Origin of the sequence: Paenibacillus chondroitinus NBRC 15376, assembly GCF_004000765.1 — a bacterium.
GTDB classification, from domain to species: Bacteria; Bacillota; Bacilli; order Paenibacillales; family NBRC-103111; genus Paenibacillus_E; species Paenibacillus_E chondroitinus.
The window spans coordinates 1-57,492 of record NZ_BILW01000003.1 but is presented as its reverse complement, the minus strand read 5'-3'; the positions used below and the strand labels follow the sequence as shown (position 1 = coordinate 57,492).

60 protein-coding genes, 2 pseudogenes and 1 other annotated feature (1 of these 63 only partly in view) are annotated in these 57,492 nt (G+C 44.7%); of the genes and pseudogenes, 54 read left to right on the top strand and 8 right to left on the bottom strand.

Features of this window, described 5'->3' with window-relative positions:
* The 6 genes in view from PCH02S_RS04920 to PCH02S_RS04895 are tightly spaced (at most 27 nt apart) and all read left to right on the top strand, a layout consistent with a single transcriptional unit that may run on beyond the window.
* Positions 1-1,448 carry the 3' portion of an ABC transporter substrate-binding protein gene (locus tag PCH02S_RS04920; protein ID WP_246068951.1) on the top strand. The gene continues 112 nt to the left of window position 1, outside the view, so only the last 1,448 of its 1,560 coding nucleotides appear in the window; the start codon falls outside the window, past its left edge; the stop codon is at positions 1,446-1,448.
* 27 nt (positions 1,449-1,475) lie between these two features.
* A complete protein-coding gene (locus PCH02S_RS04915; protein ID WP_127450659.1) occupies positions 1,476-2,423 on the top strand; it encodes an ABC transporter permease in 948 nt (315 codons plus the stop codon).
* Between the two features lie 4 nt (positions 2,424-2,427).
* Entirely contained in the window at positions 2,428-3,258 is an 831-nt protein-coding gene (locus tag PCH02S_RS04910) for an ABC transporter permease (RefSeq protein WP_127450658.1), read from the top strand.
* A 12-nt stretch (positions 3,259-3,270) separates the two neighbouring features.
* A complete protein-coding gene (locus PCH02S_RS04905; RefSeq protein ID WP_127450656.1) occupies positions 3,271-4,293 on the top strand; it encodes an ABC transporter ATP-binding protein in 1,023 nt (340 codons plus the stop codon).
* Entirely contained in the window at positions 4,241-5,272 is a 1,032-nt protein-coding gene (locus PCH02S_RS04900) for an ABC transporter ATP-binding protein (protein WP_127450654.1), read from the top strand. The genes PCH02S_RS04905 and PCH02S_RS04900 overlap by 53 nt, the downstream gene beginning before the upstream one ends.
* Positions 5,262-6,869 (top strand): gamma-glutamyltransferase family protein, encoded by a 1,608-nt coding sequence (locus PCH02S_RS04895; protein WP_127450652.1) that lies wholly within the window; start codon positions 5,262-5,264, stop codon positions 6,867-6,869. Before PCH02S_RS04900 ends, PCH02S_RS04895 begins: the two co-directional genes overlap by 11 nt.
* A gap of 618 nt (positions 6,870-7,487) precedes the next feature.
* Here PCH02S_RS04895 and PCH02S_RS04890 read toward each other — a convergent pair.
* Entirely contained in the window at positions 7,488-8,291 is an 804-nt protein-coding gene (locus PCH02S_RS04890; protein ID WP_246068950.1) for a phosphodiester glycosidase family protein, read from the bottom strand.
* Positions 8,292-8,398: 107 nt separating this feature from the next.
* Here PCH02S_RS04890 and PCH02S_RS04885 point away from each other — a divergent pair, with 107 nt between their 5' ends.
* The gene (locus tag PCH02S_RS04885) at positions 8,399-9,235 is read left to right on the top strand and encodes a phosphotransferase (protein WP_127450650.1); all 837 of its coding nucleotides are present in this window, start codon (positions 8,399-8,401) and stop codon (positions 9,233-9,235) included.
* A gap of 53 nt (positions 9,236-9,288) precedes the next feature.
* Here the strand turns inward: PCH02S_RS04885 and PCH02S_RS04880 are convergent, their stop codons facing one another.
* Entirely contained in the window at positions 9,289-10,197 is a 909-nt protein-coding gene (locus tag PCH02S_RS04880) for a LysR family transcriptional regulator (protein ID WP_127450648.1), read from the bottom strand.
* Positions 10,198-10,348: 151 nt separating this feature from the next.
* On the opposite strand from PCH02S_RS04880, the gene PCH02S_RS35580 reads away from it, so the two are divergent.
* From PCH02S_RS35580 to PCH02S_RS04870, 3 genes and pseudogenes are all read left to right on the top strand, one after another.
* Positions 10,349-10,510 carry a hypothetical protein gene (locus tag PCH02S_RS35580; protein ID WP_164819444.1) on the top strand — a complete coding sequence of 54 codons (162 nt, stop codon included), beginning with the start codon at positions 10,349-10,351 and terminating at the stop codon, positions 10,508-10,510.
* Positions 10,507-10,608 (top strand): annotated as a pseudogene (locus PCH02S_RS04875) (ACT domain-containing protein); the annotation flags it as partial. The gene PCH02S_RS35580 and the pseudogene PCH02S_RS04875, both read left to right, overlap by 4 nt.
* A 90-nt stretch (positions 10,609-10,698) precedes the next feature.
* Positions 10,699-10,902, top strand: coding sequence for a hypothetical protein (locus tag PCH02S_RS04870; RefSeq protein ID WP_127450646.1), 204 nt, complete (start codon positions 10,699-10,701; stop codon positions 10,900-10,902).
* 51 nt (positions 10,903-10,953) lie between these two features.
* On the opposite strand, the gene PCH02S_RS04865 is transcribed toward PCH02S_RS04870, so the two are convergent.
* Positions 10,954-11,865 (bottom strand): LysR family transcriptional regulator, encoded by a 912-nt coding sequence (locus tag PCH02S_RS04865; RefSeq protein WP_127450645.1) that lies wholly within the window; start codon positions 11,863-11,865, stop codon positions 10,954-10,956.
* 278 nt (positions 11,866-12,143) lie between these two features.
* Here PCH02S_RS04865 and PCH02S_RS04860 point away from each other — a divergent pair, with 278 nt between their 5' ends.
* The 9 genes from PCH02S_RS04860 (at position 12,144) to PCH02S_RS04820 (ending at position 21,320) form a co-directional block, all read left to right on the top strand.
* Positions 12,144-13,127 (top strand): SLAC1 anion channel family protein, encoded by a 984-nt coding sequence (locus tag PCH02S_RS04860; RefSeq protein WP_127450643.1) that lies wholly within the window; start codon positions 12,144-12,146, stop codon positions 13,125-13,127.
* Positions 13,128-13,174: 47 nt separating this feature from the next.
* Complete coding sequence (locus PCH02S_RS04855) at positions 13,175-14,083, top strand: hypothetical protein (RefSeq protein WP_127450642.1); 909 nt, start codon at positions 13,175-13,177, stop codon at positions 14,081-14,083.
* Between the two features lie 25 nt (positions 14,084-14,108).
* Complete coding sequence (locus PCH02S_RS04850) at positions 14,109-14,441, top strand: ArsR/SmtB family transcription factor (protein WP_127450640.1); 333 nt, start codon at positions 14,109-14,111, stop codon at positions 14,439-14,441.
* Between the two features lie 95 nt (positions 14,442-14,536).
* Positions 14,537-14,790, top strand: a binding site (T-box leader).
* Between the two features lie 79 nt (positions 14,791-14,869).
* Positions 14,870-16,546, top strand: a complete 1,677-nt coding sequence (locus tag PCH02S_RS04845; RefSeq protein ID WP_174806737.1) for a glutamine--tRNA ligase/YqeY domain fusion protein — start codon at positions 14,870-14,872, stop codon at positions 16,544-16,546.
* A 51-nt stretch (positions 16,547-16,597) separates the two neighbouring features.
* Entirely contained in the window at positions 16,598-17,437 is an 840-nt protein-coding gene (locus PCH02S_RS04840) for a helix-turn-helix transcriptional regulator (RefSeq protein ID WP_127450636.1), read from the top strand.
* A 105-nt stretch (positions 17,438-17,542) separates the two neighbouring features.
* Positions 17,543-18,538, top strand: a complete 996-nt coding sequence (locus PCH02S_RS04835) for a quinone oxidoreductase family protein (protein WP_127450635.1) — start codon at positions 17,543-17,545, stop codon at positions 18,536-18,538.
* A 157-nt stretch (positions 18,539-18,695) separates the two neighbouring features.
* Positions 18,696-19,643 (top strand): methylenetetrahydrofolate reductase, encoded by a 948-nt coding sequence (locus PCH02S_RS04830; protein ID WP_127450633.1) that lies wholly within the window; start codon positions 18,696-18,698, stop codon positions 19,641-19,643.
* Between the two features lie 162 nt (positions 19,644-19,805).
* Entirely contained in the window at positions 19,806-20,717 is a 912-nt protein-coding gene (locus tag PCH02S_RS04825; RefSeq protein WP_127450632.1) for an SDR family NAD(P)-dependent oxidoreductase, read from the top strand.
* Between the two features lie 15 nt (positions 20,718-20,732).
* Positions 20,733-21,320, top strand: coding sequence for a TetR/AcrR family transcriptional regulator (locus PCH02S_RS04820; RefSeq protein ID WP_127450630.1), 588 nt, complete (start codon positions 20,733-20,735; stop codon positions 21,318-21,320).
* A gap of 56 nt (positions 21,321-21,376) precedes the next feature.
* Here PCH02S_RS04820 and PCH02S_RS04815 read toward each other — a convergent pair whose 3' ends face one another.
* A complete protein-coding gene (locus tag PCH02S_RS04815) occupies positions 21,377-21,988 on the bottom strand; it encodes a TetR/AcrR family transcriptional regulator (protein ID WP_127450629.1) in 612 nt (203 codons plus the stop codon).
* Positions 21,989-22,109: 121 nt separating this feature from the next.
* Here PCH02S_RS04815 and PCH02S_RS04810 point away from each other — a divergent pair, with 121 nt between their 5' ends.
* From PCH02S_RS04810 to murA, 7 genes are all read left to right on the top strand, one after another.
* Positions 22,110-22,676, top strand: coding sequence for a cysteine hydrolase family protein (locus tag PCH02S_RS04810; RefSeq protein ID WP_127450627.1), 567 nt, complete (start codon positions 22,110-22,112; stop codon positions 22,674-22,676).
* 49 nt (positions 22,677-22,725) lie between these two features.
* On the top strand, positions 22,726-23,937 hold the full coding sequence (locus tag PCH02S_RS04805) for a multidrug efflux MFS transporter (RefSeq protein WP_127450626.1): 1,212 nt from the start codon (positions 22,726-22,728) through the stop codon (positions 23,935-23,937).
* Between the two features lie 19 nt (positions 23,938-23,956).
* Entirely contained in the window at positions 23,957-24,610 is a 654-nt protein-coding gene (locus tag PCH02S_RS04800; protein ID WP_127450624.1) for an MBL fold metallo-hydrolase, read from the top strand.
* 225 nt (positions 24,611-24,835) lie between these two features.
* Complete coding sequence (locus tag PCH02S_RS04795) at positions 24,836-26,287, top strand: MDR family MFS transporter (RefSeq protein WP_127450623.1); 1,452 nt, start codon at positions 24,836-24,838, stop codon at positions 26,285-26,287.
* 187 nt (positions 26,288-26,474) lie between these two features.
* On the top strand, positions 26,475-26,864 hold the full coding sequence (locus tag PCH02S_RS36820) for a zinc ribbon domain-containing protein (RefSeq protein ID WP_276562863.1): 390 nt from the start codon (positions 26,475-26,477) through the stop codon (positions 26,862-26,864).
* A 73-nt stretch (positions 26,865-26,937) separates the two neighbouring features.
* Positions 26,938-27,696, top strand: a complete 759-nt coding sequence (locus tag PCH02S_RS04785; RefSeq protein ID WP_246068949.1) for an FHA domain-containing protein — start codon at positions 26,938-26,940, stop codon at positions 27,694-27,696.
* A gap of 18 nt (positions 27,697-27,714) precedes the next feature.
* Positions 27,715-29,007, top strand: a complete 1,293-nt coding sequence (murA, locus tag PCH02S_RS04780) for a UDP-N-acetylglucosamine 1-carboxyvinyltransferase (RefSeq protein ID WP_127450621.1) — start codon at positions 27,715-27,717, stop codon at positions 29,005-29,007.
* Between the two features lie 286 nt (positions 29,008-29,293).
* Here murA and PCH02S_RS04770 read toward each other — a convergent pair whose 3' ends face one another.
* On the bottom strand, positions 29,294-29,830 hold the full coding sequence (locus PCH02S_RS04770; protein WP_127450619.1) for an NAD(P)H-dependent oxidoreductase: 537 nt from the start codon (positions 29,828-29,830) through the stop codon (positions 29,294-29,296).
* Positions 29,831-30,083: 253 nt separating this feature from the next.
* On the opposite strand from PCH02S_RS04770, the gene PCH02S_RS04765 reads away from it, so the two are divergent.
* Complete coding sequence (locus PCH02S_RS04765; protein ID WP_127450618.1) at positions 30,084-30,452, top strand: winged helix-turn-helix transcriptional regulator; 369 nt, start codon at positions 30,084-30,086, stop codon at positions 30,450-30,452.
* A gap of 66 nt (positions 30,453-30,518) precedes the next feature.
* On the opposite strand, the gene PCH02S_RS04760 is transcribed toward PCH02S_RS04765, so the two are convergent.
* Complete coding sequence (locus PCH02S_RS04760; protein ID WP_127450616.1) at positions 30,519-30,947, bottom strand: MarR family winged helix-turn-helix transcriptional regulator; 429 nt, start codon at positions 30,945-30,947, stop codon at positions 30,519-30,521.
* 119 nt (positions 30,948-31,066) lie between these two features.
* On the opposite strand from PCH02S_RS04760, the gene PCH02S_RS04755 reads away from it, so the two are divergent.
* The 5 genes from PCH02S_RS04755 to PCH02S_RS04735 all read left to right on the top strand — a co-directional run bounded on the left by PCH02S_RS04755 (position 31,067) and on the right by PCH02S_RS04735 (position 36,168).
* On the top strand, positions 31,067-31,654 hold the full coding sequence (locus tag PCH02S_RS04755; RefSeq protein WP_127450614.1) for an NAD(P)H-dependent oxidoreductase: 588 nt from the start codon (positions 31,067-31,069) through the stop codon (positions 31,652-31,654).
* A gap of 274 nt (positions 31,655-31,928) precedes the next feature.
* Positions 31,929-33,242, top strand: coding sequence for a spore germination protein (locus PCH02S_RS04750; RefSeq protein WP_127450613.1), 1,314 nt, complete (start codon positions 31,929-31,931; stop codon positions 33,240-33,242).
* A complete protein-coding gene (locus PCH02S_RS04745; RefSeq protein ID WP_164819445.1) occupies positions 33,239-34,318 on the top strand; it encodes a GerAB/ArcD/ProY family transporter in 1,080 nt (359 codons plus the stop codon). Before PCH02S_RS04750 ends, PCH02S_RS04745 begins: the two co-directional genes overlap by 4 nt.
* On the top strand, positions 34,305-35,357 hold the full coding sequence (locus tag PCH02S_RS04740; protein ID WP_127450609.1) for a Ger(x)C family spore germination protein: 1,053 nt from the start codon (positions 34,305-34,307) through the stop codon (positions 35,355-35,357). The genes PCH02S_RS04745 and PCH02S_RS04740 overlap by 14 nt, the downstream gene beginning before the upstream one ends.
* A gap of 130 nt (positions 35,358-35,487) precedes the next feature.
* Positions 35,488-36,168, top strand: coding sequence for a YjgB family protein (locus PCH02S_RS04735; protein WP_127450607.1), 681 nt, complete (start codon positions 35,488-35,490; stop codon positions 36,166-36,168).
* A 78-nt stretch (positions 36,169-36,246) separates the two neighbouring features.
* On the opposite strand, the gene PCH02S_RS04730 is transcribed toward PCH02S_RS04735, so the two are convergent.
* Positions 36,247-36,525 (bottom strand): hypothetical protein, encoded by a 279-nt coding sequence (locus PCH02S_RS04730; protein WP_127450605.1) that lies wholly within the window; start codon positions 36,523-36,525, stop codon positions 36,247-36,249.
* Positions 36,526-36,822: 297 nt separating this feature from the next.
* Between PCH02S_RS04730 and PCH02S_RS04725 the strand changes: the two genes are divergently transcribed.
* From PCH02S_RS04725 to PCH02S_RS04670, 12 genes are all read left to right on the top strand, one after another.
* Positions 36,823-37,722, top strand: coding sequence for an AEC family transporter (locus tag PCH02S_RS04725; protein WP_127450604.1), 900 nt, complete (start codon positions 36,823-36,825; stop codon positions 37,720-37,722).
* A gap of 97 nt (positions 37,723-37,819) precedes the next feature.
* The gene (locus PCH02S_RS04720) at positions 37,820-38,392 is read left to right on the top strand and encodes a TetR/AcrR family transcriptional regulator (protein WP_127450602.1); all 573 of its coding nucleotides are present in this window, start codon (positions 37,820-37,822) and stop codon (positions 38,390-38,392) included.
* Positions 38,393-38,409: 17 nt separating this feature from the next.
* Entirely contained in the window at positions 38,410-41,097 is a 2,688-nt protein-coding gene (locus PCH02S_RS04715; protein WP_127450600.1) for a phosphoenolpyruvate synthase, read from the top strand.
* A gap of 13 nt (positions 41,098-41,110) precedes the next feature.
* The gene (locus PCH02S_RS04710) at positions 41,111-41,536 is read left to right on the top strand and encodes an NUDIX hydrolase (RefSeq protein ID WP_127450598.1); all 426 of its coding nucleotides are present in this window, start codon (positions 41,111-41,113) and stop codon (positions 41,534-41,536) included.
* A 625-nt stretch (positions 41,537-42,161) separates the two neighbouring features.
* Positions 42,162-42,491: a PadR family transcriptional regulator gene (locus tag PCH02S_RS04705; RefSeq protein ID WP_127450596.1), complete on the top strand. Its 330-nt coding sequence runs from the start codon at positions 42,162-42,164 to the stop codon at positions 42,489-42,491.
* Between the two features lie 16 nt (positions 42,492-42,507).
* Entirely contained in the window at positions 42,508-43,374 is an 867-nt protein-coding gene (locus PCH02S_RS04700; protein ID WP_127451120.1) for a pentapeptide repeat-containing protein, read from the top strand.
* Positions 43,375-43,386: 12 nt separating this feature from the next.
* The gene (locus PCH02S_RS04695; RefSeq protein ID WP_127450595.1) at positions 43,387-44,631 is read left to right on the top strand and encodes a serine hydrolase domain-containing protein; all 1,245 of its coding nucleotides are present in this window, start codon (positions 43,387-43,389) and stop codon (positions 44,629-44,631) included.
* Positions 44,632-44,685: 54 nt separating this feature from the next.
* Complete coding sequence (locus tag PCH02S_RS04690) at positions 44,686-45,441, top strand: cyclase family protein (RefSeq protein ID WP_127450593.1); 756 nt, start codon at positions 44,686-44,688, stop codon at positions 45,439-45,441.
* Between the two features lie 865 nt (positions 45,442-46,306).
* On the top strand, positions 46,307-48,496 hold the full coding sequence (gene katG / locus PCH02S_RS04685) for a catalase/peroxidase HPI (RefSeq protein ID WP_127450591.1): 2,190 nt from the start codon (positions 46,307-46,309) through the stop codon (positions 48,494-48,496).
* A 165-nt stretch (positions 48,497-48,661) separates the two neighbouring features.
* Positions 48,662-49,177 (top strand): DinB family protein, encoded by a 516-nt coding sequence (locus tag PCH02S_RS04680; protein WP_127450589.1) that lies wholly within the window; start codon positions 48,662-48,664, stop codon positions 49,175-49,177.
* Positions 49,178-49,289: 112 nt separating this feature from the next.
* Positions 49,290-49,640, top strand: a complete 351-nt coding sequence (locus PCH02S_RS04675) for a YciI family protein (protein ID WP_127450587.1) — start codon at positions 49,290-49,292, stop codon at positions 49,638-49,640.
* Positions 49,637-50,869, top strand: coding sequence for an RNA polymerase sigma factor (locus tag PCH02S_RS04670; RefSeq protein ID WP_127450585.1), 1,233 nt, complete (start codon positions 49,637-49,639; stop codon positions 50,867-50,869). Before PCH02S_RS04675 ends, PCH02S_RS04670 begins: the two co-directional genes overlap by 4 nt.
* Before the next feature lie 68 nt (positions 50,870-50,937).
* Here PCH02S_RS04670 and PCH02S_RS04665 read toward each other — a convergent pair whose 3' ends face one another.
* Complete coding sequence (locus PCH02S_RS04665; RefSeq protein ID WP_127450583.1) at positions 50,938-51,822, bottom strand: AraC family transcriptional regulator; 885 nt, start codon at positions 51,820-51,822, stop codon at positions 50,938-50,940.
* A gap of 195 nt (positions 51,823-52,017) precedes the next feature.
* Between PCH02S_RS04665 and PCH02S_RS04660 the strand changes: the two genes are divergently transcribed.
* The 10 genes and pseudogenes from PCH02S_RS04660 (at position 52,018) to bshB2 (ending at position 57,450) form a co-directional block, all read left to right on the top strand.
* Positions 52,018-52,356, top strand: a complete 339-nt coding sequence (locus PCH02S_RS04660; RefSeq protein ID WP_127450581.1) for a hypothetical protein — start codon at positions 52,018-52,020, stop codon at positions 52,354-52,356.
* A 41-nt stretch (positions 52,357-52,397) separates the two neighbouring features.
* Positions 52,398-53,567, top strand: coding sequence for an MFS transporter (locus PCH02S_RS04655; RefSeq protein WP_127450579.1), 1,170 nt, complete (start codon positions 52,398-52,400; stop codon positions 53,565-53,567).
* A gap of 98 nt (positions 53,568-53,665) precedes the next feature.
* The gene (locus tag PCH02S_RS04650; protein ID WP_127450578.1) at positions 53,666-53,977 is read left to right on the top strand and encodes a DUF1806 family protein; all 312 of its coding nucleotides are present in this window, start codon (positions 53,666-53,668) and stop codon (positions 53,975-53,977) included.
* Positions 53,974-54,699 (top strand): PIG-L family deacetylase, encoded by a 726-nt coding sequence (locus PCH02S_RS04645; protein WP_127450576.1) that lies wholly within the window; start codon positions 53,974-53,976, stop codon positions 54,697-54,699. Before PCH02S_RS04650 ends, PCH02S_RS04645 begins: the two co-directional genes overlap by 4 nt.
* Before the next feature lie 7 nt (positions 54,700-54,706).
* A pseudogene (locus PCH02S_RS04640) lies at positions 54,707-54,887 on the top strand (SDR family oxidoreductase); the annotation flags it as partial.
* A 215-nt stretch (positions 54,888-55,102) separates the two neighbouring features.
* Positions 55,103-55,468, top strand: a complete 366-nt coding sequence (locus tag PCH02S_RS04635) for a DUF2089 domain-containing protein (RefSeq protein ID WP_127450574.1) — start codon at positions 55,103-55,105, stop codon at positions 55,466-55,468.
* Between the two features lie 12 nt (positions 55,469-55,480).
* Positions 55,481-55,912, top strand: coding sequence for a hypothetical protein (locus PCH02S_RS04630; protein ID WP_127450572.1), 432 nt, complete (start codon positions 55,481-55,483; stop codon positions 55,910-55,912).
* A gap of 6 nt (positions 55,913-55,918) precedes the next feature.
* Positions 55,919-56,263 carry a hypothetical protein gene (locus tag PCH02S_RS04625; RefSeq protein ID WP_127450570.1) on the top strand — a complete coding sequence of 115 codons (345 nt, stop codon included), beginning with the start codon at positions 55,919-55,921 and terminating at the stop codon, positions 56,261-56,263.
* Positions 56,264-56,428: 165 nt separating this feature from the next.
* Positions 56,429-56,773, top strand: coding sequence for a YojF family protein (locus PCH02S_RS04620; protein WP_127450569.1), 345 nt, complete (start codon positions 56,429-56,431; stop codon positions 56,771-56,773).
* Positions 56,774-56,796: 23 nt separating this feature from the next.
* Positions 56,797-57,450 carry a bacillithiol biosynthesis deacetylase BshB2 gene (gene bshB2, locus PCH02S_RS04615; RefSeq protein ID WP_127450567.1) on the top strand — a complete coding sequence of 218 codons (654 nt, stop codon included), beginning with the start codon at positions 56,797-56,799 and terminating at the stop codon, positions 57,448-57,450.
* The last annotated feature ends 42 nt before the right edge of the window (positions 57,451-57,492 follow it).

Below are 57,492 nucleotides of genomic sequence, written 5' to 3'. Positions count from 1 at the left end.
GCAATTCAGCTCCATCCGGAAATAAAATACTCAAAATCGGTTTAAAAGCAGACCCTCCTAACCTGGATCCTTACGGCTCATCGGCTCTCGTTGATCGAATGGTTCAAAATAGCATTTTTGATAAATTATTCGACCTTGACAAGGACGGTAAGATTATTCCTATGCTAGCAGAATCTTATGAAGTGGATAGCGCCGGTAAAAACTATACGATTAAATTGAAAAGTGGCGTGAAGTTCCAGGATGGAACAGACTTTAATGCAGAGGTTGTAAAGTTTAACTTTGAGCGCAATAAAGAGGACAAGTCCAAACGCAAAAACGAGTTAAAGTTCGTCGATAAGATAACAGTGGTAGACCCATCCATCGTTAAGATCGAGTTATCGCAGCCATTCTCACCTTTTATTTCGGTACTTACCGACAGAGCTGGAATGATGGTTTCACCGGAAGCTGTTAAAAAATACGGCGATGATTTCCTTAATCATCCGGTCGGTACTGGCCCTTTCATCTTCGTTGAGCACGTCAATGGCGATCATGTCACTTTGAAAAGAAATGATAATTATTGGAATGGAAAGCCAAAGCTCGACGGTGTCGAATTCAAAGTATTTACGAACGGACCTGCAGCGATTCAAAACTTGAAATCGGGGCAATTGGATTTGCTTGATGATCTTACAGTCGCCACCAAACTTATTCCGAGCATTAAGGAAGATGCCAATTTAACCGTTATTTCGAATCCGGGTATGGGATATCAAGGCATTCATTTAAATACTACCAAAGAACCGTTTACGAATAAATATCTACGTGCAGCTGTCGATCGTGCTATTGATCGCGATACGGTTATTAAAGTGCTGATGGATGGATATGCCAGCCCTGCCAATTCACCATTCGCTCCAGGGAACTTAGCATATGGGGATTCGGACAAAGTTGAAAAGCCAGATCCTGCAATAATTAAAGATTTGCTCGCCAAAGGCGGAAAACCGGACGGTTTCTCCTTTAAGTTCCAGATTGGGACTTCTCCGTCCCAGGAACAGTTTGGAGCTGTCGTTCAAAACATGCTAAAGCCTTATAACATAACAGTGGAGCTTGAAAAAATAGAATTCGGGCAGTTATTAGAAAATGGCGACAAAGGTAACTTCCAAGCTTTACAAATAGGCTGGTCTGGGCGTCCGGATCCGGATCAAAGTTTCTATGATTTCGTTGTAACAAAAGGACCGCAAAACTATTCGCATTCATCGATTCCGGAGATTGACAAATTGGCAACCGAAGGAAGACAAGAATTAGATGATGCAAAACGTAAAGCTATTTACGATAAGGCAATGACAATTCTGCATGATGAAGCTAATTATGTGTACCTTTACCATGTTAATAATGTATTCGGTCTTTCCAAAAAAATAAGTGGATTTAACTATGTGCCCGATGGTGTATTCCGCACTGCTACGATTGATAAAAAATAATCACATGATATCAAGAGGAGGACTTGCATGAGTTTCTTAATTCGCAGAATTGCACTCACGATTCCAATACTCTTCTTGGTGTCGATCATGACATTTTCCCTGATCCATCTGATTCCGGGCGATCCCGCCCGGGTTATCTTGGGCCAGGAAGCGACACCGGAAAGTTACCAAACTTTAAGACACGAATTGGGATTGGATCAACCGATTGTTATTCAGTATGTGAACTGGTTAGGGAAAGTGCTCCGTGGTGATCTAGGAATGTCCATTACCGATCATGTTCCTGTGATTCAATTAATCTCCCAACGATTACCTGCAACGATAGAATTGACGATCGGAACATTTATCGTGGCTGTTCTCATTGCAATCCCTACTGGAATTCTTGCGGCGGCGCGTAGAAAAACTTGGCTTGATTATACAAGCACATTTACAGCGCTTGGCGGAATGAGTGTGCCGAACTTCTGGCTTGGAATGATGCTTATTATTTTTTTTTCGGTAAAACACAATTGGCTGCCCTCATCGGGATATACACCGATTACACAAAATTTGGCTCAAAATATAACGGCGATGATTCTCCCTTGCCTTGCAACTGGGCTTCGGGAGTCTGCTGTATTAATGAGAATGCTTCGTTCGAGTTTGCTTGATGTTGTAAATATGGATTTTGTAAGGACAGCAAAAGCAAAAGGATTAAATGAGTTTCGTACGATCATAGGGCATGTGCTGCGTAATGCGTTGATACCTGTTGTCACGACATCCGGCATTATGATTGCAGGTCTGCTTGGCGGACTTGTGATCACGGAATCTATCTTTTCAATTCCAGGCTTTGGTCGCTTGATCGTTGAATCTGTTTTCAAACGGGACTATGTTACCGTTCAAGGCGCCATACTTATTTCCGCTGCTCTGGTTGTTCTTGTCAATTTATGCGTAGACCTGCTCTACGCCGCTATCGATCCTCGCATCAGGGCTGGAGAGGGGTGAGGTAATGAAAGAGTTCAAAAAGTTTTTTCGTACAGGACTAGGATTGATTGGTGCTCTTATTATCGTTTCTTTACTTCTTGCAGCGATTTTTGCTCAACAAATAGCTCCGATTGATCCGAATGCTCAAGATTATAACCATATTTTAGAGAAGCCAAGTAGAGATCATTTTTTTGGTACTGACGATCTTGGCCGTGATATTTTCTCACGTGTTATTCGTGGGGCGCAAATATCTATTAAAGCTGCGGTAATTTCCGTTGGCATTGCTATGTTGATTGGCATTCCTATTGGTCTGTTATCTGGGTATTATCGCGGTTTTTGGGATGAGTGGATTGTTATGAGGTCTGTTGACGCCATGCAAGCATTCCCATTTCTCATTTTGGCCTTAGCTATAGCAGCGGTTCTAGGGACAGGATTCGGTAATGCGATGTTGGCTATTGGAATCGGGTTTGCCCCTTCCTTTGTGCGTATTACTCGCGGTCAGGTTTTGGCGCTGAGAAGTCTTGAATATATTCAAGCTGCGAAGGCGATCGGAGTCAAAGATCGAAACATTATCTTTGGTCATATTCTTCCCAATGCATTAAGTCCAATTATTATTCAATCCACTTTAGCCATGGCATCCGGTATTCTGGCTGAAGCTTCCTTGTCTTATCTGGGTCTTGGTGTACAGCCGCCGGCACCATCTTGGGGAAGCATGTTGAATCAAGCTCAAGGCTTACTTTCAGCAGCTCCGTATGCGGCCTATTTCCCGGGGGCTGCGATCTTTCTTGTTGTTCTTGGCTTTAATCTACTTGGAGATGGCCTGCAGCAATATCTGGATCCAAAGGTAAAGGAATAGGAGGTGGATATCGTGAGCTTACTATTAGAGATTACAAATCTAAAAACAAGTTTCAGGACAGTTCACGGAAAGATTACTGTAGTGGACGGAGTGCATTTCAGCATGTTACCTGGACAAACATTAGGAATAGTAGGTGAATCCGGAAGCGGCAAGAGCGTGACAAGCCTGTCGATTATGGGACTTCTTCCTCAGACAGGATATGCTGAAGGTGAAATCCGATTCAATGGTCAAGATTTACTATCTTACTCAGAAAAGCAGATGCAGAATATTCGCGGTAACGAAATCTCAATGATTTTTCAGGACCCTTTAACATCTTTGAACCCTTTACATACCATAGGTCGTCAAATTCAAGAGTCAATCCGCATTCATCAGAAGCTTAAAAAAGTCGAAGCAAAACAGAAAGTGATAGCGTTGTTAAAGGCTGTGGGCATGCCGCGACCCGAAGAAATTTATCATGAATATCCGTATCAACTATCTGGCGGTATGAGACAACGGGTGATGATTGCGATGGCTATGGCCTGCGAGCCGAAGCTGATTATTGCGGACGAACCGACAACGGCTCTGGATGTGACTATTCAAGCACAAATTCTTGATCTTATGCGGGAGTTAAAGGAGCATTCTGACACTTCTATTTTATTAATCACCCATGACCTTGGTATCGTAGCAGAAATGTGTGATCAAGTAATTGTCATGTATGCCGGGCAGGTCGTCGAGGAGACAGATGTAAATACATTATTCGATAACCCCAAGCATCCGTATACGATAGGACTTATGAACTCGTTGCCCGATATAAATAAAGATAGGGAATACTTAGCTGCCATTCCGGGTTCTGTCCCGTTTGCTCATCAAATGCCCCGAGGCTGCAGATATTCTACACGTTGCAGCCAGGTGATGGAACAATGTTTGTCAGAGGCGCCGCCATTAATTGCAAAAGCAAACCATAAATGTAGATGTTGGTTGTTCGCGGAAGGAGGGCTTGGGTATGAGCAAACCGCTCCTGGAAGTGAGGGGATTAACCAAATTCTTTCCTATTAAACAAGGTTTCTTCAATCGAACGTATGGTTATGTAAGAGCTGTGGATGGTGTCCATTTTCAGGTCTCCACAGGCGAAACCTTGGGAATTGTAGGTGAATCTGGCTGCGGTAAATCAACGACAGGGCGGAGTATAATCAGATTAATCGAGCCGACCGCAGGTGAAGTACTATTCGAAGGTAAGGATTTAGTGAAGCTTCCCAATGAAGTCATGCGCAGAATGAGAAAAGATATTCAAATCATTTTTCAAGACCCTTATGCATCGTTAAATCCAAGAAAAACAATCCGCCAAATCCTATTGGAACCGCTTCATGTTCATCAAGTGGGAACTAAAGCCGAGAGGATTCAAAACATTGAAGAGATGATAGAAATCGTTGGCTTGAAAAAAGAACATCTGGATCGTTATCCGCATGATTTCTCAGGCGGTCAAAGACAACGTATCGGGATAGCCCGCGCCCTTATCGTGAAACCGAAGCTCATTATCGCGGATGAAGCGGTTTCGGCGCTGGATGTTTCCATACAAGCACAAATTCTAAATTTGTTGAAAGATCTTAAAAAGAAATTAAATCTTACTGTGATTTTTATCTCACATGATTTATCCGTTATCAAACATACTTGCGATCGTGTAGCAGTTATGTATTTAGGGAAAATTGTTGAGATTGCTGATAAGCAGGAGCTATTCCGGAATCCATGCCATCCATATACCAAAGCACTGCTTTCAGCATTACCAGTCGCAGATCCACTAGTAAAAAGAGCACGCATTATTCTTAAAGGAGATCTGCCATCTCCTACAAATCCACCTTCCGGTTGCTCGTTTCACACTAGGTGCGAGTATGCGAAGGATATCTGCAAATCCATTGCTCCCACGCTTACCGAAATCTATGCAGGTCAACTGGTTTCATGCCACTTTGTTCAAGAAGGAAATGATCATATAGCACTTCACGAGGATACGTGGAGAAAAGAGGTTAAACATGAATTATGACGCGACTCAGTATCCTTATTCTTCGAGAAGACATACTGTTTTTTCGAAAAATGGCATGGTGGCTACTTCTCAGCCGCTCGCAGCCCAAGCAGGACTAGACATATTGAAAAAAGGTGGCAACGCGATTGATGCAGCCATTGCTACAGCTGCCTGTTTAACAGTTGTCGAACCTACATCCAACGGCATAGGCGGAGATGCGTTTGCGCTAGTTTGGGTAAAAGATCAGTTGTATGGATTAAATGCCAGCGGGCCTGCGCCCAAGTCCATATCCATTGAAGCTGTAAAGAATGCGGGTTACGAGAAAATGCCGCAATATGGGTTTATTCCTGTAACGGTGCCAGGGACTCCGGGCGCTTGGGCAGCTTTGTCCAATAGATTCGGTAAGCTTCCTCTAACCGAAGTCTTGAAGCCAGCCATTGCATATGCTGAACACGGGTATCCGATTTCTCCAACTCTTGGAAAGTACTGGGAAGCTGGATATAAGAAGTTCAAAGCGGAGGCTGTTGGTGAACAATTTCAAAGCTGGTTCAAAACTTTTGCACCAGAAGGAAGAGCGCCTCGCATTGGGGAGGTGTGGAAGTCACCGGATCATGCTAAAACACTAAGATTGATAGCGGAGACTGGGGCGGAAGAATTTTATCGCGGCGATTTAGCTGCTCAGATCGACAGATTTTCAAAACAGTATGGCGGTTTTATATCCAAAGAGGACCTTGCTGATTTTCATCCTGAATGGGTGAACCCCATTCATGTTAATTACAAAGGCTACGATGTCTGGGAACTCCCACCAAATGGACAGGGAATGGTCGCTCTAATGGCTCTAAACATCTTAAAAGGATTTCATTTTGCTGCCAAGGATAGTGTTGAAGTCTACCATAAACAAATTGAAGCGATCAAGTTGGCCTTTGCGGATGGGTTACACTATATTACGCAGTTTGATAAAATGACGGTTTCGGTTGAAGATTTACTCTCCGATAACTACGCAGACCGCAGGAGAGCGTTGGTTAACGATTTAGCTGCACAACCTGCAGCAGGAGATCCCCCAAAAGGAGGAACCGTTTATCTTTGTGCGGCAGATGATGAGGGAAATATGATTTCCTATATTCAAAGTAATTACATGGGTTTTGGGTCTGGTCTTGTCGTTCCGGGGACGGGAATTGCTTTGCAAAACCGGGGGCATAATTTCTCTCTTGATCCTGAGCACAATAATCGTTTAGAACCAGGGAAGAAAACATTTCATACGATTATTCCGGGATTTTTATCTAAGAATGGGAAAGCAATCGGTCCATTCGGTGTTATGGGCGGATTTATGCAGCCACAGGGTCATGTGCAGGTTGTTATGAATATGATCGACTTTCACCTTAATCCGCAAGCGGCACTAGATGCACCTAGATGGCAGTGGGTAAAAGATAAAACTGTCCTCCTGGAGCGCTCCGTTCCGGAACATATCGCACAGGAATTGGTCAAAAGAGGACATAACATTGAATGGGCTTTGGATTCAGGCTCTTTTGGTCGGGGGCAAGTGATAATACGTGATGAATTTGATGTTTATGCTGGTGGAACTGAGCCAAGAACGGATGGATCAATTGCTGCTTGGTGATTTAAAGATATGACCGGTGATTTGAACAAATATTCTTTATGAGGTCGCGTAAATCGCGGCCTTTTTAGCATTGTATTGGGCTTATCTAGAAATAAGGGACTTCAGTTCCCTTTAGTGAAAATTTAAGCTGATTTGAAAATGGGGGTAGAAGGTCTTATTTATGTACTCATTCTGTTCCATTATGTGGTAATATGTTGAGTAATTAGCTCCTATTTTGTAAGGGAGGACAAAGATGAAGTACGCGGCACATTTAGGAATACTCTCGTCGTTAGTATCAATAGCGCTTTGGCTGATTTTTGTCTTTTATAACCCGTACAATTCTGAGCAAGTAAGTAATAACGTTTTACTGAGATCAGGTTTGTTTCTATTAGCCCCTGCATGTTTAGCGTTGATAGGTTCAATAATTAAAAATCGAATCATTATGTTCATAGCATTCATCTGGTCACTTCCTATAAGCCTATATTTAGCTATGACACCCAGCTTCTTTAATTTGTTCATCGTTACTTCAATTTGCTACCTATTTAGTGCAATATGGATGAGAAATCGTCAGAAAAAACAGATGCAAGACTAACGTAGTACTTTGATAGAAGAAGGTTCTCACTTGGTTTGGTAGATATCTCATTGAAGCAGCGTAAGCATCTGATAAACTTGACGTTGATCACCTTTCAACCGGACATAGCGGCACTGCATTTGAGAAGAGCCGTCACCATCCAAATAGATGCCGTCTACTAATCTTCGGTCGCCTAATTTTTCGAGAATGGCTGCCCGGAACTCTGCAATTGTACAATTGGTAGGAGTAACAATCATGTACACGTTTTCTTGGCTGTCATAAACAATTGCCGAACGCATACGACTTTCGTCATAAGCTGGCATCTCCTCTAGGATCATATCGTTCTCCCAACTTATAGGATCGTTAAGTCTCATACTGACGCCACCTTGGGCCCAATAATGGCGCTTATCTGTGACGGACAACTCGCCGGCATGTGTGACTACTTGAATCGAGAAGTGTTTCGCGATGTCATCCCAAACGAGTGTTCCACGTTTTAAATTCGTGTCAATGCCCGTGTTATACCAGCCAGAGCCGTAATCGCCAGGTAATCCTTTCAGAGGCTGATCGTTAATAACCGCAATGCTCAACAAAGCTCCTTCCCAGAAGAAACCCCCGTTGATGCCGTAGAACGGAGTCTTCGTTACATTCGTATCGATGGCTTGAAGTCGAATATTCTCCGGAGTAGTTCGCATTGTATGTAAGACGACACCGTTAGAAGCTTTTTGCTTTTCATAATGATAATGATGGGGGAGGTTGAAATCCTTTTGATAGTAACTAATGAATGAAACAAGCAAAATTGCAAAGGCCATAAGCAAAATGTGAAAACGATTGAATTTTGTTAATAACAATTGAGAGATTCTCGAAAGGTTCACTAGTTACTCCTTATTGAATTCTTCTATGTTTGTCCCAATAATATGTCCCAACAATATCATGAACTAGCAATAGTTGTATATAAAAAGGATGAGGGAGGTGCTTGATATTGCTTGGTAAAAGGATCGGGTTGGGTTCGAGTTGTGAAGTCTACGAATGGATGGACAGCAATAAAGTGGTCAAGCTTTTTCATGCGGACACACCAGCGGGAGCCGTTCAACGCGAATATCGAAACTGCTCCATTGCCTGGGAGCATGGTCTTTCAACAGCCCGTACCTTTGAACAAGTTAGTTGGGAAGGAAGGCACGGCATCATTTTTGAAAAGATCGAAGGAGAAACGCTTTTGCATCGTATTTTTGAGCAACTATATGCTCTTCGAACGTTTGATTTTAACGAACCCAATAATGATCTGCGAAAATTAGCGGCAGTTCTGAATGATATTCATCAGATCAAAGCCACCGGCATAGCTACCGAGCAAATTAAGCATTTAAAATCAATAATGGGTCATCCTGCCGTATTTACTGATGACGAATTATGTGCAATCCATACCTACATGGACCAGTTGCCTGTCAAACAGCAATTCTGTCATGGCGATACGAACCCAGGGAATGTCATCATAAAAAACAATAAAATGTATATGGTCGACTGGATGCATGCTTCCATCGGCAATCCCGCCGCGGATGTTGCGGAAGTGTGTATAATGATTGAATTTGCCGTATTGCCGCCAGAAACCCCAGCTGCTGTCAAAGACTTCTTTGAGACTTCACGACAAGTCGCTCTTAACATTTTTATAGATGAGTACTGTAAGTTATCGGGAGTATCCGAAGATGAAATACGAGCTTGGTACATACCGGCTGCTGCTCGTTCCATCTCATCGGGAGCATTGGCCGAAGAACAAGTTGCAAAGCTTGTATCTATGATACGAAATGTTCTATATACCTCTTAAAGAAGGCTGTCGGCACAGGACCGGCAGCCTTTTCTTCATGCAGTCAAAGATGATCAAGCTTCAGAAATGATCTCATTAGGATAACTATCCAGTACGAATGATTTGAACATTTGGGCTGGGAAATTTAATTCCCTATCTTTATTTACAATAATGCCATGCGTGGAAAAAATCCCGGTGGGCAAGGGCAACGATTGGAAGTCCCCTTGCTCTAACTCTTTTTCGGCTGCTATTTTTGGAATTAAGGCAAAACCAATCCCACACTTCACAGCTTTTTTAATCATTTCGATACTAGGATATTGAATAGCCCCACTAGTCTCTACCCCAGTTTCCTCTAAGATCATGTTGGCATGCGTATGATACAAGCAACTGTTACCAAAGCTGATCACGGCTTCATGGTTTAGCACGTTTAAACCGTCAGTTTCCACTTTTTCCGTCAATTCATGCGAAGCAATAAAAATTAATTCTTCCTGCAGCATAGGATAAAAAATAACGTCATCCCGCCCAGGATCACGAGGTACAATCCCAAAATCAACAACATACTGAGAAACATCGTCAATCACATCTTGATGGTAGCCTGTTTCCAGCTTAAATCTAACCATTGGATAATCAAGGCGAAATTTCTCGATGAGCGAAGCCATTCTGGTCACAAAAAAAGATTCATGCATACTTAGGTGTATGGTTCCTTTGGGTTGATTCGATTCATTCATGGCTTCTTCCAAAGTCAGCCCTAAATGTACAAATTGATGAGCAAACTTAGCCAGTTTTAGGCCTGCTTCCGTTGGCTTTACTCCTCTGGATAATCGGTAAAAAAGTTTCTGGCCACATGCCCGCTCAAGTAATTGAATATGGTTGGTAACTGTAGATTGCACATATCCTAATTTCTCTGAGGCACGATTAAAGCTTTTTTCCTCCATCACGGCAATAAATGTCTTGAAAAATCTCCCCTCTAGCAAGTCAATCATAGGTGGACCTCTCCTTAGTTATCAGGTTTCGAAATAACAGATATTGAATCTTTCCATAACTGAAATAGATGAGCCTATGATAACATAACGTCTAAGCAACGCAAACGGATTACAAGTTTTATTATTGGAGGCAAAATGGGAGGGAGATAGGATGATTACCTCAGGTGGGCTTGGGACAATGGGGTTTGGCTTACCGTCCGCGATTCAAGGCCCTGTACTCATTGATTTTGTTGTGAATCAAGAAGAGAATGTTTATCCGATGGTTGTCCCAGGCGGTACGATAGACGAAATGATCATGGGGGACGAAAAATGAAACGACATACGCTTTCAGTACTTGTAAACAATCATCCAGGCGTACTACAGAGAGTTGCGGGATTATTCGGGCGTCGCGGCTATAACATTGAGAGTCTCGCGAAATAAACTCATCGACGTTATTCAAATTATTGAATTACCTGATACAGGATCAGCCCGTTCATCAGAGATAATGGAGGTAGATCAGCCATGAAAACACTTCAACATGATACGGAGTTTGAGAATGCTAGGTTATTTTATCACTATGTCATGGTTATGAAGGAGGGGAAAATGATCGGAGGAGGCTTTATTGAAGCCTATAATGACTTTGAAATACAAATAGGGAACAAATCATATGAGCGTGACAACGCGAGCTTTATTGAAGCGCCGGCTCCTCAAGCCTCCATTTCGTGATTTACCTAAGAAAACTTGAATAAGGAACCACCTTTGACGGTCCCTTTTTGCTTAATTTGATACTATCATTTCTTCCGCGAGCTTTAATTCAACAATATGATTGGATAATAGGTCCATGAATAACCGGGCAGCTTGACTTAGGTATTTATCCTTATGGTGGATGATGGCAATTTCCCTGCTCAGCGTTGGATTTTCGATTTTTATGGCTTTTAACTGCGTGTCGTTATACAAATTCAAGTACGTTCTGGACAAAGCAGTGACTCCTGCATCAGCTTTAACAAGACCGATAATGGTTTCAATGGCGGTCGTCTCGATGATGGGTTCAATATGAAAGCCAGAAGTGCTGCTGGTTAGATCAATAATTTGCCGGCATTTGTGCGTTTGAGGAAACATGATGAACGGATGCTTGCTGATTTCGTCAAAGTTAATGCTTTCTCGCTCAGCCAGAGCATGATCCTTAGAAACCGTCAAATAAATATCTTCCTTGTATAAAGGATATTTGACAACCCGATCATCTTCGACAGGAAGAATGGTGATGGCCAGATCGATCTGATTTTGTATGACTCTTTCCACAACATCATCAAAATTAATGATTTTGATCTGTACTTCAGGATAGATCTGGTGAAAATCGATCAACAAAGATGAAACGAGCTGCGTGAGCTCTCCGGGAAGTGCACCTATGGATAAAGTTCCTCTTGTGACCTTTTGGAGCTCTATAATTTGCACTTTGACATTTTTTATGGATGAAAATATGACTTTGCATTCGTTTAAAAGAATGTGACCTGCTTCGGTTATGGCAATTTTTTTGCCGATCCGGTCAAATAAGGGGACTCCGAGCTCATCTTCCAGCATCTTAATTTGATGACTAAGGGTCGGCTGGCTCATACCCAGTTTCTCCGCAGCCCTTGTGAAATGCAATTCTTCACAAATGGCCGCGAAATACTCCAGTTGTCGAAACTCCATCTAGGTTACCTCACTTTGATGTTCATCTGGACATTATTAGTATGTACGATGTGAAAATGATTCATTTAACGAATGATAATAATAGAAGATTGAATATTGATCCTTTTCATCAATTCATCAATAATGTTACTTAAGTAAGCGGAAGGAGTGATTTTATCCTTTATACAACGGATACCCTTAAAATGCAAGATCAACGAAGTAGGCATCAAATTATCTACCTTTTAATAGGTAAAATCGAAGAAAACAAATCAAATTTTAGAAAGTAGTGACTATTCTACATGCAAACCATAACTGCCGTACAAAAACAAAAAAGCATCGGTTCCGTTCAATTTTTACCCGTTAATCTATTTGCGTCGGTTATGGGAATATCAGGACTGGCATTGGCTTGGAGACAAGCAAGCAAGCTATTTGGAGCTTCACTCGTTATCGCTGATGTGATTGGAATCATTGCAGTTCTAGCATTTATCCTATTAAGTATAGCTTATATTTCGAAATGGGTCCTATACCCGCACAAAGTCAAAGCCGAATTCAAGCACCCCATTATGGGCAATTTTTTCGGTACGATCACAATTGCTATTCTATTATTATCTTCCGTAATAGGTACTTACAGTCATATCGTAGGGCAAGTGGTTTGGGTAATCGGGACCGTAACGACATTAGTGCTTTGTTTTATCATTGTGACACGCTTGTTGAACGGGAATATTGAGCATGGTCACGCGGTGCCTGCTTGGTTGATTCCTGGGGTGGGGACCCTTGATATTGCCGTTGCCGGCGGAACAATGCCATTCCCATGGGCACATGAAGTTAATTTGATTTCGCTGGCGATAGGCGGAATTGTTGCCCTGATTTTTCTAACCATGATCTTATCCAGATTGATCCACCATGCTCCTATGCATACAGGTTTAACGCCCTCGATGCTTATTATGATTGCGCCGTTCGAGGTTGGTTTCCTCGGTTATGTGAATTTCGAGCAACGGATTGATCAGTTCGCGTCCATTTTATATTATTTTGGTTTATTTCTGTTCATCGTTTTGTTCTTCAAAGTATTCAAAAAATCAATCCCATTTGGAGCTTCTTGGTGGGGCGTAAGCTTTCCGCTTGCAGCACTCAGCAATGCCGCTTTGCAATATGCCATGTTTGTGAATTCCTGGCTGTTGATTGCCGTTTCCGCCGTGATTCTGGTCGTGCTAAATATCGTACTGCTCGTATTATTTATTCGCACATTGAAGGCTTTATTTAATGGGAGTTTACTAAAAGGCTAATAATAAAAATGTCATTGATCGAATTTGTCGAAAGGAGAACGATAGAAATGATCTGGAATACCCTGCGATCAAAAGGATTTTTGTCAGCATACCTGTTAGTTATTCTTATGCTTGTTGCTGCCGTAGTGCTGAAGCAGAGAGATATACTGTTCCCGGAAATTGCCGGTATGGCGATGGGGGTTATGGTTTTTCCTGTCGCACACTGGATTAAGAAGCCTGTTCATCTCTGGCTTGCTCCAACCATAGGAGCTTTTATTGGCACTGCATTGAACGGTTTGACGCTAAATACGCAGCCGAAAATATTGCTTGGTCTTGTAATTGTTGTCATTTTAATGCACATATTTCGCGTCAACTTTGGACCGACGATTCCTGCAACACTGCTGCCGATTTTTTTAGGCTTGCATGACTATGTTTTTGCAACAACAACAGCTGTATTCACGTTTGTGATTATGTTGGCCGCTTTTAGAATGAGAAAATCACAAAAGCTGCCTGATGGCCCAGAGAAGTTTCGTAAAAAAACAGATACGGTCATCATCACCATTATTTTAGCGCTCTGGATTGGACTAGCTTTCGTAACGAATCTAGCAGTGATTGTGGTTCCACCGGTATTTGCGCTCATTTTTGAGGTGTTTCATACAGATGGTTTTCATTGGAAAGTAATCCCACCTCGTTTAGCTGTATTGACGGCAACTGCGATTCTTTCCGTCGGAGTCTTACATTTATTAGCAGGCTCTATTATTTGGGTTGGTGTTATCAATGTTGTCATTACACTCATTCTCTGTAAATGGTTTAAAGCACCTGTTCCGGTTGCCTTTGGTGTCTCACTGATGCCACTCATCTTCCCGGCATGGGGGACTTGGGGGTTTCCAGTAGGTGTTTTTGCCACAACAGGCGTGTTGATGTGTATTTCTGCGGCATACCGACAGTTGAGAAAGAGGCAAACCGTACAAGAATAAACAAACCAGAAGAGAGTGTCATGTCATGAAAAATGAAGATATGCTCGCTGTGCTGAAAGCTTTATCGAATGAAACCCGGCTCAATATTCTCTGCTGGTTGAGTGAACCGGACAAACTGCACAAAGATTTGCCCAGCGAGATTCAAGTTGAATTTCCTGGGGGAGTTTGTGTAGCGGACATTCAAGAAAAAGCCGGTCTTGCACAGTCCGTTATTTCCACCTACTTGTCCTCCATGCAGAAAATCGGATTGTTGGAATCGCGTCGTTATGGCCAATGGACCTATTATCGACGGAATGAGGGAGCTATCGATAGCTTTTTGGAGGAATTTGCCGCGGGGATGCAAGCTAAGAAACTATAGGGTTCTATGGTGACAGAATTTGTATGCTTAGTGGATTTAACGAGTAGAAAGCCGGTTTACAAAAAAGGGAATCATTTGATATTATAAGGTCAATATTGAACGCGATGATTAGAAGAGTAATGGAAAATGATCTTGTACAGAGAGCTCCGGCAGCTGAGAAGGAGCAAAGAGCTTTTCCACGAAACAAGTCTATGAGCAGCATGTCGGAACCTGCAAGGGGGGTGGCATGACGGGAGCTCCCGTTATTGAGCTAGAGTATAAGCATTGCCTGCAGTGCCGTACTTGAAGAGGTTAATATGGCGACATATTAATGAACCTGGGGTGGTACCACGAAAATTTCGTCCTCAAGACTGAAGGTCTTGGAGGTGAAGTTTTTTTTATTTTCAAACCACTTTTGCGTTGATTAGGAGGAGTCTGAATTGAACAATATGCAGGAGCATTTGACGGACCATTTTATCTTAAAGTTAATTCATGAAGAAATTGGTGAAAAAGCATTCGGCAGGGAGATGTGCACAAGATTTCCCCCTGAGCCTAACGGCTATCTTCATGTTGGTAGCGCCTATGCGATAAACACGAATTATACAGTAGCCCGTAAGTTTAACGGGACATTTCATTTACGCTTTGACGACACGAATCCTCTAAAGGAGGATATCAAGTATGTGAATGCAATTATAGAGGACATTAAGTGGCTTGGTTACGATCCGGAGGAACATATTTATTATGGTTCGGACTACTCGAACGAGATCTACAACGCCGCTATCACCTTAATAAAACGTGGGAAGGCCTATGTCTGTGATTTAACGCCAGAGGAAGTAACCGCGTATCGAGGCACATTGACGGAACCAGGCATAGATAGCCCTTACAGGAACCGGACCATAGACGCAAACTTAGAGCTTTTTGTGAAAATGAAAAATGGGGAATATCCGACTTCATCAAAAGTGCTTCGCGCCAAAATCGATATGCGTTCATCCAATTTGAATTTAAGGGATCCTGTCATTTATCGTGTCATTCATGCGAAGCATTATAGAACGGGAGATGACTGGTGCATCTATCCCATGTACGATTTTGCTCATCCTATTCAAGATGCCATTGAAGGTATCACTTATTCTTTGTGTTCTATTGAATTCAAAGATCATAGGCCCTTATATGAGTGGCTCGTGAATGAGTTGGAGATCTCTGAGCCCCCGCGGCAAAGGGAGTTCGGCCGGTTGAATTTAACTGGTGTCGTGACGAGTAAACGGTTTTTGAGGCAGCTGGTAGAAGGGGGATATGTGGATGGTTGGGATGATCCCAGGCTTCCCACCCTGCGAGGATTGCGCAGAAGAGGCTTTACTCCAGAAAGTATTCGCACATTTATTGAGGAAATTGGCAGCATTCGAACTCAGAGCACGGTGGATATTTCCCTATTGGATCATTGTCTGAGACAGGATTTAAAAGAAAAGACACTCACGGTTATGGCTGTTCTGCAACCCCTGAAGGTGGTCATTACCAACTATCCGGAAGATGTCGAAGAAATGTTGTTGATTGAAAACAACAGTGAAAACGAGGCGCTTGGAAAAAGAGAGGTTCCTTTCGCTAAAACCATTTATATCGAACGCGAAGATTTCATGGAAGTACCCTCTAAGGGTTTTCACCGACTTAGTCTTTATGCTGAAGTAAGGTTGAAGGGAGCCTATTTCATACGCTGCGAAGAAGTTATAAGGGATCATGCTTCGGGAGAAATTACGGAACTTCGTTGTACCTATGATCCTGAGACCAAAAGCGGTACGGGGTTTACTGGGCGTAAGGTAAAAGGGACGATCCACTGGGTTTCAAGCGAGCACGCAGTTAAGGCTGATATCCATCTCTATGAGAAGCTGCTGCTTGATCAGGAAGTTCCGAAGGACAGCGAAGATTGGACGGAATTGATAAACCCCAACTCGATGGTTACTATTCAGGATGCATGGATGGAACCTTATATTCAAAATACTCGGCCTGAGCAAAAATTCCAGTTTCTACGGCATGGTTATTTTTCGCTGGATACCAAAAACCGCGGAACCAGTGATCGACTTGTCTTTAACCGTGTTGTACCATTAAAAGATGCTTGGAGCAAAAAGGAGAGATGAACAGCGAATGACATTCGATCCGAGTGCTTCTAACTATCGAGGAGGGATCGCATGGGTGCTGATCACAACAGGCTGAAGGTGTTGGGAGACTACCTGAAGTCAAGAAGGGAGCGATTGCATCCCGAGCAAGCGGGGATTCAGCATTCGTATGGACGAAGGAGAACACCAGGACTTCGGAGGGAAGAGGTCGCTATATTGGCAGGAGTTAGCGTAACCTATTACACATGGCTGGAGCAAGGACGAGAGGTGACGGCTTCCAGGGAGGTTATAGAAAGCATTGGAAGAGCACTGCAATTGTCCTCGGATGAAAGACTGCATTTGCTGCGTTTGTGGAGTCCAGAAAACACGTCATCACCTCTGAGACAAGAACGTATAAAGCCTGAATGGCAAAGCATTATCGACCAAATGGCTTTCCCCGCTTATATCGCGAATGACAGGACAGAAGTCATCGCCTGGAACCAAGCGGCCTGCAAGATCATCACCGATTTTTCATCGATGTCCAATCCAGAGCGTGTCCTTATGAGGATTTTTTTCATGGACCCCTATTTTCGCAATCAGATGATGAATTGGGACGAATTTGCGCGATACTCCGTAGCGGTCTTTCGATCGTATTTTGAACGGAATGATGGTGATGTTTGGTTTAAAGAAACGGCTGATCGCTTGGCAACTGAGAGTTCTGAGTTTGAATCGCTTTGGCGAATGCACGATATCCAGTTGAAAAAGACGAGCCAATTCCTTCTAAACCACCCTGGAGCGGGCGAGCTGGCCTTCGAAATCAACTCTTTTGTCAGCATGAATGCCGACTCGGATCTGCATTTCTGCATATTTACACCGATAGCGGGTACGCCAACAGAGAAGAGATTAAAGGATTTTCTTGATAAGGTTTTATAAAATCAACGTATCCTAGTAATCCGGTTACCCGTATAAACATACTGTGGCTACCTCCTTATGTGTTGACTATACTGAGTTCATAGTCAACCGAAGGAGGTTTTTTATATGAAAGCAATTATGATCGATCGGCCATGTGAGGCTGCAGACCTCGTCGTGAGGGAGCTGCCGGAACTCCAACCAGCACCAGGCATGCTCACCATAGATGTTGCCTATGCAGGAGTTGGATATGTGGATGTTTTGCTGCGCCGAGGGGAATTTGGGTCTTTAATCCCAATGCCGGTTGTACCGGGACTCGAGGTATCAGGGTATGTGAAAGCAATAAGAGATGGCGTGGAAGGCTTCTATATCGGGCAGCCGGTAGCGGCGATGACACTAATGGAAATGGGCGGATATGCATCGGTAGCCCAGGTAAGGCCGGAGTTGACCGTCCCTTTGGATCAATTGGGAGGGGAGCTTGATCTAGCATCGGCTGCCGCAGCTATCGTCAACCTGACAACGGCTTATATGACAATCAAGAACGTAGCCAGGATGCGAGCAGGAGAAAACGTGTTAGTTCACGCGGCAGCAGGGGGCCTGGGCAGCTTTTTGGGACAAATGGCCAAAGTTTTCGGAGCAGGCAAGGTCATCGGCACAGTCGGGAGTATCGAAAAAACAAAGTTAGCCGCATCTTTAAGTTACGATGAGCTGTTGCTTCGATCTGATTTCATTGAGCCAATCAATCAGATGCTAGGCCCACATAAAGTCGATATCGTTCTGGACCCGGTAGGCGGCGATATGCGAATTCTTAGCCAAGAGCTGCTGCGTCCAATGGGACAAATCATCATGCTGGGAAATGCTAGCGGCACAGACGATGTCCCGCAATCTTCCAACGATATTTGGTTATCGAACAAATCCATAAAAGGGTTTAATATCGGAGCATATAGCCAAACTGCTCCTGCTGAAGTTGGTAAATCGGCGAAAGAGGCGCTAACTCTGTTGGCAAAAGGCCAGATCAAGGCGGAAATATTCGGCGTTTTTCCTTTGGAGAAAGCTTCTGAAGCTCATGAGCTTCTAGAGGAGAAAAACACAGTGGGTAAACTTTTGCTGAAAGTCGGAGGATAAAAGGTCGGTAGGGCTTTGCGTGCATCTTGTTATAGCTTAAAGCTATAACAGGATATAGGAATAAAAAGTTACCTTTTCGTGGATAGTCAATGCTATCATTACAGTTATAATGAAAATGAGGCATGGGGTATCATAGTTCTGGAGGGTAATGTTAAATATGCTAAAAGAGAAAATAGAAAGTAAAGAGGCGGGGATTTTGACCTATGGCATGACGCCTCCGAAAATTACGAATACCTCAGATAAGGTAGCTGAGATTGCACGGAAACAAGTTGAAAGAATAAATGACCTCGATATAGATGCTTTAATTTTGTATGATGTTCAGGAAGAAACGGATCGAGTTGAACAAGAAAGACCATTCCCGTATTTGCCAACGATGGATCCTGCAACCTATTGCGATGAGTATTTAAATCAATTGCGAGTTCCCAAAATCATTTATCGTTGTGTTGGAAGGTATAGCGAAGAGCAATTCGTAAATTGGGTAAAAGCGGATGTGGAACAGGATCGGTACTCCGTTTATGTAGGTGCTTCTTCCAGTAAACAAGAGATTAATTTAGAACTTTCTGATGCTTATGATCTAAGTAAGAGATTAAATAACAATTTAACTTTTGGGGGAGTTGTTATCCCTGAAAGGCACATGAAAAAAAATGATGAGCACTTACGAGTGAATCATAAGACGCAAAATGGCTGTTCCTTTTTCGTATCGCAAGCCACTTATAATGTTGAGGCCTCGAAAAATTTCTTATCCGATTACTACTATTACTATACAAATAATGGATTAGAAATGGTGCCCATTTTGTTCAATCTCGCGCCGTGCGGTTCTGAAAAAACGTTAGAATTCATGAAATGGTTAGGTATCAGTATTCCGACATGGCTAGAGAATGACTTAAAATATTCGCAAGATGTGCTCGATAAATCATTAAAATTGTCTCTGGGAATTTTTGAAGAGATTTTGGATTTTGCATTGGAAAAAGGGATTCCGATTGGATGTAGTGTGGAAAGTGTCTCCACAAGGAAAGTTGAAATAGAGGCTTCTGTTCAACTCGTTAGAGACATTAGGGCTATGTTGGATAAGAAATTGAATAGAAACGTGCTTACTTCAATCTAGTAAGTAATGTGAGAGTAGCGTAATATGGAGCAGTTCTGCCGCGGCAGGATTGCTCTTTTTATTTAGAATTATACTAGTCGCCGATTGACATTTCCTGATTATGGGAATATGATATAGAAAAATGAATGAACCATTCATTCATTAAAAAGGAGTCAGAACGTGATGGAGCAAATGAAAACTAAGCCATGGAGTGTGTCGGGGAAGTATGTGCTTATTACAGGAGCAACTAGCGGTATCGGGCTTGCGGCAGCCAAGGAACTGGCGGTTCGAGGAGCAGACTTGGGGATCGTGGCGCGGAGCAAGGTCAAGGCGAAAGAGACTGTCGAGCAGATCGAGATGCTGACAGGAGGCAAGACGAAAGTAGACGTATTTCTCGCTGACCTGACCGATCAGAGGTCGATCCGCAGCGTTGTATCCGAAATTTTGACGCAGTGTCCCCGCATTGACGTGCTGATTAACAACGCAGGTGCGATGTTCGTGAAGCGGATCCTCACTCGAGACGGTATGGAGAAAACTTGGGCGGTCAACCATCTCGCACCCTTTCTACTAACGACACTGCTTCTTGACCGGCTGAAGCTGAGCGGCCAAGCGCGGATCATCACCACGTCTTCCCATGGGCACAAGATGGCGAAAACAGGCATTGTTTTTGAAGATTTAACCGCTAAGAAGCGCTATAGTTTCCCGCAAGTCCTCATGGGAGGGGCTAATTTCCGATACGGAGAAACGAAGTTAGCAAATATTTTGTTCACGACAGAGTTGGCCCGTCTTCTTGAAGGAACCGGAGTTGTTGCGAACTGCTTTGATCCGGGGCTTGTCGCTACCAACTTCAATCAGGATAATGGCTTGCTGGCCCGAATGACGATGGCGGTCATGAAACGATTCTCCCGACCAGTGGAAAAAGGAGCAGAGACGCTCGTCTGGCTTGCGGATTCGAATGAAATTAGTAGTGAGAGCGGGAAGTACTATGTCGATATGAAGGAAGCGACTCCTTCGGCTGCTGCCCTTAGCGGGGAAATTGCACGGAGGTTATGGGAAGTCAGCACGTGTCAAACTCAGCATTTGAAATTAGAATAAAGGAGAGTCACCAGGATGTCGGAAACGAATCATACAACGGATCGGAAGAACGATGAAAGACGAGAGCAAATTAAAAAGGCTGCGCTCAAAGTGTTCGCAAGCAGAGGAATTGCTGGCACGAAGATCAGCATGATTGCTGCGGAAGCCCAAATCAGCCAAGGTCTTACTTACCGGTATTTTCAATCGAAAGAAGAACTGTTCACACTCCTCGTCCAGGAAGCTGTAGAAGAGGCGCAAACATCGATACGTAATGTCCCATTGCTTCCCGGTACTCCACTGGAACAGTTCAAAGCGCTGACATGGAACATGCTAGACGACACCAACAAGCACTACTTCTTACTTATTCAGCAAGCTCAAACTGCCGAAGGAGTGCCGGAGCAAGCAAAGTTAGCAATCTCGCGGTATCATCCCCAGGATACGATGGATTTGTTAGTTCCTATTTTTGAAAAAGGGCAGCAACTAGGTGAATTCGGAGAAGGAGATCCACGACAAATGCTCTTCCTTTATTTTTCCGTTGTCACAGGTTTAATGATCCAAGATACTCAAGGCAGTATGGGGTCTTGGCAGCGGGAAGTAAATCGATTGATCAAGCTCCTGACCTGATTGTTAGAAAAACCCTCGCCAAATATGGTGAGGGTTTTTCGTTTGCTTGGTGCAACTCATGGAAGCAAATGAAACGTTAATCGGATTTGTTCCAAGAACGACTCCGATGAATAGCCGCGCTCTTCTTTTTGAAACGAGTAAGAATCACTGCTTAAAGCCATAAGAAGCATATCCGCCTTGAAAATATGGTTAGGCTGGGGCTGCTGCCCGCTGGATAATGCAATTTCGTCGAAAAGCTCGACCAACAATTGCTGCAACTCGAGATACAGGGGACTCTGCGTTCGAGCTCGAGTTCGATTCGTTGAAGCGGAGTCCTCAACGCCTTTAAGTAATTGGGATTTCTTCTCCCTGAAAGCCATAAACAGCTCGAGAAGACCATTTAGTCTTTGGCTTGGCGGAGAGGAGCGGTTTTCCTGCATGTACGCTTCAATATTTTCGAAGAGGAGAACGATGTTCTCTTTCATTAAATCCAGACACAGCTCACCCTTGTTGCGATAGCGGCGATAAAGCGTACCTGGACCGATCTGTGCTTCTGCGGCAATTTGGTTCATACTAACTTGTTCAACGCCATTCTGATCGAATAAGCGATAAGCCGCATCCAAGATGCGCTGGCGATTCTCCGCAGCGTCGCGGCGTTCCGTACGAGGGGGTGTCTCTGAATCAAACATGATCATCATCACTTCCTATTGTGATTGTATTCGTCATATTGACAAGTGGAGAGCTCTCCGTTTATCATAAATGGAGAGGTCTCCACTTAATAGTATCATAAGGAATAGGAGTGTTCAATACATGCCGAATAACGACAAAAGCTCTTTGTTGATCATGGATTTACAGAATGGTATCGCCTCTCGTTTCGCAGAAGAGGATCTGATCCCGTTTCAAAAAGCGATCGAAGCTGCACGCAAGAACGACATCCGGGTTATCTATGTGCGAATTGCATTTCGCGAAGGTTACCCGGAGCTTAACCCGCGCAACAGTATGGCGGCTAGAATTTCGCAATACGGCGGCATGAGCACCGCAGATGTAGCGACGCAGATTCATGAATCTGTAAAGCCCGAGCCGGGTGAGCCCATCGTTACGAAGCTGCGCGTCAGCGCATTCTCCGGCAGCGATTTGGAGATCATCCTTCGATCCCTTCAAATTGACACCTTGATTCTTACTGGAATTGCTACCAGTGGTGTCGTTCTGTCGACATTGCGGGAAGCGGCAGATCGGGATTATAAGCTGAAAGTTCTTGCAGATGCTTGTCTGGATGGTGATCCCGAGGTTCATCGGGTTCTCGTGGAGAAGGTCTTCCCTCGTCAAGCGGAGGTTCTGACGACAGAGGCTTGGATCCATTCTTTAGGAGCACACTAACACTAAGGAACAACACTGCAGCAAGAAGATGGAAAGAAGGCTTGTTACGATGCCAATTTGGAAAAGAAATTTAATCGTTTGCTGGTTTGGCATGTTTGTAACCGGCGTGGGTATGAGTCAGATCGCGCCAGTTTTGCCGCTTTTTATCCAACATATAGGTGTAAGTCAACCGAGTTTAATCGCCCAATATTCGGGCATTGCCTTTGGGATTACCTTTATTGTATCTGCTATTTTCTCTCCTATTTTGGGGGCAGCGGCGGACAGATTTGGTCGGAAGCCCATGTTATTGCGGGCAAGTCTGGGGATGGCTCTCGTGATTGGCAGCATGGGTTTTGCCCCCAATGTGTATGTGTTGATCGGGCTGCGATTATTGCAGGGCATAATAACAGGATATGGGACGGCCTGCACCACGTTAATTGCTACGCAAACAGAGAAGGACCATGCAGGTTACGCATTAGCTACCTTGTCAACGGCAAGCATCGCAGGTTCATTGCTAGGACCGCTCATTGGCGGATTTCTGGTAGAGAATTTCGGCATGCAAAATGTGTTTTTTATCACAGGCGGGTTGATGCTGCTGGCTTTCATTACGACCGCCATGTTCGTGAAAGAAACCTTCACGCGCGAAGACCGACATGTGCAAAACGCCAAGGAAATTTGGACGCTTATTCCTGAGAAGAGCCTGACGATCACGATGTTCGTCACCTTTTTTATTTTAACCGTGGCGCTTTATTCCGTTGAACCGATTCTCACCGTCTATATTACCCAACTGACCGATCATCTTAACCATGTAGCTTTGATTGCAGGGCTTACATTTTCAGCCTCGGGTTTGGCTAATATTTTTGCGGCACCAAGGCTGGGAAAGCTGTCCGATCGTATTGGGGCGCACAAAGTGATGTTGATTTCGCTTCTTGCGGCGGGCATCATATTCATTCCTCAAGCTTTCGTAACCAATCCTTGGGAGCTGATGCTGCTTCGCTTTTTGTTAGGGCTCACGGCGGCTGGTTTGACCCCTACGGTCAATATATTGATCAAGAAAATCACACCGTCAGCGATAACCGGAAGAGTTTTCGGTTTTACGATGTCGGCCGGTTATTTAGGCGTTTTTGCAGGTGCTATTTTAGGCGGACAGGTAGCGGCTTGGTTCGGCAGCAGATATGTATTTCTCGTCACGGGTGCGCTGCTGCTAATCAATGCGGGTTGGGTTTATTTTAACGTGTATAAAAAAATCCAGTCCAAAAGGACGTTGACAATCATTCAGTAAACAAAAGAGGGGCGCGCTTATGAAACTAAAATGGTATGGTCATTCTTCATTCTTACTAACGTCGGAAGCGGGAACGAGAATTCTCATTGATCCGTACTATAAATTTCTTGGCTATCGCATGCCGGTTCCGATTGAATCCGATATCGTCGTTGTTACCCACGATCATGCTGATCACAATAAAGTGCAAGCGGCTTCGGGTGATTATTTGCTCGTGAATGAGCCTAAATCATATGACCGTGGCGATGTTAGTATCGACGGGTTCAAGACTTTCCACGACAAAGTGAATGGTAAGAAACGCGGGCCAAATATTATTTTTCGATTCAAAATAGATGGACTGACGGTCTGTCATTGCGGTGATCTGGGACATCTACTTACCGAGGAGCAGGTGCGGGAAATCGGCAAAGTGGACATTCTCATCGTTCCAGTAGGAGAAAAAATGACGCTTGATGGTGCTGAGGCTGTTCTCGTGATGCGCCAACTGCAGGCGACTGTTGCAATTCCGATGCATTATCGGACAAAGGCATTAGGCATTCTCGGAAGATTTGTTTTTGCAAAGGTGGATAAGTTCATTGAGGCTGCAGGAACACGCAGGACAGAAGTGAAGACATTGCAGGTGTCAAAGGAAAACCTCGCTCAATTCACAGGCATCGTAACGATGCAGTATGAAGAGTAGCCACATAAAAACAAACTGAAAAAGTAAAAGTTTATAATTACCAGGAACGAGTGGTTTTCTCTATAGCGTATTAACTTAAAAGTCGCGCTGTTGCGGCTTTTTTTGTTCTAAAAAAATCAATTTTCGAAATGGGTATGTAGTTGTATAATACATATATTAACAATGGTTGCATGATACAATCATATCCAAAATAACCATTTGTAAACAGTGAAAAGGGGAGACGAAGTGACGAGCAGCTCATCTGGCAAATCGGCGTTCTGGTTCATTATTTTAGCTATCTTTTTCGGGAACTTTATGTCTATTCTCAGCTCGACTACAATCAACGTGGCATTCCCGATATTTATGAAAGACTTTGGCGCTGAGCTTGGCAAGGTTCAGTGGATGATTACCGGATTTTTGCTAGCAACGGGGGTTGTCGCTCCGATTGTGGGGTATTTCGGTGACCGATTCAGCTATAAACGGTTGTATATTTTCGCCTTGTCGGGGTTTACGCTGTTTTCCGCACTATGCACGGTTGCCTGGAGCATTGATACACTCATACTTTTTCGAATTCTGCAAGGTGTATTCAGCGGTTTAATTATTCCAACGACGCTAACGATGATTTATCAATTTATCGAAAAAGACAGACAACCGTTCGCGATGAGCTTATGGAGCTTGTCCTCCATGCTGGCGCCGGCATTCGGACCGACCTTGGGAGGCTTGCTAACGGAATATTTCGGCTGGCAGTCGTTATTTCTGCTGAATTTGCCTCTCGGAATTGCAGCTGTCACCGTGGCGATCAAATGTCTGCCTTATCAGAGTATCAACACATCGAAGACGTTTGATTTTCCTGGATTTATTACCGTGCTGCTCAGCAGCTCCTTTATTATTCTTTCGTTTACCGAAGGGAACGGCTGGGGATGGACCAATTGGAAAACGCTCATCTGTTTGCTTATCGGGATCGTAACGCTAATTTATTTTATCCGCAGGGAGCTGGGTCTGGCTAATCCGCTGCTTAATCTTAGTGTGTTTCGAACGAGCCGTTTTACATACAGTTTAATCATTAACTGCATCATTACGGCTTCACTGTACTCGGGTACTCTATTGATTCCCGTATTTGTGCAGGACGTCCAGCATTCGACCCCGCTGGTTACAGCGCTCGTACTGCTGCCCGGTTCGCTCGTCATGGCGCTTTGTTCCCCTGTTGTCGGCAAGCTCTACAGTCGAACAGGGCCTTTTCCGCTCATCATGGGTGGAGTAGTGCTGCTAATCGCGTCCAATTGGGAGCTGAGCCATATTCGTTTGCAAGCTTCCCACGTGTATGTCGCGGGCTGGATGACCCTTCGTTATGTAGGGATTTCGCTGGCTTTCATGCCGGTTATGAATGCGGGGATGTCATCTATTTCAAAGGAGAGGTCGGGGCATGCCTCGTCTGTGACGAACTGGGTCAGGCAAGCAACAGGGGCGCTTTCAATTGGCGTGTTCAGCTCCTTGCTTGCTGCGCGGTCGCTCGTTCACCAGAAAGAGCTGAGTGGAGCTTCGTCGGCAAGCGCCTCGTTCATCCGTGATCAGAGCATGACGCTGGCGGTTCAGGATGTGTTTCTGATTGCCGTATTAATTTGTATCGTGGCAATTCCGCTTACTTTCGTTCTGAAAGAGAAGCGTAATAAGCCTCAGCAGGCGGTTCTTCAGAAGTAAACGGTTTACCTTGATGAATACCACTAAGATCGAGCAGTCTTTTAATGATACTTAGATAAAAAGGACGCATGGGAAACCATTGCGTTCTTTTTCTATTTGGAAATCAAAGATAAAATAAGTTTTTCCAATATGTGTTAAAATGATGTTGCATATAAAGTTGCAAGTGAAACTTTTGAAGGGATGGTGAATGATGATTGAATGCCCTTGGTGTAATCAGCTCGTTCATTTGAGAGATAATGTTTGCCCGAATTGTATGCAAGAAGTTCTTCCTGAGCATTTAGAAGATGAACCGCGTTCTATTGAAGAGAGTAAGAGCGTTGATTTTGAAGAGCTTAGTGTTGAGGATGCGATTGCGAATAAATATAAATGTGTCAAGTGTGGAGGAAAGGAATGTTCTGTCAAAGAAGTTGCGATGAACGGCACGGGTCTTAGTAAGATTTTGGATATCGAATATAATCACTTTTTATTTGTTTCTTGCTTGAATTGCGGTTTTGTAGAAGTTTATAACCCGGATGTATTAAGAGGACATAAGTCAGGTAAGTTAGGAACCATAATGGATATTTTGTTCGGAGATTAGTTTATGTTACTGAAATGTGAGCGAGGCGTCAGTGTCAAGAGGTTTTAATCCGTCTCATTTTGAGTTACGATAATTGTTGGGTTATTTTTCACTAGAAGAAGTAAAGCTGCATCAGCAAATGGAGGGAAGCACACTGGAAAACTTTGCATGCTTATACATCGTACGCGGCGAACCTTATCGACCGGGAACCAGCGTGAATCTAAGTGAGGACGAAACACTGGTCGGCCGGGTATCCAATCAGTTAACTCCGGATTTAGCCTTTACGAATGCTTTTATTTCCCGTGAGCATTTCGTCATTCGTAAGGAGCAGGAAAAGGCTGTGCTATATGATTTAGGGAGTCGCCACGGGACGGAGATCAACGGTGTACTGCTAACGCCACACACGCCATACACGCTGAAAAATTTCGATATCATTAAGCTCTCTAAGGGGATGACCGTCATCCACTTTTCTTATATGTTTGCCGATCAAACCTTAGAATTCGAACCGCTTAGCATCAACAGTCATCTGGAAGTTCCTGAACTGCCGCTTACGATTCATTGGGAAAGAAGAGAATGTGTCGTGGAGGGCAAGCGAATCCTCATGTCCGAGAAAGAATATTTACTGATTCGCGTACTGCATGATCATGCCAACCGGCTCGTTCCGCTCGAGGAAATTAAATCCAAGGTATGGCCGGAAAGGTCAACGGGTGCAGAAGGCTTCTCCGATGTGACACTGGACGAACTGAATGCCTTGATCTATCGAGTTCGAAAAAAATACGGAAAAGCTACCTTCTTGATTAGCGCAGTGCGCGGAAGCGGCTACATGCTCGAAACGGAACTGAAATCGTCATAAGGAAAGAAGGGACACTTCTTGAAATATATACAGGCTGAGTATTCTGGCCCACTTAACGGAACCGTACATATCCCAGGAGCGAAGAACAGCTCCCTTGCTTTACTTGCTGCTGCTTGTCTTGCAGATAATATCGTTACATTAGAAGGCATTCCATTCATCGATGATGTCCGAATCATTGCGGAAATTGGCCGTGATATCGGATTGAAGCTGCAGCAGGAGGGCGGACAAGTTATTATTGACCCGCGTTGGATTCACAGTTCTGTGATTGATCCAGGCAAAGCTTCGAGCTATCGGGCGTCTTATTATTTTGCAGGATCTCTGCTATCCAAATTCGGCAAAGTCACCATCGGGTTGCCTGGCGGGGATGACTTCGTTTCACGGCCCATTGACCAGCACATCAAGGTCTTCAAAGCGCTTGGGGCGCAAGTCCATCTTTTCAAAGATTATTACGTCGTCGAAGCTGCCGAACTGAAAGGGGCCGACATTTTTTTCGATACCATTACTTCCGGTGCTACGATTAATGCCATGTTAGCCGCTGTGCTGGCCAAAGGTCGGACAAATTTGCATAACGCAGCTATGGACCCTGAAGTTTGCGATACAGCAAATTTCCTTAATCGGTTAGGTGCGCGCATCTATGGTGCGGGAACGGAACATATCCGAATTGAGGGCGTCTCCTATTTGGACGGTGGAACACATACGGTTATTCCAGACAGGCTGATTGCCGGGGCTTTTCTGATGGCAGCCGGACTCCATGGGGGACAGGTTACGGTCATGGACGTCATTCCGGAGCATCTGGGTTCGTGTTTAGCCAAGTTGCAGGAAATAGGGATGCACGTGGAATGCGGCGATAATCAAATTACGGCATATGGAACGAATTTGCTGAAAGCGACACGTATTCGCACGGGTATGTATCCGAGTTTCGCTACGGATTTACAGCAGCCTATGACCGCGCTTCTACTGCAAGCCAAGGGGAAGAGCATAGTGACAGATCGTATCTATCCTAAGCGGCTGGCTCATGTTGCGCAGCTACGACGGCTCGGCGCCGAGATCGAGTTACGGCAGGAAAGTGCCTTTATTACTGGTGGACGCCCCCTGCAAGGCGGATGGGTGCATGCCTCTGATGTGCGTGCAGGCACTTGTTTGCTGATGGCGGGTCTAGCGGCAGAGGGTTATACGTATATAACCGGCGTTGAGCATATCGAACGAGGCTATGAAGACGTTATTGGCAGCTTCAGATCCATAGGGGCCAAACTTTCGATGCACGAGCTGAGCGCACAAGAGCACCTTGACCAGATGCGTGAATCTCAATGAAATAGATACAAACAGCAGCACACAAACATCGCCTTCGAAACTGGCGGTGTTTTTTATTTGAACTAATGCCCACTCCTTTTATATGGGTGATGATGAGCAAATCGATTTGATAATGACCAAGGTGCTAAGCTAAGATTGGAAAAATAAGCAACCTTTTCCGATTTGCATGGTCTAATGTCTTAGAATGATGGAAAAGATGGAGGCAAAGATCATGAGAAATCGCAAGGTTGCTGTGATGTCATTGGCTTGAAGAGGGGCAAGGTTTCTATGTCATGTTGTTGCAGCCTTAATGTATAAGCAAGTTTGAATAAGTTTGAATATGTTCTACATATCTTGTAGCTTCTTGAGAGAGATCGTTATCCTGAGCAGTTGCTCCATAGGTTACAAAAGCAGGGAGATAAGTTCCATTGCATTTTGTAATCGTTCGCTGGATAGGTTTTAAAAACTCACTGATTGTGAACCAATTGTCTCCACCTGCTCGATAACAGTTCTCCGTACCCCCTGTTGTTGTTGCAACAATAAATTCTTTACCAAGCAAATTATTACCTCCCGGACCATAAGCCCAGCCATACGTGAATACATCATCGAACCATTTTTTTAAAAGGGGCGGACAACTGTACCAGTACAATGGAAATTGTAAAACAATCCGATCATAGGCTAAAAGTAATTGTTGCTCCTTCTCAATGTCAAACTTCCAATTTGAATACTCCTGATATAAGTTTCGAACATGGAAGTTCGGATGTTTACGAAGTTCAAGCATCAATGCTCGATTTGCACGGGATGTCTCTAAATTCGGGTGGGCTACGATTACCATGGTTTTCATTTTTAATCCTCCTGGATCCAACAAGTTAGTTTGACTACAACACCTCCATTATTGAGTCAAAAGAAATATTTGAAAAGTACGCTCTTTTTTCATACTAAGTCTGGAAAATCGTACAATTAGGATCTATAGGACATTGGAATAGTACGTTTAACCATACTAAGTACGAAATAATATAGTACTTACGAAATTCAGAATACTTTGGTAAAGTCGGAGTAAGAGCTTCAGATGTTGCGGTAAAAAAGGAGTTGCAAACATGGATGTTGATAAAAATCAATCGTATCGAACACAGGGAATCGTGACCACTTTACAAATGATAGGCGGGAAATGGAAGCCTTTGATATTGTTTATTTTGATGAAAGGGGGGACCAAACGGTTCGGTGAATTGAGACGTTTGCTCCCCGAAGTCACGCAAGGGATGCTTACGAACCAGCTCCGTGAATTGGAGAAAGATAAGCTCATCGTTCGGCAAGTGTTTCAGACGATTCCTCCAAAAGTGGAATATTCTCTTTCTGAGCATGGAAAAACATTAAGCGCTATTCTGACCGATATGTGCGGGTGGGGGTTTCACCACATCGATTTTATAAACAAAACGAATGACGTCCATGATACGAAAACGCACTAAATAATTCAAAACGAAAAGCCGCTTGCGGAAACTAATTTCCCGTAAGCGGCTTTTTGCGCATTTCATTTAAGAAAATACCCTGCTCATCAAAACATCCAGCGCATGTTCGATCTCTTTCAATTCTTCTTTGGATACGTTTCCGATTTTCTGGACGAATTGAGCTTCAACTCGCTGAAAAATGTCGCCCATCATCGCACTTCCTTCTTTCGAGAGACGGATCGATTGTTTGCGACGGTCTTCGGCATCGGTAACCTTCTCGCACAATTGCTTTTCACTTAGTTTTCTAAGCTCACGGCTCGTGTTTGGCATGGACATATGCATGCAGTCACTGATTTCACTGAGTGTAACGGGCTGGCTGACGGAAATGTATTCTAGAATCTTATATTGAACGGGAGTAAGCGACTCTGATCTCACATCTTTGGTCATCTCATGCGTTACTTGGTGGACTGCGGCCGTGAAGGACACGAATTTCTGAAATAGGACATTGTTCTCCACATGATCACCTCGTATAAAAATAATAACAAAATAATTATCAATAAACAATTATCATTTGACAACTAAAAACGGAGTGTGCTACGATTTGCTTATCAAAAGATAAGTAAAGGAGTGTTGGAATGAAAACGTTGATTATTTACACGCATCCCAATCATCGCAGTTTAAGTTATGCCTTTTTACAGAAAGTCGTCCAAGGAAGCAGTGAAAATCCGAAAATTAGTGAAGTGAGGGTCTTGGATCTATATGAGGAGGGATTTAATCCGGTCCTAGTTTTTAATGAACAGAAGCGTAGGAGAGATATGCACGCCGACCCTGATCTTGCCATTTACAGGGAGCAACTCAGCTGGGCGGACAAAATTGTGTTTGTCTATCCGATCTGGTGGGGGCGGCCTCCAGCCATGCTTATGGGCTATATCGACCAGATGTTTGCTTCGGGTTTTGCCTATAAGGATAAGGGCGGGATGTTGCCGGAAGGGCTTCTGAAAGGGAAGTCGGTGGTGTGTATTTCAAGTATGAAGGGACCGGTCTTATATCCGTTGTATTGGCTAAATAACGCACATAAAGTTTTAATGAAAAAAGCACTCTTTAACTATGTAGGGATTAAAAAGGTAAAGTTTTTTGAATTTGGCAGTATGGAAAGCCCACGCGGCAAACAGCAGCAGAAATTAAAGAAGGTTTATGACTATTTCAAAACCGTAGACGGTTAACCGTAGTGGCTGCCGTTGTTTTAATATTGTTCCACTTCTAAACCCCCACATTTGAAATTATGATATGTAATATTCCCCACTTAGGGTGAAAATACAAAATGTGATCAGGAAATCGCATACGGCAGCGCTATCGCTCGTTTGCGCATGTCACGAGGCAGCCGACTATCGGCTGCCTTTTCTGCGAGATTTTATGGTACGTCTGAGCCTATAATTTGCATAAAAGTTCCAAGCACCGCTCAAACTATGACCATGTCTAACATTAGGGGTTTAATTTATGCTTAATTCGGTTCAGGTAATTAAATCCATATTTGCTGACCATGATGATTTCTTCATTCAGGAAGAGCAATTTGATCAAACAGCCATATTTCTTATAGGTTTTAAAACGCTGATAGATTTTACGAAATCAAATTTGTATATTCGGCAAATGGCGAAAATGTCATCAACCGTTCATGACTTATTCACGAACCTCAGTGATCAACTTGACGTAGATACGGATCAAATTATTAAAGCAGTTGTAGAAGGCAAATTAGTACTTTTGTCCGATAAGGAGAACAATGCTGTTCTGGAACCAGTCAGTCGCAACTTAAGCCGAAGCATTGATCAGCCCAATAATGAAAGTATCATTCTTGGTCCTATGGATGCTTTTGGTGAGGATATTGATATAAACGTAGGGTTACTAAGAAAGTGGTTGAGCACGGAACGTCTGTGCCATTGTTCTTATCAAGTTGGAGAACTGGCTAAGCGAAGAATTTCAATGCTCTACATTAAAGGAAAAGCGTCAAGTACGCTTATTGAAAAAGTGGATCTGCTTTTAAAACGGATTGAAGCGGATATTGAAACGGTTGATGATCTGAATAAGCATTTTGGTCAGCGCAAGTTCAATCCCGTTAGTTATCTATTCTCAACGGAAATTCCGAATCAGGCCATTGACTCTTTAAAAAAGAACAGAATTGTTCTTTTTTTAGATAATTATCCCTTCGCACTTGTTTTTCCTCATCTCTTTTTGGATATGTTGAGTACTGTAAACGATCGCAATTTCCCTCACGGGTTGTCACTGATGATTCGAATATTAAGGGGATTGGGAACGTTGGCAACGCTAATTCTGCCCGCGTTGTATGTTGCCTTAACGTCAGTTAACCCTGATGTTTTAAAAATTGATCTCGCCTTTTTTATCTCTGAAAGTAGAGAAGGCATTCCATTAACACCCATCATAGAAACTCTAGCCATGGTCGTGATCGTCGACTTAATCATTGAAGCGATTGTGAGACTTCCGAAAAGCGTTGGTCCCGCAATTACCATGGTTGGAGGAATCATACTTGGCCAGGCCATGGTGGAAGCGAAATTAGTCAGTAATTTATTAGTTATTGTAATTACCGCGATGCTGATAGCAAGTTCATCCGTCATAGGCGTACAAAATTCCTTGTACATTCGTGCATTAAAGTACCCCATTTTAATATTGGCATCTGTCTTCGGTATTCTTGGAGTATTTGTAGGTCTAACGTTTGTTTGCATTTATTTGGCGAGCTTAACGTCATGCGATATTCCGTATATGACATTTCGCATAAAAGGAAAGGGCGACACAAGTTGACTTCAAGGTTACAGATTGGATTGGTATTTATCATCATTCATATGGGATTCGGTTATTTACAGTACCCCAGTCTCATATATAAGCTAACGAAAACCGGTCATTGGGGAGTGGTTCTTTCATATGGATTGTTACTACTGAGCTTAATGATGATTTGCAAGAAAGGACTAGACTATTTTCCCGAAAAAGATTTGATTGATGTTTATTTGAAAATGGGAAGATGGGTTGCTTTCCTTTTTTTAATTCCCTATGCACTCAATATAACTGCGCTGGTTGCGATGAGTTTTCGTCACCATGCTGAAGTCATTGCCTCGATTTTTTTAATTCGGACACCTATTTGGGCGATCATACTTCTTCTTCTCGTCATATCAACGTATACAGCTATAAAAGGTTTAGAGACGATCTTACGCTCTTCCGTTATTATTTTCCTAATCGTTAACATTTTGGTGGCTTTTGTTATTATTACTTCGTTTGTCAATTTTGATTTTAGAAACGCTTTGCCGATTAGACCGCCCTCTCTTCATTTTGCAACGAATATCAATTTTCTCTATCTGATGGGATTTTCGTCTTTATTTTTAGGATTTATACCTTCCAAAACCAATTTGACATACAGGCAACTTTTTGGAGCATTGGCTTACGTAATCTGCTTCTATCTAGCTGTTGTGTATATTTCGCTCTTTATTTTTGGGACAGAAACGGTCGATAGCATTTTTTTTCCTGCCAAAGAAGCCGCGGATTCCGTTGACATGAATTGGTTTGTATTCAACCAGCAAACCATGTTTTTTGGTCTGTCAATGGTCGGGTTCACCATCATTTTAAATGGGGTTATGCTATGGATGATTCTTCAAATCATACAGAAACTATTCAATTTGCAAAGTAAAAAAGCTTCTTATTGGATTTGCGCCTTTTCACTGACCGCTTTTCTTTTCGCTATCTCCGTTCCAAATCTGGCCTTGATTGAGAAATGTGCGTTATGGAGTGCAGGTGCTAATGCAGTTTTAATGGTTATCATTCCATTTACCATTTTAATCTATGGTGTTTTAGCTGGTAAGGGGCGGTTGGCATATGAAAAAAAATAGATTTTTTATGAGTACTGTTGTTCTTCTGTCTCTAACCCTTCTAGTTGGCTGCTGGGATATTAAAGAAATAGATAAGCGTGACATTCCTTTAATCATTGGGATTCGCAAGGAAAGCGATAACCAATTCAAAGTGACCTTGTATATTCCAAGAACCGAGAAAGGCAGCAAATTATCACGAACAGTCACTTACAAAGGTACAAACGTTTCTAGTATTTTGGAACAATTGAAAACAAACACCGAAAATGCCTTGTACTACAAGCAGGTTCGCTTAATTCTCATTCAAAACAATTTTTCAAAAGACAAAGCAGATATTAGTGAAATGATTCATTTTTTAATGAAATCCAAGGAAATTCCTTCCATAGCTTTACTAGCAATAACAGATGAACATATTGAGAAAATGTTTTCATCCATTGATGAAAAAATTGATGCGCATGCAACCTCAGTCATTGACTATTTCTATAAAGGAGCCGATTGGGCACCGGAGATCACAACCACCCGCGTATGGGAAGTTTATCGGAGCTTGTTTTCGTATACGAAAGATATCGCGGTTCCGGTTGTTAATGCTGGAAAAGATACATTATTCAACTTTGAGGGATCCGCTGTATTGAAAAACGGAAAGATCATCGAACAAATTAGTCCGAGTGAAAATCAATTCGTGAATTTGTTTCAAAAGCTCCATGCAAAAGGAAAGGTAGAGAGCCTGGGTTACGCCAGCATCATGGTGGAAAATAGTTCATTGCGAATCAAACCGTCAAAGAAAGCTGGCGAACTGTTGGTGGCAAGCGATTTATCTTTAAAAATAGACGTTTTGGAAAAAAATGAAGGTGTCACGAATGATCAGATACAAAGAGATCTTGAGAGCCTGATAGAAAAGCGATTTTACAATTTGTTTGAGCAAGCTCAAAAAAACAAAACAGATATATTCGGATTTGGCCAACACTTCCGTAATCAAATTCCTTATAATGAATTAGAAAACTGGAGAGAAGACTACTATCCTAAGTTAAAAGTAAATTTTCAGGTCCATGTCAAAATGGAATAAATGACTTCGCCATCATTTGCAAAGAAAACCATACATAAGTTCCTTCATGCCGTATTTTTTGCAACAATTTAAATCTTTCTATCGTCTGAATATTTGTAGTGATTCAAACAGATAAGAGAGAAGGCAACTTATGAAAATGTATAGCAATAAAGCAGTAGTTTATCCTATGTTGATAGCGAGTATGCTGATGTTCACGGCATGCACATCAAATGAAAAACCAGCAGCGAGTGCTGCTGATCCAATAGCTAGCTCATCTCCTAGCCCAGTTGTAGAACCTTCATCAACACCTTCAGCTGCACCTAGCGCAGTACCGTCAGCTTCATCCAAGCCGACACCTACGCCTAGTGGTAACGTGAATGTAACGCCTGTATCGTCAGAAACGACTAAGCAAATTAAAGGTATGCTTGAATTAGCGAAGTCAGGCAAGGTGGCGGGCATTGAGTTTGCTGCAGAAACTAAATTGATTGACGATGTGGAGAAAGCTTGGGGGAAAGCGGATCATACTGATGTCGTTGCGAGCAGTATATATGCGACTTACTCTAAGAAAAATGCAGTTATTGGCTACAATAAAGGAGATCAAATTATCGATATTCGTTCCAGTGATCCAAAGCTGCAAACATTAACGCTGAAACAAATCGAAGAAGCGCTTGGAAAGCCATCGGATACGAAAGTAAACGGGGATGACACGATTTATATTTATAAAGCATCCGATATGTTTCAACTAAAATTTATTATTCCTAAATCAAGTGGGAAAGTAGACCATATTTCCGTGTTTGACACCAAACATTCGGTTAATAACATGGCAGGTTAAATAAAAAACAAAGGGGCGGTTTGCCCCTTTGTTTTTTTATCGTCTAAGATTAAACGCTCATATTGTGCTTGGAATAGCCTATTCTATAAATCTGGAACCTTCCGGTAAAACAGCATCTTTATCAACGGCAACTAATCCTACCCCTCCGGGGATAAAGGCTGCTACCGTATTTTCATCCACATTTAAATAATAGCCCGGAACATAAGTTCCATGTACATTCGTTTGGATAAAGCCATTATTGTAAATATAAGCTGGCATATTCTCAGTCTCAGTAGCTGCACTAATGGCACTTGGAAGCATTAAACTCGAACTTGCAACAAGCAAAATCAATTTTGTTTTGAATGAACGCATACGCATAATGTGCACTCTCCCAACGGTATGATTTATTTCAACGCTATAATTCATCTGTAAACAGTTTGGGAACTATTTGAAACACTTGCCAAAGAAATTTTTGGAAATATTTTTTTTGTATCTGCAGCCAATGCGGTATTGAAATTTGCTGCGATTCAATTATTAACTTTACCTATAAAGTTAATTTCAATTATATATTAGACCAATAGGTGAATTGCATATATGATATATGAACTGGCGAAACAGCTATTCCGAAATTGAATTCGACCAGAGGAGGTCATTGTCATTAGCAGTTATGTAACTTTGTTTGGAACCGTAAGTGTACCAATTCTGCTTGCTTGTTTTCTCGGTTTTCTGTATCAGAAATTTAAGTCACCCGATACGAAGGTGCTGGCAGATTTAAGCCTGTTTGTGCTTTCACCATGTCTGATTGTAAGTGCCGTATCGAGTAGCGAGTTAAATAGCTCCTCTTTTGCTCATATTGCTATATTTACGGTTATTCAGACTGTCCTCTGTTGGGCGGCTTCCCTTGCTGTTGGAAAATTATTTCGATTTAACGCGCCATCCTTACGGGCCATGGAACTGACGACGATCTTTGCCAACTCGAATAATTACGGATTGCCTTTGCTGCTTCTTGCATTTGGAAATGCTGGCTTCGCCATTGGCGTCACGAATGTCATCCTACATATCGTACTTGTGAATACTCTTGGTATGTACATAGCCTCGCGGAGTTCCTTTAGTCCGCGGCAAGCCGGTGCCAAAATGCTGCAGAACCCACTCATTTATGCGGCTGTTATAGGACTAGTCCTGTATATATTCAAAATTCCGCTGCCTAAAAGCTTGCATGCCGGTTTGGAGCTGATCGGCGGGGCTTATGCTGCCATCGTTTTGCTAATGCTTGGGATGCAGCTCAAAAAAACAAACTGGCGCGCGAGCATGCGACGCGAACTGTGGATTTCTATCCTCATGCGAATTGTGGGTGTGCCGCTGTTATCTTTACTGACCATTAAATTACTTGGTCTTCATGGTCTTGAAGCTTCCGTTTTATTCGTGCAATCCTCCATGCCTTCCGCTATTAATTCTGTCGTGCTTATGGAGAAATACGGGGGCGATAAGGAACTTGTTTCTGTCAATGTAGCGATGACGACGGCAGCCAGCTTTCTGTATCTGCCTGTGCTAATCTATTGGTCAGGAGGCTTCTGAATGGAACTTTTTTGCTTGCGATTTGTTATTCCGTTAGGTACAATGGAAACCATAAAAACAAAACTGGTTTCCATTGTAGATTGGAGGAATCGTACGTATGAAGGATTCGATCCGGTTGCGCATCGTTCAGGAGGCAGCGGATCTGTTTAATGCCAAGGGTTATCGCGGTGTAACGCTAAGCGAGCTGGCGACACGTCTTGGGATGAGCAAGAAGACGCTGTATTTGTATTTTAGCGGAAAAGAAGAGATTGCCGAAGCTGTGCTGGAAACTTTTTTGAAAACGATTACACTTCTTGTGAAGGGGCAAATGCAGTCTTCAGACCATCCGCTAGATATTTTCGAGCGTGTCTTTATGGGGATCAGGGGAGAGATCGCCAAGCTGCATCCGTTATTTTTAAACGATATCCAAACCTATATCCCCGATTTATGGGCGAAACTGGAGGCATTTCGCAGTGCTCAGCTCACATTCATCGAACAGCTGCTCAAACGAGCCATGCAGGAGGGGCATATTCGTAACGTTAACCCCAAACTGTTAACCGCGATCATGCTGGAAAGCATTGAACGTATGGCCCGCCCGGATGTGGCTGCCAAGTACGGAGTTACGATGGTAGAGATGGGCGAAACATTGTTCGGCCTGTTTATGCACGGTCTTCGCACGGACTCATGCTAAGGGAGGAACGAGTACCCATGAACAATTATGTGCTTGATTTTAGCCAATTGGATATAAATAGCCTTCCACTCGTAGGAGGCAAGGGCGCGAATTTAGGCGAAATGACGAAGGCGGGGTTTCCAGTCCCCGCAGGCTTTTGTGTCACGACGGAAGCTTTTTTGTCTTTTCTGAAGCAGAGTGAGGTTATGGACGAATTTTTCCAGCGATTAAATGGCGTTGAGGCAGATCAGCTAGCGGAAATTACGGTTTTGGGGCAGTCCATTCGTGAGCATCTGGTTAGCATGCCAGTTCCTGATGACATTCGGAACTCTATTTTTCAAGCTTGGCTTCAGTCCGGAGAGGATCAAGCCTATGCGGTGCGATCGAGCGCCACAGCGGAGGATTTGCCGTCTGCTTCATTCGCCGGTCAGCAGGATACGTATCTGAATGTACGCGGGGAAGAAGCGCTGCTACTTGCCGTACGCAAGTGCTGGGCGTCATTATTCACCGATCGGGCGATATCGTACAGGGCTCGCAACGGTTTCGATCATCGTGCTGTGCATCTATCCGTCGTCGTGCAACGCATGGTTTTCCCGGAAGTGTCCGGCATCATGTTCACCGCCGATCCGATTACGGGCAACCGAAACACGGTGTCAATTGACGCCAGCTTCGGCTTAGGGGAGGCGCTTGTGTCTGGGCTGGTTTCCGCTGACCTGTATCAGGTGCGGTCTGGGAAGCTGCTCACGAAGACGGTCTCCCGCAAGAAGCTCGCGATCTTCGCGCTCTCGGAGGGTGGCACCGTGACGAAGGAACTGCCGGAGGCAGAGCAAGTCGTGCAGGCGCTAGATGATGCGCAGATCCTGGAACTAGCTGCCATCGGCGATAAGATTAAGCGGTATTACGGCTCAGAGCAGGACATTGAATGGTGCTATGCGCAAGGAAACTTTTACATCGTTCAGAGTCGACCGATCACCTCGTTGTATCCGCTGCCGGAATTAAACATTCCTCCAGGGGAAAGTCCGCATTTGCTTGTATCTTTCGGCCATCAGCAGATGATGACGGATGCAATGAAGCCAATGGGCTTGTCGGTGCTTCGAACGTTGTTTCCTTTCGGGAAAACAGGCATTCGGGAGATGAACGAGCATACGGCGTCGGTCGGCGGAAGGGTCTATATCGATATTACAAAGCTGCTGACTCTGAAGCAGGCCCGTGTTCTTTTACCGAAGGTACTGACCAACATCGACGAGATGATTGGCCTTGGCCTAGCGGAGATGGTGAAGCAGCCATCGTTCGTTCAACATCTGCCTTCAGCACCTGGCGTGAGAAAAGGCGTTATCGGCTTTATTCGTCCCGTGCTGCTGAAAGTGGTGCGCAAACTGCTTTATGCTCCTGTTACCGATGCACATCCGGAGGTCAATGCGTACATCGAGGGATCGATTCATAAGGGAGAAAGTCAGCTTTCCGGAGTCTACGGTCCAGAACGGATAGTTCGAATTCAGGAGCATATAGGCTCGCTGCTATTGACCATTTTCCCACAGTTGCTCCCCTTTCCGCTGGCTGGAATTATTTCGTCGCGGCTTTTGAATGCACTGTCTATAAAATGGTTGGGCGATACGGAGATCGTGCATGTGCTGAACAGAGGATTGTCAGGCAACTTTACGAGTGAGATGGGGCTCATGATCGGCGATTTAGCGGATGCGGCCAGACCTTACCCGCAAGTGACAGACCTGATCCTGCACGGCGATCCGCTTCAATTTAGGGAAAAACTGCAGCAGGTAGAGGGAGGCATTGTATTCGCGCAGCAGTGGGATCGGTTCATGGAGCTTTACGGCATGAGGTGCCCTGGCGAAATCGACATTACACGCCCCCGATGGCGTGAGGATCCAAGCACGCTGCTGCCATCGATTGGCAGCCATATGCGGAGCATGGAGCCTGGTGAGCATCGAGCCAAGTTCGCCGAAGGCGCGCTGCAAGCGGAGGCCGCGGCAATCGACTTGTTAAAGCGGCTGCGTGCCCAACCTTTTGGCAGGTTGAAGGCGAAGCTCATGTCACGGTTAGTGAGCGTATTCAGAGGATTGATGGGGCTGCGGGAGCATCCCAAATATTTAATGATGCAGCATTTCTACCTCGTGCGCAAAGGGTTGCTTGACGAAGGCGACTCGCTGGTCAAGAAGGGGGTGTTAAAGCGGGCGGATGATGTGTTTTATTTGTCTCTCGACGAGCTGCTGAAATTGGCCGAAGGCGAACGTCCACCCGGAATTGCGGCGCTGCTAGAGCAGCGGACGGAGGAACTGAAGCGATTCCGCGGCATGACGCCACCAAGGTTGATGACAAGCGAGGGAGAAATCGTTATCGGCCGGCGTAAGTTGCAGGATGCTCCCGAGGGAGCCTTCGTTGGAACACCCGTATCCGCCGGCGTCATCGAGGGCATCGCTCGTGTGGTGCTGCGGCCTGAGGAGGCGAAGCTGAACAAGGGCGAGATTATGATCGCCCCTTTTACAGACCCAGGCTGGACGCCTCTGTTCCATTCCGCCGTCGGCCTGGTTATGGAGGTCGGCGGTTTGATGACACATGGCGCCGTAGTAGCCAGGGAATACGGGCTGCCGGCGGTTGTTGGCATTGATGGAGCGACGACCCTCATTCGCGACGGAGACCGAATTCGGTTGGACGGGACTCGCGGGTATGTACTGGTGTTGGAGCGAAACGATTTCATGAAACTTGACTGAGGAGGTTGATCAAATGGTTCCAAAACATATCGTATCAGCAGCAACCATTGTCATAAATGAACGCAACGAAATTCTATTGATAAAAGGACCTAGACGAGGATGGGAAATGCCGGGAGGCCAGGTTGAAGAGGGTGAATCCCTGAAGGATGCGGCAATAAGGGAAACAAAGGAGGAGAGCGGAATCGATATTGAGATAACCAAGTTTTGCGGCGTTTTTCAAAATGTAAACGCTAGTATTTGTAACACGTTATTTTTAGGAAAACCAACCGGAGGAGAATTAACCACTACATCCGAGTCTTTAGAAGTGGGATTTTTTCCAGTTGAAACAGCATTAGAGATGGTAACGTGGGGCAATTTCAAACAACGAATTGAGTATTGCTTAAATGAAGAACATCATCCTTTTTATGTTGAATTCTCTATTCCGCTTAAGGATTGTTAAACCCAATAGAAAATAGGAATGTGGATCCGCAGCCAAGGGCTGGGGGTCTTTTTTTGCGCTAATCCCGGTCTAGTACAAGCGATTGCATCTTCAGTTTTTAACATTAGATTCAAATTTACCAATGGCTCAAGATTCAATTAGAGGATGGAACTTTCAAATGGGTCAAGACATATCCGATCTCCGATAATGAGAGTTCTCCGTTGATGGAATTCAACTTATCTGATGAAAAGATAATGCTGTGAAGAGCTACTCGTTATTTCGACATCGACGGTGATTCAAGTCTCAGCTTGCAGAACTGGTTACAACCTGGAACCTATGTAGCAAATAAAATCAATAACGGATGGGCTCGTATCCTAACGCCATATGGTTGGAAAGTAGTTAACCTTGATCGAGCACCGCTGGAACGGCCACAGGGTATTACTGAAACACATGAAAAAGTAAAATTAACCCGGGATACAAAAACCTAGTATTTTTCCTTAACAGGCGAAGTTTTACATCAGGAAGGGACATTTAATGATCAGAAAGCTGTCTCATATGAAAAATGGATTTCTCCTGTAGTGCAATCAAAGTATTACCTTGACAGACATAGTAATATGATTTATTATACAGTCATGGAGGTGATTGTATGAGCGAGAACAAGATCACATCCGACCTGTTACGCGGACATACGGATACGATGATTTTACGGCTCTTGTCCGAAGCTGATCGCTACGGTTACGAGATTGTCAAGCTGATCGCCGAGCGATCCAGCGGCGAGTATGAACTGAAGGAAGCCACGATGTACTCCAGCTTCCGGCGGTTAGAAGCAGACGGTGACATCGAGTGGTATTGGGGCGATGAGTCACAGGGCGGACGGCGTAAATATTTTAGGATAACGGAAAAGGGCAAGAACACTTACGATCGCAACAAAAGCAACTGGGAGTATGCCAAACGCGTTTTAGAAAACTTACTATGAGGAGAGATTTGATATGATGAATCCCAAATTGACGGATTATCTGAACAGCGTTTTTACGCCATACGATGGTGTAAAAAGCGTCTCCGAATTAAAAGACGACCTGCATACCGATTTGCAAGAACGATACCGTGAACTCAAAGCGGATGGCAAGGACGATGAAACAGCGTTTATGATGACCATTGAAAGTATCGGCGACATCGAGCAAACGATTCTGGAGGTCGCCAACCTCTCCCGTTCGCTGGAACGGCAAGTACTGACAAACTTTAATGGTAGCAATTTGGCGGAAAGCGATTTTGCAGGCATTAAGGCGCATAAAGGACAGTTTAAAGGCAGCTCGCTGCATGGTTCCGATTTTTCCGGCGCCGATTTAACGGGCAGTTCGTTTAAGGCCAGTGACGTGCGTGAAGCCAATTTTGACGGGGCGAATTTAACGGATTGCAGTCTGGAAGCGCTGGACCTGTCAAATGCAAGCTTTGATAAGACGATTCTTGTACGAACCAATTTTAGCAAGTCAGGGCTTGACGGTGCCAAGTTCACAGGTGTAAGACTCATCGATGTAACGTTATCGATGACCGATCTTCGAAAGACGATGTTTGAAGGATGCCGATTTGAGGGAGTTGATTTCAAATATACCGATCTCACCCGGCAGCGTTTTGACGGTCAGACGTTTATCGGTGTTAAGTTTGACAAAGCTGCTTTAACCGAAGTTTCATTCAGGGGCGCTACATTTAACAATGTTTCATTCCTGCCTGGGTTTAGTCTCACGAATAAATACTATCGGATGATCAAAACCGTTATTTTCGACGGCGCAACGATGGATAAATTGACGTATGCGGCGCTTAAAGGTATGGGAGCGGATGTATCCAAGGTTACTATTCGATAAGGAGGGAACCAAATGAACAGGATCATTACGGGACAAAGTAACAGCGGCTTCTCCAAAGATGGGCTGAGCAGATTGCACGATGTGCTGGTACGGCATGTTGAGTCCGGGAAGATTCCCGGGCTCGTCGCTTTGATCAGCCGGAATGGTGAGACACATGTCGAAGCGCTCGGTACGATGCGCCATGACGGTGGCGCTCCGATGAACCGGGACACGATATTCCGGATGGCATCCACTTCCAAGCCGGTTGCAGTCGCGCCGGTGATGATCCTGTTCGACGAGTGCAGGCTGCGGCTGGATGATCCGGTAGATGCCTGGCTGCCTGAACTCGCCAACCGACAGGTGCTGAAACGAGTCAACGGCCCGCTGGACGATACGGTGCCGGCGAGACGGCCGATCACGGTAAGGGATCTGTTGACCTCCACATTCGGGCTCGGCATGGATATTACGCTGCTGGGCACTCCGATTCTGAGTGCGATCTTCGAGCAGGGGCTCACGCCCGATCTGCCGACGCCGATGCCCGAACCGGATGAGTGGATGCGCCGCCTCAGCACGCTTCCGTTGATGTATCAGCCAGGAGAGCGCTGGCAGTACCACATCAGCAACGATCTGCTCGGCGTGCTCGTCGCCAGGGTCACGGGGCAGTCGTTTGAGTCATTCCTGCGCGAACGCATTTTTGATCCGCTCGGCATGAAAGATACCGGCTTCCACGTGCCTGCCGATAAAATCGATCGGATGCCGCCCCTTTACGCGCCCAATCCGCAAACTGGCGTGTTCAATGTGTGGGACGAAGCCAAAGGGGGACGCTACAGCCAGAATCCGGCGTTCCAGGGTGGCGGAGGCGGATTGACCTCAACCGTCGACGATTTTCACGCCTACTTCCAGATGCTGTTGAATCAAGGGAAACACGGGACTGAACGGATTTTATCCCGGCCTGCCGTCCAGTTGATGACCACCAACCGGCTCACACCTGAGCAACAAGCCGTCCGTAACGCCATGGCGACCAACAACGTCCATTTGTCATTCGGGCAAGGGCAGCATGGTGGCTGGGGATTTGGGATGGCGGTACGCACTTATCGTGGCGACTACGCGCCCATCGGTCAATTCGGCTGGGACGGCGGTAGCGGCACCTCGACCTACGCTGATCCAGTTAATCAGCTCACCGGAATCCTGCTCACTCAGGTGGGCATGTCAACTCCGGATTCGGCGAGGGTTATCCACGATTTCTGGACTACGGTATATCAGGCCGTTGAGGATTGATTGTTTTTTATATCATTTAACAAATTCATTTAACAATGTGAGGTGTAAAGTATAGTGAAACTTTTTGATTTAAGTGTTCCTATCAGTCCCCGAATTCGTGAACCACTTCCAGCTAAAATTGAATACTCCACCCATGAAGAGGGAGCAGTCCAAGCAGCTGCAGCGCTCGGGCTCGCACCTGAAAATTTTCCGGAAAAGAAGGCATGGGCTACAGAGACAGTTACGTTAAATACACATTCGGGGACACATGTGGACGCGCCATGGCATTACTGGCCTACATCAGAAGGGAAACCCTCCAGAACCATTGACGAGCTTCCCTTGGAGTGGTTTTACTCAGATGGCGTGCTGCTTGATTTCAGCAGTAAGCCACCGGGTTATGAAATCACGAAAGATGATCTTATCACAGAGTTGAAGCGGATTAACTATACGTTAAAACCATTCGATATTGTACTTATTCGCAGTGATGCAGATAAACGATTGTACCACGAGCATTATGCGTTCCTGCATGCTGGTGTTTCAGCTGAAGCGACACTTTGGCTGCTCGAATGCGGAATTAAGGTTGTTGGGACGGATGGCTGGGGCTGGGATATTCCATTGAACCTGCAAGCCGAGGATTACCGAAATCATCCAAGAGACGGTGTCCTGTGGGCAGCCCACTATTTAGGTAAGGATCGGGAGTATTGCCAGATCGAAAAACTTGCAAACCTGGATCAACTTCCGAAGCCTTACGGTTTCAAAGTGTCCTGCTTTCCAGTGAAGATTGAGCGAGCAAGTGCCGGATGGGCTAGACCTGTTGCAATTTTTGAATAATAAATCATGCCGTGTGTAAAGCACCGTGCGTTTAGTTAGACCCTCAGCTACTGCTGTGGGTCTATAATTTTTTTGAAAGATAGGCAAGAGATTCTGGAAATTCCACTAGTTGCCACCTGCAAGTGATGGATGCGTGCTTTGCTGCTAGAAAATAGAATGTATTATTTAGTAGTTTGGGTGGGCTTATGTCACAGAGAGATAAAGGAAAAAATAAATGCCGCTCCTGTCCTCCAGGACCAGAGGGCCCCCGAGGGCCTCGTGGAATTCCATGACCTCATGGACCACAAGGCCCGCTTGGTCTGGCGTTTGTTCCTGGTTGTAATGCGCAATCTTTAGGTCCATGTTGATTGGCCGAGGGTTCTTCCACGAAATCGATCGGGTTCGCTTCCTATGCCGAAGGTGCCGGTACGATAGCAAGTGGACTAAATTCTCACGCAGAGGGGATACTAACAACATCCAGTGGTACGGCCTCTCATTCGGAAGAAATACAGACAAGCACTAATGGACATATAGGCTCCCATATTATGGGAACAACCTGTAAAGCGGAAGTGATTTCTCTTGGTTTTTAGCCAGTGGACTTAATGATGATGGGACCGGAAACAATTTGTCGGCCAAAATTATTGGTTCAGGCTTAAATAAGGTGCTGCAGATTTTTTTGCACTTCCTAGGCGAGGAGATTCATGTGGAAAGTGTAAAGCTAATGAACAGGTGATGAGATACTATTTTTCACCAATGCTTCATATGTATGAAGTAGGACAAGAATAGGGATCGATTAGCAAAAAAAAGTTGATTTTTATTCCAATTAGCTTTATAACTGTATTTAGAACAATTATTATTTAAAATTAATTATTGTAGGGGTGATATTATGGATTTGACTTCCGGCAGCGAAGGCAAATGCCCGTTTCCGCACGGCAGCGCAACTAGTCACAAATCAAGCGGTACGACGAATAGAAATTGGTGGCCCAATCAGCTCAATTTGTACATACTTCATCAACATGATCAGAAATCAAACCCGATGGGTCCGGATTTTAATTACGCAGAAGAGTTTGCAAAATTAGATTTCCAAGCGGTTAAGCAGGATCTTAAGAATCTAATGACAGACAGTCAAGATTGGTGGCCTGCTGACTATGGACATTATGGTCCATTTTTCATACGTATGGCTTGGCATGCTGCAGGTACTTACCGTACGGGTGACGGTCGCGGCGGTGCCGGAACCGGAAACCAGCGTTTTGCTCCTCTGAATAGCTGGCCAGATAATGGAAACCTCGATAAAGCCCGTCGATTGCTTTGGCCGATTAAGCAAAAGTATGGCAATAAGATCTCGTGGGCGGATTTATTCATTTTAACAGGTAACGTCGCAATTGAATCTATGGGGGGTAAAACCTTTGGTTTCGGCGGCGGCCGAGTAGACGTTTGGCATCCGGAAGAAGATATTTACTGGGGTGTTGAGACAGAATGGCTGGGGGACAAACGTTACACGGGCGATCGTGAGCTTGAGAATCCGCTTGCCGCTGTTCAGATGGGTCTTATCTATGTGAATCCAGAGGGTCCGAACGGCAAACCAGATCCAGTTGCAAGTGCACGCGACATTCGCGAAACGTTCAAACGCATGGGAATGAATGATGAAGAAACCGTCGCACTCGTAGCGGGCGGTCATACATTCGGCAAGGCACACGGTGCTGGAGATGCTGCGAAAGTAGGGGCAGAACCGGAAGGGGCTCCAGTTGAAGCTCTGGGCTTAGGTTGGATCAATACGCACGGCTCTGGTAGAGGTCGTGACACGATAACCAGCGGTATTGAAGGTGCTTGGACTGCGAATCCAACGCAGTGGGATAATGGCTTCTTCGATATGCTCTTTGGATATGAATGGCAGCTTACGAAAAGCCCGGCAGGCGCCTATCAGTGGGCTCCGATAAATCCTGACAAAGAGCACCTCGCACCGGATGCGGAAGATTCATCCATTCGCGTTCCGACGATCATGACTACAGCGGATTTAGCATTGCGCGAAGATCCGGCATATGAGAAGATTTCTCGCCGTTACCATGAAAATCCGGAAGAATTTGCAGATGCTTTTGCTCGCGCGTGGTTTAAACTCACTCACAGAGACATGGGTCCTCGTGTAAGATACCTAGGTCCGGAAGTTCCTGAAGAAGTGCTGCTCTGGCAGGATCCTGTAGATGCAGTCAACATCGAATTAACAGATGCGGAAGTTCAAGATCTTAAAACGAAGATCCTAAACTCCGGTCTTACAATAAGTGAACTGGTAACAACGGCGTGGGCTTCGGCAAGCACTTTCCGGGGGACGGATATGCGCGGTGGTGCGAATGGTTCCCGTATTCGACTTGCTCCTCAGAAGGATTGGGAAGTGAATCAGCCTACACAACTTAGTAAAGTGCTTGCTATTCTGGAAACGATCCAGGTTGAACTTGAGAAGAAAGTAAGCTTGGCTGACTTGATTGTATTAGGTGGTAGCGCTGCCGTTGAAAAAGCTGCACGTGATGCAGGTTATGATGTAACGGTTCCATTCACACCTGGCCGCGGCGATGCGACTCAAGAACAAACGGATGTAGAAAGCTTTGCAGTACTAGAGCCGGCGGCCGATGGTTTCCGCAACTATCAGAAGAAGAATTACAGTGTAAATGCTGCTGAACTCCTAATAGACAAGGCACATCTGCTTAACCTTACTGCGCCAGAAATGACTGCGCTTGTAGGCGGTATGCGTGTTCTTGGTACAAACTTCGATGGGACAAAACATGGCGTATTCACTGAGCAGGTAGGTAAACTGACGAACGACTTCTTTGTTAATTTGCTTGATATGAGAGTGCAGTGGAAGCCTGTTAGCGGAGGTATCTACGAAGGATCCGATCGTCAGACAGGTAAAGTCGTGCGTACGGCGACGATCGTTGATCTCGTATTCGGATCAAACTCTATTCTACGTGCCATTGCTGAAGTTTACGCTCAAGATGATAACAAAGAGAAGTTTGTACGTGAATTTATTGCAGCTTGGGTAAAAGTAATGAACGCAGATCGTTATGAGCTAGCTAACACGCAGTAATGAGTTAAAAAGACTCAACCAAGTTTTCTACTAACTTGGTTGGGTCTTTTTTCTATTTTTATATACCGAGGAGCCGGGCTTCATCTTTGCATTGACAACGGAACGGTCTGTTCGTATGATCCAAATAGATTGTAAAAAAATGTGAATAGTGGGGAGAGGATTCGGATGTTGAACAATTGTGCGGCTATTATCCAACAATACATGGAGAATTTGGACAAATATTCGATAGAGCAGTTGAGATATAAAAGCGAGGAAGACGTATGGTCAATCGGGCAGATGTATGTCCATGTAATCGAAGTGGCGAAAGAATATATCGGGCATATTGAAACGTGCTCAAAGGCAACAAGGGAAGAGCCTGGAGGCAGGACAGGGGACGGAATGAAGGCGTTTACGGAAAAAGAGTGGCCTAATATCCGAGTGAAACTTGACCAACCGCCGAATGAGACAAGAAATCCCGAGACTAAAGATGAAATCATAGCCGGACTAGAGCAAGTGCTAGTGATGTTGGCCTACTGGACAAGCCGCATAGAAGAAGTAAATCCAGCATGCAAGGTTCGCCACGGCTGGTTTGGCTGGCTGAACGCACGTGATTGGTTTGAGATGGTTGGGATGCACAGCAGGCATCATCTGCGGCAAAAAGAAATACTGGACGAGAAACTGGCGGAGACAGGGATAAGATAGCTCGAAATAATAATTTTTTTCATTTGATGTAGAAATTGTGTGATCTGGTTCGTCATTATTGTGAAGACGGCAAGAAGTTATTCCAATATGAACGTTGAGAGGAGCAATAACTATGAATTACACATTGATCATGTATGAAACAACAGAGGATTTCGCCAAACGTACCGACCCAATACACAAGGAGGCATATACGGCAAGCTGGGCTCATTATGTCACAGCTTTGCGTGAATCCGGTATTGTTGTAAGCAGCGCAGGCCTCCAGTCTCCGGAGACGGGGACCATGCTAAGCCGTAACGGCGGCGAATTGCTTGTTCAGGATGGCCCGATCACGGAAACGAAGGAGCAAATCGGCGGTCTGATCATCATAGACGTGCCGGATATGGACCACGCATTGGAATGGGCGGCGCGTTGTCCCGGCAGCTCAGTTGAGGTTCGTCCCAACCTCAATCCGATTACAAAATGAGCGATAGGCAAGCTCATCAAATAATTGAACAGACGGCCAGGGAATCCTACGGCCGTCTGGTTGCATTCCTTGCCGTTCGCTCTCGTGACCTGGCGGCAGCGGAGGATGCGCTTGCGGACGCGTTTCTGTCCGCGTTGGTGAAATGGCCGGCGAGCGGAGTGCCGGACAAGCCTGAAGCATGGCTGCTTACGGCTGCGAGACGTCGGTTGATCGATGGCAGCCGACATGCCCGCGTGCAAGCCGGCGCTGAGCATGCTTTGATATCTCTAGCAGAAGATGCTAGGCATCGAGTCGAAAACGAGATGCCTTTCCCTGACGAACGGCTGAAGATGCTGTTTATTTGCGCGCATCCCGAAATCGATCCTGCTGTGCGCACGCCGCTTATGCTCCAGTCTGTGCTTGGCCTTGATGCGGCCCGTATTGCTTCGGCTTTCATCGTTAAACCGGCAACGATGGGTCAGCGGCTCACTCGTGCCAAAGCAAAAATAAAGAGCGATGAGATCAGATTCGATTTGCCCGGTGAGGATGAATGGCCGGAGCGCCTTGGAGCCGTGCTTGAGGCTGTTTATGGAGCCTATGGCAGTGGGTGGGAGGATATTGCCGGCGTTGATTCTCGCAGGAAGGGGCTTACCGAAGAAGCGATATTTCTGGGAAGGCTGATTGTCCGATTCATGCCAGGGGAACCCGAAGCACTGGGATTGCTGGCTCTCATGCTGCACTGCGAGGCGCGCCGTAATGCGCGCCGCGATGAGGCAGGCGGCTATGTGCCAATATCCGATCAAGATCATTCACGCTGGTCGTTCGGAATGATCGAGGAGGCTGAACATTGCCTCCGCACTGCCGCCAATGGGAAACGTATCGGACGATTCCAGCTTGAGGCGGCCATTCAATCCGTGCATGCTCAGCGAGCTTGGACGAACCGCACGGAATGGGGAGAGATTGCGCTGCTGTACGAGGGGCTGGTTAGCATTGCTCCAACGATTGGCGCAACCGTAGGTCGCGCAGCAGCGGTTGCTGAAGCGTTCGGCGCAGAGGCGGGAAAATCGCTGTTGGATATTATACCGGCAGAAGCGGTTAAAAGTTATCAGCCTTATTGGGCGCTGCGCGCTCATTTGTTCAAAAGGATGAAGAGATACGAGGAAGCCCGTGCCTTTTACGGCCGTGCTATCGGGCTTTGCATGGATCCATCCATTCGAGCTTTTCTGGAGAAGCAATCCAATGAATGTTAATTGAGTTTATACGGTGGAAATGAAAGCAGGGAGTAGATTGCCGCAATGGCAGCTGCTCCCTGTTGTTTTTAATTTAACTGGCTTTTACGATACTGTATGGGCGTAAACCCTGTGATCTTTTTGAAAATCCGACAAAAGTAAGGGAAATTAGGTATGCCAACCAATGAACCAATTTGTTCAATAGATTTTGATTCCGTTTTCAACAACCAGCAAGCCTGTCTTACTCTACGTGCAATGACGTATTCAGTGATACTTCCCCCTGTTTCGGTCCGAAATAACCGCGATACATGATTCTTGGAGAGATGGAGTTCCTTTGCTAATTCAATCAAGTCAAAAGGTTCTGTAAAATGCTCTTCGACCCAATTCATGATTTTTTCAGCATGTCTTTCCGGACGTGCGACGCCCCCAAATCCTCCAATGTGCAAGGAGCTGAGATAGTCTAAAATGTTGAGAATCAACATCGACGCTGTCTCGTGGTCTTCATCTTTTTCGTTCCACCCCGTAACCAGGTCGTTGAATCTTTCCAGAACGCCTATCATATAAGTCGAATCCCGATCCTCACGAAATACCTGATTGGTCATTTGTTCTTTCCATACCTGATCAAAAAAACGAGACAGTACAGTAAAGTTTTTGAGATGAGGGGCAACGATTGAGGGTTCAAAGGTTAGAACGGTTCGTACATATGGATTTTGAGGAGTGGCATCAAATTGAATGCGATGCAATTGGAAGGGTTGTAATATTACGACACAGCCGGCCTCTAAATTGTAAATTTTGCGGTTAAGAGTCAAGGTTCCCTTTCCTTGATGGACAAACAAGACCTCAATCCCTTTATGATAATGGTAAGTAATAGGGGGATATTCATAGGACACGGCCCTATATTTAAGTCTTACTCCCCGGTTGTTAAGTACATGAAATACTTGTGCACGTTCATCCACATGTTTTGTATTTTTCAATGATGATCACCATCCAACCCGCTTTTCAAAATTATCATTTGAGTGCTATTTTGTGACGGAAGAAGATAACTATTTTAGCCAAAAAATAAGCTATGATAGGAATGTCGATACCATCTAATTATACGTTGTTGCCATTATTGGTGGCAATGAGGCTTGCAAAGATTATGACTCAAAAACCTACGGAGGTGACATAGAATGACTTTCCCTTTCTCGACTCTAAAGGAGGACGAATACAGCGAGTTATTGGATGGAATCAAAGATATCTTGAAGGAATGCTATCAAGTGACAGAATACGAGGCGATGTTAGTCATTCATGAGGGTAATGAAAAAGCGCAAGAGTTGTTAAAAGATTATTTGCCTTACATAGATTCGATTCATAAAACGATTTGTGGCATTAGAGACACACTGGAAAATCATATGAATCTAGTACTCCAGGAACAAGAATTGCCAAATAAAATGATTTATGAAGCAGCTGCCTGGCACGCGTTTGAATCTGTAAGATGTTACTATAAAAGCACGGTAACTACCGTGTAACCGCAATTTCGACTACAACATATGAAGAAGGCGAAAATCAGATGGCAAGAAAAACAACCTATGTATACATGTCTATGTATTACTCACTTGTCTTTATGGCGCTAGGCGCTTTCAGCAATTATATTCCTATCTATTACAACGACATCAATCTTGATCATTTTCAGATTGGTTTGCTCTCGACAGCGGGAGCGATTACCGCAATGATCGCGCAACCGCGATGGGGATTGGCCGCCGACAGAGCGGCATCGAAAAACCGTTTGCTGCTTATAGCGCTGCTGCTCACCTCAATTCTCGTCTGGACGTTACCGGCGGCAGGCAGCCAATTCTGGGTGTTATTTGCGTGCACAGTTGTGTTCGGGGCCGTCCAATGCGTGATTAATCCGCTGGGTGACACGATAACGCTGGAGATTTCCCGCAAGTCGGGATTTAACTTTTCGCGTATTCGCACAGCGGGATCCGTCGGTTATGCTTTGATGGCGGTTATTGCCGGCTGGCTGCTGGACCGTAATCTGCACTATATGTTCCCGTTGTTCTCCGGGCTCGTATTCGTCGCCTTCCTGCTGGCTTGGGGCATCCCTAAGGTGGAAGGCCATCAGCACAAGGCGAAGGTCCAACTGAAACAGCTGTTTACCAGCAGAAAGCTTGTTTTGATTTACTTATACACACTTGTGGTAAATTGTACGTTGGGCTTTTTTACGACATTTCAAGCCGTCTATAGTAAAGAACAAGGTATGAGCACAGCGCTGATTGGCATTGGGGTCAGTATCGGTTCGATCAGCCAGTTTCCCTTCATGCTGTTTTTTCAACCGCTTTATCGGAGGTTCGGGATTTTTAAAATATTGCTCTGCTCCGGAATTATTCTCGCCGTACGATGGTTGCTGTTCAGCGGTTCACTTAGCCCGGCCGTCTATTTGGCGACGTGGGTGCTGCATGGCGGGACGTTCATGCTCTTTTACTTATGTCTGGCTGAGTATGTGAGTACACATGTGCCCAAAGAGCTGAAAGCAAGCGGACAAATGATGAATTCATTGACGATGAACGCCATCAGCCGTACATTAGGCTCGCTATTAGGCGGACTGTATGCCGGTTGGTTCGGTATCCGCTCAGGATTTATGGTCAGTTCTATCATTTGTGTCGCAGCAGTGGCTTTATTTTGGTATTATTATCGGCCCAATGATGGGGAGAAACTGGAAATGGAAGTGTCTGCCTGAGATACAAAACTGGCGTTCCGGCATTTTATTTAAGTAATGAGCTGTGATACGATGAAACGGAATAGATTATAAATTTCAGAGAAAAGAGAGTCTAAGCAATGATCACAATAAACCGATCAAAAGTAGAAGATGAGCTTCAAGCCTTCATTGGTCATGATGTTTATATTCACAGTGAAGCAACGTCCTTTGTATTCGTACGTAATTTCAAGGTCAAGGTTACCCAAGCGTTCATAGCGGGGGAAGGTCCATTTCGTGCTGCTCTCCGATTTGACGGGCATGGCTGGCTCCGAATGGAAGCGCTCACGCATTATGAAATTGATACAAATGGCCGGCTTTTATTGGCTGGTTATGATGACAGGGGCCGGATGAATGTTGCGCTGCATGTAGGAAAGGAGCCGTTTCCAGAATGAACATTACACAACATACACCATCGAAAAAACTGTTAGCGGTGTTTGCGCATCCCGACGATGAGTCGTTTATTTGTGGAGGTACGCTCGCCAAATATGCCAGTGAGCAGGTCGACATTACTCTAGTGAGCGCAACGCGTGGAGAAATGGGACGACGTATGGGCAATCCGCCTTACCTTAATCGTGAAACGATGGCAGATGCTCGTGAAATGGAGCTAAGGAATGCCTGCGATAGCTTGGGAATCCGACAATTGCAATTTTTGGATATCCGTGATAAAACCGTTGAGTTTGTCGATGAGAATAGCTTGACAGCACGCATTACGGCTATTATCCAAGAAATTGACCCTGATGTCGTGCTTACTTTTCACGAAAAACTGGGTGGTCATCCCGATCATTGTGCTATAGGGAAGGCGACGACAGCCGCTTTTCAAAAATTAGATCGACGAGGAGCCCTGTATTTTATTACGTTTGGCGATGCGATGGAGCGTCCTGAGCGATACGGGTATTCCCGCAAAGATGTCGTCAAAATCGATGTGCACGCTCACTTGGACGCCAAGCTTGCCGCGTTTCGTGACCACCGGTGCCAAACTGAAATAGACGAATGGGTATGGCTGCCCGATCAAGAAGCAAAAGCCAGATTCGGTAAATACGAATACTTTTTGAAAGCGGACAGGGCGTCTTCGACATTAAATCATGATGATTTATTTATTTCTACACTTGGATAAAACATTAAGTATTGGCAGTGTCAACGAGTTCGGAGCCTCTCGAACAAAGGTTACCCAAGGTATGATTCCGCGTGCTGGCCAACCGGAAGAGATTGCGCAAAGTAGCTCTATTCCTGGCATCCGACGAATCAAGTTTTGTTAACGGCGCAGTGATCGCTGCGGACGCAGGTTGGACGGCTGGTTTCTGAGGAAGCATCTTAGAAATCTTATATGTAAATAATCTTTGAATCCGGGTATTGCTATGTGCAATATCCGGATTATTTGTTTTTTAATCGAGTTCTGTAGTTTTAATAAATTAATAATATGATTAAATAAATTAATTTTTTAATTAAATAATTTAATAATTATTGATTTACATTTTAAAAACAGTGGATTATAATTTAGAAAAAGAAAGGGGCGGAGTATGAAATATCCCATCATCACACAGTGTCCTGTATGCGACCATCATTTGCACGCCGTCAAGCTGGAATGCGGACATTGCCGAACAACGATTGAGAACACATTTGAATTATCCAATCTGGCTCTACTCTCGCCCGAACAACTCCATTTTGTGATTACCTTTCTAGTGAACAGGGGCAACATCAAGGAAGTGGAGAAAGAGCTCGGAATATCTTACCCGACGGTGCGCGGTAAGCTCAATGATATCATTTCGGCCCTCGGATACGATACGCGGAAGAAGCCAGAAGTCGATGAGAAGAAGGTCATTTCCATGCTGGAGAACGGCGAAATTACTGCAGACGAAGCGGTCAAAATGCTGAAGGATGAATAAGGAGGTATCACGATGAAAGAAGAAATCAGCAAAGTATTGTCCATGATGCAGGAGGGCAAAATTGATTCCGTCAAGGCTTCTGAGTTGATTGACGCACTAAAGGAGAAACAAACAGCTCCTGCTTCGCATGCCGTACAGATGCTGGGGAAACCCAACTTCTCGAAGAAACCGTCTTCGGGATCGGGTGGTTATTTAGATAAAACATTGAAAATACGGGTTACTTCTCATGAAAATGATAATGTGAACATTAATTTGCCGATTAAACTTGTGAAAGCTGTACTCGCAGCTGGACACAGCATCGCATCCAATATTCCGCAGGCTTCGAAATATGTGAAGGATATCGATATTGACCTTCTAATCGATGCCATAGAGAACGAGCTTGACGGGCAAATCATTGACATCCGCTCCGGTGTATCGGACACAGTCACCGTGGTGATTGAGTGACAAGTCATGATGATTGTGAAGGTTAAGAGTAAGGAGCATGCTTTTACGATTCCTGTCCCTTATACCGTACTGCACATGGGTAGCGGTATTCTGACTTCCAATTTCATTCACCGTATATTGAAGGATTGGTTGAACAAATTTGACGGAGAGTCGGATGGGCATTTGAACAGGAAGCATGATTTCGATTCGGACAGCAGTCGATTCGGGATCGAGCTGGTAGTGTCGATTCTCCAAAGCCGAAGCACAAAGCAAGCGATCCGGCAACTCATCAAGGAGTTGCAGCGTTACAAGGGGACGGTTCTGGTCGATGTCAAAGCTAAGGACGGCACGGAAGTGTTAATTAAACTGTAAGACAGGTTTTTAATATCAATGAATGCCGCATAGGATGTGGCATTTTTTTTATGTTTTCATTCTCATGTGTTATATGGATTCGCAGGCAAGATATGCTAAAATAATGTCATATCGGTTAAACTCTTCGAAGAACGATATCTATCTAAGGCCATTGGAGGGAAGTACATGCAGCTTATCGACAAAGCAATAGTCCAGCAGTTTATCGATATCCTTATTGATCAGGATTTATATATTCATCTCGAGATGACAACGGGGGCTTATGCCGCGCATCTGGATTCTACGAAGCATCCGGCCGCGACTTTTATTTCGAATGCCGTTATTCGTTATTCTCAGGGCTCGATTTCGGGTAATGGACCTTATCGCGTCGGCTTGAAAACGGAGCAAGGTTGGGTTTATTCCGAGGGGCTTACTCACTATGAAGAGACGGATACGGAAAGGCTTATCCTTGCGGGGCATGATACGGCGGGTAAACTTGTCGTGGCGCTGCAATTGAGCCGGGAACCGTTCTAAGGTAAAGGAGGAATCGAACATATATGGAACGACACATTCTAGTTGTGCTTCCACATCCGGATGATGAAGCATTCAGTGCGTCAGGTACGCTTGCCATGCATCTCAGCCAAGGATCAGAAGTCACTTACGCTTGTTTAACTTTAGGTGAAATGGGCCGCAACATGGGCATACCGCCATTCGCCAATCGGGTCACATTGCCTGTCATTCGCAAACAGGAACTTGAAGCTTCGTGCCGCGCTATCGGCATTCGGGATCTTAGGTTGCTCGGTTTTCACGATAAAATGATCGAGTTCGAGGATAAAGCCAAGTTGGACGGACGCATCGAAGAACTTATCAAAGAACTTAATCCTTCGTTAGTTCTTACTTTCCACCCCACACTGAGTGTTCATCCCGATCACGAAGCATGTGGAGCGGCGGTAATCCGAACCATTGGCAGAATGCCTGCCGACCGAAGGCCGATTGTGCATTGTATGGCATTCGCCAAAAATCATGAACAAGAAATCGGCAAACCCGATATTGTTAATGATGTTACAAGTTTCTTGAAACAGAAGATGGCTTCAATTCAATCCCATAAGTCTCAATTCCAAGCCGCCGAATTAGTAGGTAACAAGAAATTATCCGATCCAGAAATCCTGACACGCTTCGGAACGGAGCGGTTTTGGACGTATCGATTCTAATGAAACATTGTTGAATGAAGCGATGAAGGCAGCCGGCACTAG

Bases quoted from the DNA above. Each gene is read 5' to 3' on its own strand.
- PCH02S_RS04915 (WP_127450659.1), top strand. From the start codon at position 1,476: ATGAGTTTCTTAATTCGCAGAATTGCACTCACGATTCCAATACTCTTC.
- PCH02S_RS04910 (WP_127450658.1), top strand. From the start codon at position 2,428: ATGAAAGAGTTCAAAAAGTTTTTTCGTACAGGACTAGGATTGATTGGT.
- PCH02S_RS04900 (WP_127450654.1), top strand. From the start codon at position 4,241: ATGAGCAAACCGCTCCTGGAAGTGAGGGGATTAACCAAATTCTTTCCT.
- PCH02S_RS04895 (WP_127450652.1), top strand. From the start codon at position 5,262: ATGAATTATGACGCGACTCAGTATCCTTATTCTTCGAGAAGACATACT.
- PCH02S_RS04880 (WP_127450648.1), bottom strand. From the start codon at position 10,197: ATGATTGACTTGCTAGAGGGGAGATTTTTCAAGACATTTATTGCCGTG.
- PCH02S_RS35580 (WP_164819444.1), top strand. From the start codon at position 10,349: ATGATTACCTCAGGTGGGCTTGGGACAATGGGGTTTGGCTTACCGTCC.
- PCH02S_RS04870 (WP_127450646.1), top strand. From the start codon at position 10,699: ATGAAAACACTTCAACATGATACGGAGTTTGAGAATGCTAGGTTATTT.
- PCH02S_RS04865 (WP_127450645.1), bottom strand. From the start codon at position 11,865: ATGGAGTTTCGACAACTGGAGTATTTCGCGGCCATTTGTGAAGAATTG.
- PCH02S_RS04860 (WP_127450643.1), top strand. From the start codon at position 12,144: ATGCAAACCATAACTGCCGTACAAAAACAAAAAAGCATCGGTTCCGTT.
- PCH02S_RS04855 (WP_127450642.1), top strand. From the start codon at position 13,175: ATGATCTGGAATACCCTGCGATCAAAAGGATTTTTGTCAGCATACCTG.
- PCH02S_RS04850 (WP_127450640.1), top strand. From the start codon at position 14,109: ATGAAAAATGAAGATATGCTCGCTGTGCTGAAAGCTTTATCGAATGAA.
- PCH02S_RS04845 (WP_174806737.1), top strand. From the start codon at position 14,870: ATGCAGGAGCATTTGACGGACCATTTTATCTTAAAGTTAATTCATGAA.
- PCH02S_RS04840 (WP_127450636.1), top strand. From the start codon at position 16,598: ATGGGTGCTGATCACAACAGGCTGAAGGTGTTGGGAGACTACCTGAAG.
- PCH02S_RS04835 (WP_127450635.1), top strand. From the start codon at position 17,543: ATGAAAGCAATTATGATCGATCGGCCATGTGAGGCTGCAGACCTCGTC.
- PCH02S_RS04830 (WP_127450633.1), top strand. From the start codon at position 18,696: ATGCTAAAAGAGAAAATAGAAAGTAAAGAGGCGGGGATTTTGACCTAT.
- PCH02S_RS04825 (WP_127450632.1), top strand. From the start codon at position 19,806: ATGGAGCAAATGAAAACTAAGCCATGGAGTGTGTCGGGGAAGTATGTG.
- PCH02S_RS04820 (WP_127450630.1), top strand. From the start codon at position 20,733: ATGTCGGAAACGAATCATACAACGGATCGGAAGAACGATGAAAGACGA.
- PCH02S_RS04815 (WP_127450629.1), bottom strand. From the start codon at position 21,988: ATGTTTGATTCAGAGACACCCCCTCGTACGGAACGCCGCGACGCTGCG.
- PCH02S_RS04810 (WP_127450627.1), top strand. From the start codon at position 22,110: ATGCCGAATAACGACAAAAGCTCTTTGTTGATCATGGATTTACAGAAT.
- PCH02S_RS04805 (WP_127450626.1), top strand. From the start codon at position 22,726: ATGCCAATTTGGAAAAGAAATTTAATCGTTTGCTGGTTTGGCATGTTT.
- PCH02S_RS04800 (WP_127450624.1), top strand. From the start codon at position 23,957: ATGAAACTAAAATGGTATGGTCATTCTTCATTCTTACTAACGTCGGAA.
- PCH02S_RS36820 (WP_276562863.1), top strand. From the start codon at position 26,475: ATGATGATTGAATGCCCTTGGTGTAATCAGCTCGTTCATTTGAGAGAT.
- PCH02S_RS04770 (WP_127450619.1), bottom strand. From the start codon at position 29,830: ATGAAAACCATGGTAATCGTAGCCCACCCGAATTTAGAGACATCCCGT.
- PCH02S_RS04765 (WP_127450618.1), top strand. From the start codon at position 30,084: ATGGATGTTGATAAAAATCAATCGTATCGAACACAGGGAATCGTGACC.
- PCH02S_RS04755 (WP_127450614.1), top strand. From the start codon at position 31,067: ATGAAAACGTTGATTATTTACACGCATCCCAATCATCGCAGTTTAAGT.
- PCH02S_RS04750 (WP_127450613.1), top strand. From the start codon at position 31,929: ATGCTTAATTCGGTTCAGGTAATTAAATCCATATTTGCTGACCATGAT.
- PCH02S_RS04740 (WP_127450609.1), top strand. From the start codon at position 34,305: ATGAAAAAAAATAGATTTTTTATGAGTACTGTTGTTCTTCTGTCTCTA.
- PCH02S_RS04735 (WP_127450607.1), top strand. From the start codon at position 35,488: ATGAAAATGTATAGCAATAAAGCAGTAGTTTATCCTATGTTGATAGCG.
- PCH02S_RS04730 (WP_127450605.1), bottom strand. From the start codon at position 36,525: ATGCGTATGCGTTCATTCAAAACAAAATTGATTTTGCTTGTTGCAAGT.
- PCH02S_RS04720 (WP_127450602.1), top strand. From the start codon at position 37,820: ATGAAGGATTCGATCCGGTTGCGCATCGTTCAGGAGGCAGCGGATCTG.
- PCH02S_RS04715 (WP_127450600.1), top strand. From the start codon at position 38,410: ATGAACAATTATGTGCTTGATTTTAGCCAATTGGATATAAATAGCCTT.
- PCH02S_RS04710 (WP_127450598.1), top strand. From the start codon at position 41,111: ATGGTTCCAAAACATATCGTATCAGCAGCAACCATTGTCATAAATGAA.
- PCH02S_RS04705 (WP_127450596.1), top strand. From the start codon at position 42,162: ATGAGCGAGAACAAGATCACATCCGACCTGTTACGCGGACATACGGAT.
- PCH02S_RS04700 (WP_127451120.1), top strand. From the start codon at position 42,508: ATGAATCCCAAATTGACGGATTATCTGAACAGCGTTTTTACGCCATAC.
- PCH02S_RS04695 (WP_127450595.1), top strand. From the start codon at position 43,387: ATGAACAGGATCATTACGGGACAAAGTAACAGCGGCTTCTCCAAAGAT.
- katG (WP_127450591.1), top strand. From the start codon at position 46,307: ATGGATTTGACTTCCGGCAGCGAAGGCAAATGCCCGTTTCCGCACGGC.
- PCH02S_RS04680 (WP_127450589.1), top strand. From the start codon at position 48,662: ATGTTGAACAATTGTGCGGCTATTATCCAACAATACATGGAGAATTTG.
- PCH02S_RS04675 (WP_127450587.1), top strand. From the start codon at position 49,290: ATGAATTACACATTGATCATGTATGAAACAACAGAGGATTTCGCCAAA.
- PCH02S_RS04670 (WP_127450585.1), top strand. From the start codon at position 49,637: ATGAGCGATAGGCAAGCTCATCAAATAATTGAACAGACGGCCAGGGAA.
- PCH02S_RS04660 (WP_127450581.1), top strand. From the start codon at position 52,018: ATGACTTTCCCTTTCTCGACTCTAAAGGAGGACGAATACAGCGAGTTA.
- PCH02S_RS04655 (WP_127450579.1), top strand. From the start codon at position 52,398: ATGGCAAGAAAAACAACCTATGTATACATGTCTATGTATTACTCACTT.
- PCH02S_RS04650 (WP_127450578.1), top strand. From the start codon at position 53,666: ATGATCACAATAAACCGATCAAAAGTAGAAGATGAGCTTCAAGCCTTC.
- PCH02S_RS04645 (WP_127450576.1), top strand. From the start codon at position 53,974: ATGAACATTACACAACATACACCATCGAAAAAACTGTTAGCGGTGTTT.
- PCH02S_RS04635 (WP_127450574.1), top strand. From the start codon at position 55,103: ATGAAATATCCCATCATCACACAGTGTCCTGTATGCGACCATCATTTG.
- PCH02S_RS04630 (WP_127450572.1), top strand. From the start codon at position 55,481: ATGAAAGAAGAAATCAGCAAAGTATTGTCCATGATGCAGGAGGGCAAA.
- PCH02S_RS04625 (WP_127450570.1), top strand. From the start codon at position 55,919: ATGATGATTGTGAAGGTTAAGAGTAAGGAGCATGCTTTTACGATTCCT.
- PCH02S_RS04620 (WP_127450569.1), top strand. From the start codon at position 56,429: ATGCAGCTTATCGACAAAGCAATAGTCCAGCAGTTTATCGATATCCTT.
- bshB2 (WP_127450567.1), top strand. From the start codon at position 56,797: ATGGAACGACACATTCTAGTTGTGCTTCCACATCCGGATGATGAAGCA.